Raw genomic sequence first — 57,671 nt, forward strand, 5'->3', positions numbered from 1 at the left:
AAACACACCCTCACCCCCCCCCCCCCCAGCCCCCCCGGGGGGGGGGGGGGGGGGGGGGGGGGGGGGGCCCCCGGGGGGGGGGCGGGGGGGGGGGGGGCGCCCGCGGGCCACGCCGGGGCGTCAGCCCTTCACCGCGCCGGTGATGACGCCCTTGGTGAAGTGCCGCTGCACGAACGGGTAGACGATGATCGCGGGGACGACGGTCACCACGACCACGGCCATCTTCACCGCCAGCGTCGGCGGGTACGCGGTGATCCCGGGCAGGCTGACCGCGGCGCCGGAGACGTTCGGCGACTGGCCGGCCAGGATGTAGCTCTGCAGCACCCGCTGGATCGGGAACTTGTCGTTGTCGTCGATGTAGAGCACCGAGTTGAAGTAGGCGTTCCAGTAGCCGACGGCGTAGAACAGGCCGACCACCGCGATCACCGCCTTCGACAGCGGCAGCATGATCCGGGTGAGGATGCGGAACTCGCCCGCCCCGTCGATGCGGGCGCTGTCGAGCAGCTCACCGGGCACGCCCATGAAGAACGCCCGGATGACCACGAGGTTGAACACGCTGATCGCGCTGGGCAGGATCAGCGACCAGATGCTGTCCTTGAGCCCCAGCCCGGTGACCACCAGGTAGCTGGGCACCAGGCCGGGGAAGATCAGGAAGGTCAGCAGGAAGAAGAACAACAGGCCGCGGTGCCCCACCGAGCCCGGCCGGGACAGCCCGTACGCGGCCAGCACGGTGAGCACCAGGCTCACCGTCGTGCCGAGGACGGTGACCAGGGTGCTGATCCAGACGGCCCGGGTGATCTGCCCGCCGTTGAAGATCGTGATGTACGCCGACGGGTCGAACTCGCGGGGCACCATCACCATGCCGCCGGCCGCGTCGATCGTCTCCCGGGAGGCGAGGCTGGTCACCAGCACCGCCCACAGGGGCACGAGCACCGCCGCGACGAGCAGGACGAGCACGACGCCCTTGCCGAACAGGCCGACGGGCGAGGGCGGCTCCTCCCACGGGGGCCGCGCGCCGCCACGCCGCCGCCGGTTCAGCCTGCCGCCCGTCGCGGGGGCGGCCGGCACCGGCCCGATGCCACTGAGCTGCGTCGTCATGACTTGGAGTACACCCCCTGCTCACCGAGGCGGTGTGCGAGCTTGTTGGCCGCGAGGATGAGGATCAGGCCCACCACCGCCTTGAACAACCCGGCCGCCGCGCCCAGGCCCCACTGCTGGGTGGCGATGGCCTGGTAGTAGACGAACGTGTCGAGCACCTCCGCGGCGTCCCGGCCGACCGCCTCCCGCTGCAGGATGAACTGCTCGAAGCCGACCGACAGGGCGTCGCCCAGCCGCATGATGAGCAGCAGCACGATCACCGGCCGCAGCCCGGGCAGCGTGATGTGCCACATGCGCCGCCACCGCCCGGCGCCGTCGGCCGCCGCCGCCTCGTACAGGTTGGGGTCGATCGCGGCGAGGGCGGCCAGGAAGACGATCGCGCCCCAGCCGATGTCCTTCCACACCGCCTCGGCGGTGACCAGCACGATGAACGTGTCCGGGTTGGTCATGATGTTCCACGGCTGCAGGCCGGCCTCGCGCATCTCCTGGGCGAGCAGCCCGGCCCCGCCGAGCATCTGCACGAAGAACGTGACCACCAGCACCCAGCTGAAGAAGTGCGGCAGGTAGACGACGCTCTGCACGAAGCCGCGCACCCGCCCGGAGACCAGGCTGTTGAGCAGGATCGCCAGCAGGATCGGCAGCGGGAAGAAGAACACCAGCTGGAACGCGGTGATGGTGAGGGTGTTGCGCACCGCGTCCCAGAACAGGGGGTCGGCGAAGAGCGCCTCGAAGTTGCCGAAGCCGATCCACTCGCTGTAGAGGAACGCCTCCACCGGGTCGTCGCCGACGAAGGGGTTGTAGTCCTGGAAGGCGATGACGTTGCCGAGGGTCGGCAGGTAGTGGAAGACCAGCAGCAGCGCGGCGGCCGGCGCGGTCATCGCCAGCAGCGGCCAGTCCCGGCGCAGCCGGGCCCCCAGGCTCGCCCGGGGCCGGCGTCGGCCGGCGCCCCGGGGCTTGCGGGTCGGCGGCGGGGCCTGCCCGGCCGCCGCCGGCACGTCCACCGCGCCGGCGGTGCCCGGGCCGCTCATCGGCCGTTGTCGGCGAGCGCCTTCTCGTGGAAGGCGCGCCCCTCTTCGCCGCCGGAGGCCATGAACTCCTTCGTCACCTGGTCGAGGTCGCTGACCGGGCGGCGGCCACGCAGGATGTCACGGATCTTGTCGTCCGTCGGCTGGATGATCTTCGACCAGTTGGCGGGCAGCTCCAGCTTGATCCCGGCGAACAGGTCCTTCTCCAGCAGGGCGATGTTCTTCTTGAGGTAGTCCAGGTACTGCTGGGCGTAGTCCGGGGTGTCGCCGCTGCGCACCTTCACCGCGACCCGGCAGAAGTTGTACTGACCGCCCAGCTCCTTGCGGCCCAGCTCGGTCGGGATCGGGCTGCCGTCGGCCGCGCGGGTGAAGTGCTTGCCCTCCACGCCGTACTCGCGCAGCTCGAACTCGCGGCTGCCGAACGGCGCGGCGCACCAGTTGAGCACCCGGAGGATCTCGTCGACCCGGTCGGCGCCGAGGCCCTTCTTGACGAACGTGAAGAAGATCGGCTTCTCGCTGCCCCAGATGACCGGCTGGGCGCCGGCCGCGCCGAACACCGGCAGCGGCTGCATGTTGAAGCTCGGCAGCACCTTGGACTGCTCGCCCTGCAGGCCCTGCCACGCGCCGAGCCCGTCCTGGAACATCAGGATCTTGCCGGCCTTGAACAGCTGCTTCTCGTCGGCGCCCTTGCTGGCCACCGTGTCGGGGTGGACCAGCCCCTCCTTGAACAGCTTCGCCGTGAACTCCAGGGCGGCCTTGTAGGCGGGGTTCTCGAACTTGTGCTCCAGGCCGCCGCCGGGCTTCTTGCGCCAGGTCTGCTGGCAGCCGTAGAACTGCTGGACCATGTCGAAGATGGTGCCGAAGGCCCAGACGCCCCTGGCCGGGTCGGTCGCCTTCTTGGCCAGCTCGTAGAGCTCCTCGGGCGAGGTCGGCGCGGCCAGGCCGGCCTTGTCGAACAGGTCCTTGCGGTGGAACAGGGCCCACGCGAAGGGGCCGTCGGTGGGGTACGGCACGGCGGCCAGCCGCCCGCCCCAGACCGAGTACTCCCAGGAGCCGGTGGGCAGCGCGGCCAGGTACGGGTACTTCGCGGCGGCGTCGCCCTTGAGGTGGTCGGTGAGGTCCTCGAAGAGGGCCTTGACCGCGTCGGAGAACCGGGCGACCTTGTCGACCTCCCAGTTGGGCGCCATGAGCAGGTCGGGCACGTCGCGGGCGCCGAGCATGGCGTTGAGCTTGTCGGCGAACGTGGTGCCGTCCTGGAGGCTGGGGTTGATCTCGACGCCCAGCTTGGTGTTGATCGCGGCGAGGTAGGAGTTGCTGCCCAGCGTCGGCGGGGTCGGCCCCCACCAGGGGCTCATGGTGCGGATCGCCGCGCCGCCCTTGCCGGGCTGTTCGGTGACCGCGTCGACGAGGTCCTTGGGGTAGCTGAGGTAGCCGTCCGGGATCGGCCCCTCCCCCGGGATGTCCGGCTTGAGGACCTCGGCCGGCTTGTAGTTGGGCAGGACGGCCCGGACCGCGTCGGCCTGGGTGGCGCTGCCCTTGCTTCCGGCCTCCTTGCTACAGCCGGCGAGGGTGGCGCCACCCATCGTCGCGGCGGCGCCGAGACCGGCGAGGCGCAGCAGGGTCCGGCGATCGGTGGATACGCCTGGCAGGGACGGCTTCACGGCGTTCCCTTCATCTGACACGCGGGGCTTGCGGAGCACGCGCGCCCGGCTAGGATTAGTTGGGTTACTAGCCGAATAAACTAATCGACGGTGATCCGGCCCACAAGGGAGCGGCGACCGCGAGGCGACGTGCCGCGCGCGGTGGTCCGCTGGGGTGCCACGGTGCGCGATGATGGACGCGCGGACCGACCGGGGATCGCGCACCGGCAGCGCAGGGAGCGGGCACATCTTGATCAGCATGCAGAACGACCCGCAGCCGACGGACCTCGGCGACGTGCGGGTCGCCAACCGGGCCGTGGTGCTGCGGCACGTCCGGGTGCACGCCCCCTGCTCCCGGGCCGACATCGCCGCGCGCACCGGGCTCAACAAGGCCACCGTCTCCAGCCTCGTCGGCGAGCTGATCGAGCGCCGGCTGCTGCGCGAGACCGGGCTGACCGAGAACCGCATCGGCCGCCCGGCCACCATGCTCGTCCTCGACGGCGAGCCGTACGCCGCCCTCGGCCTCCAGGTCGGCGCCGACGAGCTGGCGGCGGTCGCGGTCGACCTCGGCGGCAACCGGCTGCTCACCTGGCGGCGCGCCTTCGCCGCGCCGGCGGCGGCCCCGGCCGAGACGGTCCGGGCCCTCGCCGCGTTGGCCCGCCGGGCCACCGCCCGGGTCGCCGGCGAGGGGCGGGCCGTGCTCGGCCTGACCGTCGGGGTGCCGGGCCTGGTCGACGCGGCCGGCTGCGTGCCCCTGTCCCCCGCGCTCGGCTGGCGCGACGTCCCCCTCGCCGACCAGTTGCGCGCCGCCCTGCGCGACCCGGGCTTCACGGTCGCCGTGGACAACGAGGCCAACCTCGCCGCGCTGGCCGAGCAGCGGCACGGCGCCCAGGCGGGGGCCACCGACCTGGTCCATCTCACCGGCGGGGCGGGGATCGGCGCCGGGGTGATCGTTGACGGCCGGCTGCTGCGCGGCAACCGGGGCTTCGCCGGCGAGATCGGGCACCTGTGCCTCGACCCGGGCGGGCCCGTCTGCGCCTGCGGGCGCTCCGGCTGCCTGGAGGCGCTGGTCGGCCTGCCCGCCGTGGTGCGCCGGCTGCTGCCCGACACCGCCGAGGACGGCCCCGTCACCGACTTCCTGCCCGAGCTCGACCGGCTGAAGGCCCTGGCCGGGCAGGGCGACCCGGGCGTACGCGCCGGGCTGGCCGAGATCGGCCGCCACCTCGGCCACGCGGTCGCCGTGCTGGCCGACCTGCTCAACCCCGGGGCGGTGCTGGTCGGGGGCCACCTCGCGACGCTGGGGCCGTGGCTGCTGCCGGCGGCCCGGGCCGAGCTGGCCGCCCGGGCCCTCGCCCCGGAGGCCGGCGGGTGCCGGCTGGAGGCGTCCACACTGGGGGGCACGGCCGCCGCGCTCGGCGGCGCCACGGCTGCCCTGGCCACCGTCGAAAGTGGCCGGCTGCCCGCCCGCTGACGCCGGAACCCGTCACCGCCAGCCCTTGACCGCATCGGCCCGGTGGTGCCAACCTCGGAACAGCCGTCCCGTCCGGGCAGACGGGGGCGGCCCGGTTCCTCGTCGGTTGTCGAAGCGCTTCACCGCGTCCGGGCGACAGCCGCCACACCACCACCGCGATGCCATTCGTCACGACGGTCGTCGAAGCGCTTCGACCTGCCGCGGGCATCGGCTAGCCCATGGAAGGTAACCGATCCACCATGACCGACAGCACCGGCCGGACGCCCGGCCCGTCCCCCGCCGCCCGCGTCGACGACCTGCTGGCCCGCCTCACCCTGACCGAGAAGATCGGGCTGCTGCACCAGTGGCAGGCCCGGGTCGACCGGCTCGGGCTGCCGCCGTTCCGCACCGGCACCGAGGCGCTGCACGGGGTGGCCTGGCTCGGCACGGCCACGGTCTTCCCGCAGGTGATCGGGCTGGCCAGCAGCTGGAACGCCGAGCTGGTGCGGTCGGTGGGCGACGCCGTCGGCGCCGAGGTGCGCGCCAAGCACCACGCCGACCCCGAACGGGTCGGGCTGAACGTCTGGGCGCCGGTGGTCAACCCGCTGCGCGACCCCCGCTGGGGGCGCAACGAGGAGGGCTGGTCGGAGGACCCGTGGCTCACCGGGCACCTCGCCACCGCGTACGCCCACGGGCTGCGCGGCGACCACCCCGAGCGGCTGCGGACCGCGCCGACGCTCAAGCACTTCCTGGGCTACAACAACGAGACCGACCGCGCCACCACCTCCAGCGACCTGCCCCCGCGGGTGCTGCACGAGTACGAGCTGCCGGCGTTCCGCGCGCCCCTGGCCGCCGGGGCGGCGGTGGCCGTGATGGCCTCGTACAACCTGGTCAACGGCACCCCGGCGCACCTGAGCCCGCTGATCGAGGGCGAGCTGCGCCCGATGGCCGCCGGCGAGATCATGGTCGTCGGGGACGCCGGGGCGGCCACCAACATCGCCGGGGTGCAGGGCCGCGAGCCCGACCACGTCAGCGGCTTCGCCGCCGCCCTGCGCGCCGGGATCGACAACTTCACCGAGGACGACACGAACAGCGCCCTGACCACCGGCCGGATCGCCGAGGCGCTGGAGCGCGGCCTCATCACCACCGCCCACGTGGACCGGGCGGTCCGGCGGATCCTCGGCCTGCGGCTGCGCCTCGGCGACCTGGACCCGGCGCACGAGGACCCGTGGGCCGGCGTGACGCCGGACGTCGTCGACTGCCCCGCGCACCGCGAGCTGGCCCGCGAGGCCGCCCGGCAGTGCGTCGTGCTGCTGCGCAACGACGGCCTGCTGCCCCTGGCCCCGCGCCCGGGGCTGCGGGTCGCCGTGCTCGGGCCGCTCGCCGACGCGGTGCACACCGACTGGTACAGCGGCACGTTGCCGTACGCGGTCAGCACCCTCGACGCCCTGGCCGCGCGGGTCGACACCGTCACCAGCCACAGCGGCGCCGACCGGATCGCGCTGCGCGCCGGGGACCGGTACGTGCGCTGCGCGACCGACCCGGCCGGCGGCCCGCTCACCCTCGACGCCACCGCCGCCACGGAGGCGACCTGGCTCGACGTGTTCGACTGGGGCGGGGACGCGGTGGCGCTGCGCGCCGTCGCCAACGGCCGGCACGTCGGGGGCGACGACGACGCCGTCCTGGTCAACGACCGCACCGGGCCCGGCGGGTGGATCGTCCGGGAGACCTTCCGGCTCCGGCCCGGCCCCGGCGGCACGGTGCTGCTGCACCACCTCGCCACCGGCCGGTACGTCGCCGCCGGCCCCGACGGGCGGCTGCGCGCCGACGCCGCCGAGCCGGGCGGGGCCACCCCGTTCGCCGTGGAGCTGATCGCCGACGGCACCGCCGAGGCCGCCGCCCTGGCCGCCGACGCCGACGTGGTGGTGGTGGCCCTCGGCAACCACCCGATGGTCAACGGGCGGGAGACCGAGGACCGGGCTGACCTGGCGCTGCCGGCCGGGCAGGACGCGCTGCTGCGCGCCGCGTACGCCGCCAACCCCCGCACCGTCCTCGCGCTGACCAGCAGCTACCCGTACGCGATCGGGTGGGCCGACGCCCACCTGCCGGCGGTGCTGTGGTCGGCGCACGGCGGCCAGGAGCACGGCGCGGCGCTGGCCGCGGTGCTCCTCGGCGACGCCGAGCCGGGCGGCCGGCTCACCCAGACCTGGTACGCCGACTCCGCCGAACTGCCGGACCTGCTCGACTACGACGTCATCGACGCCGACGCCACCTATCTCTACTACCGCGGCGACCCCCTGTACCCGCTCGGCCACGGGCTCGGCTACACCCGCTTCGACTACGCTGACCTGCGACTCAGCGCGGCGTCGGTGGCCGCCGACGGGGAGGTCGAGGTGCGCGTCGAGGTCACCAACAGCGGCGACCGGCCGGGCGAGGACGTCGTGCAGCTCTACACCCGGCAACGGCGCTCCCGGGTCAAGCAGCCCCTGCGCCAGCTGCGGGACTACGCGCGGGTCGCCCTCGCCCCCGGCGAGCGCCGGGTGGTCCGGCTGCGGCTGCGCGCCGCCGACCTGGGCTGGTGGGACGAGGCCCGGGGCGCCCGGGTGGTGGAGGACGCCGCGCACACCGTGCTGGTCGGCCGGTCCGCCACCGACATCCGGCTCGTCGGCACGCTCCGCGTCCGGGCGGCGTCCGCCGCCGACGCCCCGGCGCGGGAGGCCACGGGTGCCGGCCGCTCCCGGTGACCACGGCCCGCGCCTGCCCACGGCGGCGCGGCCGGCGAAGTCACCCGACCTGGTCACCATCTCCGACGTCGCCCGGCACGCCGGGGTCGCCGTCAGCACCGTGTCGTACGTGCTCAGCGGCAAGCGGGCGATCTCCGAGGTGACCCGCAACCGGGTGCTGGCCAGCATCCGGATGCTCGGCTACCACCCGAACGCCGGCGCGCGCGCCCTGGCCAGCCGGCGGGCCAACGTGATCGCGCTGGTGCTGCCGCTGCGCTCCGGGATGCAGGTGCCGGTGGTGATGCAGTTCGCGATGGCGGTGGTGACCACCGCCCGCACCGTCGAACACGACGTGCTGCTGGTCACCTCCGACGAGGGGCCGGCGGGGCTACGCCGCATCGCGGCCAGCGCCATGGTGGACGGCCTGCTGCTGATGGACGTGGAGATGCACGACTCGCGGGTGCCGCTGCTGCGGGAGCTGGGGCGGCCCAGCGTGCTGATCGGCTTCCCCGCCGACCCCACCGGCCTGACCTGCGTCGACCTGGACTTCCACCGGGCCGGCGCGGTCTGCGTCGAGCACCTGGCCGGGCTGGGCCACCGGCGGATCGCCCTGCTCGGCGCGCCGGCCGCCGTCTACGACCGGGGCACCGGCTTCGCGCACCGCACCCGCAACGGCATCCTCGACGCCGCCGCGCGGCTCGGCGTCGACACCGTGGTCCGGCCGTGCGAGGAGGGCACGGCGGCCGTCCGCCGCGAGCTGGTGGAGCTGCTGGACCGGTGGCCGGACCTGTCGGGGCTGATCGTGCAGAACGAGTCGGCCGTCGGGCCCGTGCTGGCGACGCTGCCCACCCTCGGCCGGCGGGTGCCGGAGGACGTGTCGGTGGTCGGCATCTGCCCCGACCAGTTCGCCGAGCAGGCCAGCCCCCGGCTCACCTCGGTGCCCCTGCCGGCGGAGGAGGTCGGCCAGCAGGCGGTGTCGCTGCTCATGCGCAAGGTGCACGGCGAGCCGGTGCCGGACGCGACGCTGCTCGAACCCCGGTTGACGATCCGCGACAGCACGGCCGCCGCCCCCGGGGGCGGGAGGTGACGGCCGGGCTGCCCGCGTCCGCGCACCGGATCTGGGACGACTCCCCCGCCGCCGGCTGGGAGGACGCCTTCCTGTCCGGCAACGGCGAGTACGGGATCATGGTGTCCGGTGATCCGTACGCCGAGCGGATCGTCGTCAACCACCACCGGTTCGTGCTGCCCAACGGCACCCACGACGCCCGGCCGCCCCGGCTGGCCCACCTGCTGCCCCGGGTCCGCGAACTGGCGCTGGACGGCCGGCGGGCGGAGGCGAGCCGGCTGCTCGGCGGCGGCCGGGAGCTGCGGTGGACCCAGTCGTTCCACCCCGGCTTCGCGGTGACCGTCGACGCGGCGGGGCCGGGCAGAGCGGCGGGGCCGGTCGCGGCGGCGCTGCCGGCCGGGTACCGGCGGAGCACCGACTTCCGCACCGGGGAGGTCGTCGTCGAGTGGGCCGGCGGCGAGCGGCGCTGTTTCGTCTCCCGCGCCGACGCCCTGGTGGCGCTGCGGCTGGAGGCGGGCGACTGCGTGGTGGGGTTCACCGGCGACCTGCCCGGCCGCCCGGCGGACGTCCGCTACGAGACCACGGCGTACCGGCGCGGCCGGGACGTCTTCCTGCGGGTACGCGGCCACTACCCGCCGGTGGGCGGCGCGTACGGCTTCGAGGGCCTGGCCCTGCTCACCGGCGACGTGCGGGTGCGCGGCGACCGGGTGGCGGTGCGCGGGCCAGCCCTGCTCACGATGGTGCTCGACCGGCCCGGCACGCCGCCGTGGCGCACGGCCGAGCTGGAGGAGGCGCTGCGCGCCCGCTCCGCCGCCGGGTACGCCGGCCTGCTCGCCCGGCACGCCGCGCGGCACTGTCCCGCCTACGGCCGGGCGAGCCTGGACCTGGCCGTGCCGGCCGCCGAGCGGGAGCTGCCCGTCGGCGAGCTGCTCGCCCGGCAGGCCGCCGACCCGCAGCGGCCCTACCCGGCGCTGGTGGAGCGGCTGTTCCACGCGGGGCGGTACCTGCTGCTCAGCGCCAGCGGCGTCCTGCCGCCCCGGCTCACCGGGCTGTGGCTCGGCTCCTGGGACGCGGCCTGGGCGGGCGACTTCACCACCGACGCCAACCTGAACCTGCAGCTGGCGGGGGCCAACATCGGGGCCCTGCCCGAGGTGAGCGCGGCGCACGCCCGGCTGGTCGGGTCGCAGGTCGACGACTGGCGGCGCAACGCCAAGGCGATCTACGGCGCGCGGGGACTGCTCGCGCCCAGCCGCACCGACGGGGAGCACGGGCACCTGTTCCACATGCACGACGACTGGCCGTTCGCCGCCTGGCTGCCCGGCGCGGACTGGCTGCTGCACCCGCTGCACGAGCACCACCTGGTGACCGGGGAACCGCTCGGCGAGGTGGCCGGCTGGCTGACGGAGGCCGCCGAGTTCTTCGCCGACGTGCTCACCGTCACCGCCGCCGACGGCACGGCGGTCGTGGCGCCGTCGTACTCGGCCGAGACCGGCCCGCTGGACGACGACGGCCGGCCGGTGCACCTGGCGGTCAACGCCACCATGGACATCGCCGCCGCCCGGCACGCCCTGGCCACCGCCGACGCCGTCACCGGCGTCGACCGGTGGGCGGCGCTGCGGGAGCGGCTGCCGGCGTACCGGGTCGACGAGCGCGGCGCGCTGGCGGAGTGGGCCTGGCCGGGCTACCGCGGCGACGAGGACCACCGGCACGTCAGCCACCTCTACCCGGTGTGGCCGTTGGACGAGATCAACCCGGACGACACCCCCGAACTGGCCGCCGCCGCGCGCCGCGCGCTGGTCCTGCGCGGCGACGAGAACCTCTCCGCCCACGGCAGCCTGCACCGGGCCCTCGTCGCGGTACGCCTGCGCGACGGCGCGCTGGCCGGGGAGAACGTGGCCAAGATCCTCGGCAACGACATGTTCTTCCGGTCGCTGATGAGCTCGCACAACCCCGGCCGGGAGACCTACAACGCCGACGCCGCGCACGCCCTGCCCGGCGTGCTGATCGAGTCGCTGGTGCACTCCCGGCCCGGCCACGTACGGCTGTTGCCGGCCCCGCTGCCCGGCCTGGACCGGGGGGTGCTGCGCGGGGCGGCCTGCCGCGGCCGGGTCACCGTCGAGGAGCTGGCCTGGGACGCCTTCACGGTGCGGGCGCGGCTGCTCTCCCCCGTCGACCAACGGCTCACGGTGGCCAGTCCGCACGGGGGCGCGGTGGTCGACCTTCGCGCCGGCCGACCGGTGGAGCTGGCCTTCGGCCCGCGCACCGACGGCGGGTGATGCTGGCGGTGCCGGTGTCGGCAGGTTACGCAACGCGGTTGCGCCGAGCCGGGTCCCACCGTCCCCACCGCCTCCTTTGCTCTGCACCCACGGACGCAACGCACCACGCAGCGCTACCGATGGCCGCACCCCCGGTCCCGCTGCATCCCGGTCAAGGGCAGCTCGAAAGCGGTGTTGCGCGGGCGGGTGCAGAGCAAAGGACTCGTCGAAGGCGCGGCGGCCCGGAGGGACATGACGGAGAGCAACAATGGGCGGTCCCTCCCGACCAGTTGCCACCCACATGACGGAACGTGACCGATCGGCGAGGGCGCAGAGCCAGGCGCCGCGCGTCCCGGCGGAGTGACGCGGCCGGCGCGGCCAGCGGGTGACGGTCAGCGGGTGACGGTCAGCGCAGCGTAGTCGGCGGGGGTCAGCGGCTGGGCGGACAGCGAACCGTCCGCGCGCGGCACCCCGAGGGGATGGCCGTCGCGCAGGAACGCCACCGCGTCGACGTCGTCGCGGGCGGCCAGCGTGCAGACGATCTGACCGAACGCGAGCACCTCGTCGCTGCGCCCGGTGTCGTCGCCGGTCCCGTCGACCCGCACGCGCGCCTCACCGTCGGCGACGCCCACCACGCCGGCATCGATCGCCCCCGGCAACGCGCTGGTCAGCCCGCTGTCCCGCTCGCCGACGCTGGGGCCGGCGAGCAGGTCCCGCAACTGGGCGTGGGCGTCGAGGGCGCGGCCGACCCGCCGCTCCACCGGGACCAGCCGGTCGTCCCGCACGAAACACAGCGTCACGGTGATCGGGCCGACCGTCGCGGGTCCGTCGACCGTCGCGGGGGACGGGAACGGCCCGGGTGGGGCCTCGACGGCCCGGGGGGTGTCCTCCGCCGGCACCCCGCAGGCCACCACCGTGCTGGCCGCCAGCAGCGCGGACAGCAGCGGGCGCAGCACGGCCCGCGCGGCAGCGCGCCGGCTCACGCCAGGCTCCCCGGCAGGGCCACCCGGAACCGCGCGCCCCCGCCGGGGCGGTCGTCGACGCCGGCCGTGCCGCCGTGGGCGGCGGCGTGCTGGGCGACCAGCGCCAGGCCGAGGCCGGTGCCGTCCCCGGCGCCCCGGGCGTGGGCGGCCCGGCCCCGGACGAAGCGGTCGAAGATGGCGGCCCGGTCCTCCACCGGCACGCCGGGGCCGTCGTCGTCCACCTCGATCACGCCGGTGTCGCCGTCGCGCGACAGCCGCACCGCCACCGGGCCCGCCCCGTAGCGCACCGCGTTGTCGAGCAGGTTGGCCAGCACCTGCGCGACGCGACGCCGCTCCACCTGCCAGGTGGGCGGGGTGCCGGCCGCGAGGTAAACCAGCGTGGGCGGCAGGTCGTGGCCGGCGCAGGCCCGCCGGGCCAGGTCGGCCACGTCGACCGGGGCGCGGTGGGCGGGCTGGTCGCTGCGGGCCAGGTCGATGAGGTCGTTGACCAGCCGCTGAAACCGGTCGATCTCGTCGGCGACGAGGCCGGCGGCCACGGCGGTGCGCTCGTCGTGGTGTTCCCGCCGCCGTTGCAGGACGCTGGCCGCCGCGGCGAGGGTCTGCAACGGCGAGCGCAGCTCGTGGCTGACGTCGGCGGCGAAGCGGCGGTCCCGCTCGATCCGGCGGGCCAACTGGTCGACCATGTGGTTGAACGACGTGGACAGCCGGGTCAGGTCCGGGTCGGTGGCCGGGTCGAGGCGGGCGGTGACGTCACCGGCGGCGATCTTCTCCGCGGCGTCCGCGACCGCCGTGAGCGGGCGCAGCCCGTGCCGGGTCGCGTACCAGCCCAGGGCCGCCCCGGAGCCGGCCACGAGGATGGCCACCGCCGTCAGGGCCAGGGCCAGCGCCTGGAAGGTCCGTTCCAGCTCCCACAGGGAGGTGACCTCGTAGTACGTGGCCGAGCCGGACAGTGGCACCCCGACCAGCAGGGCGGTCCGGCCGTCGACCCGGACCCGCTGCACGGCCGGCTGCCCCGAGCCGACGAGCTGTTGCAGCTCCGGCGGCACGGCGGCGGTGAGGCCCGAGTCGGCGATGCGGGCGTGCCACCTGCCGTCGAGGTGCAGCAGCGCCCGCCTGCTGCTGCCGGTGTCCAGCGACCGCAGCACCTCCACCACGTCGGGGGCGTCGGTGTCCAGGCCGCTGCGCACCACGGCGGCGTCGAAGTAGGCGGCCCGCACGGCGGTGCGTTCCCGCTCGTCGATAAGCGACTGGCGGGTCAACTCGTAGGAGATCAGGGCCATCGACGCGGCCAGCAGCAGCGCGCCCAGGGCGAACGCGGCCGTCACCCGGGCGCGCAGGCCGAGGCGGAGCCGGGCCGGACGGCGGAGCGGGCTCATCGGCGCAGCTTGTAGCCGAGCCCGCGCAGGGTCACCAGGTGTTCGGGGTTGGCCGGGTCCGACTCGATCTTCTGCCGTAGCCGGCCGACGTGCACGTCGACCAGCCGCTCGTCGCCGGTGTCGTAGCCCCAGACCCGTTGCAGCAGTTGCTGGCGCGACAGCACCCGGCCGGCGTGCTCGGCCAGCTCGCACAGCAGCCGGAACTCGGTGCGGGTCACCGGCACCCGCTGCCCGGCGCGGCGCACCTCGCCCGCCTCGGGGCTGACCTCCAGGTCGCCGAACGCCAGCACCGGCACCGGCTCGGCCGCGGCCGGGGCCGCGGCGCGGGCGCGGCGGCGCAGGGCCCGCAGCCGGGCGGTGAGTTCCTTGATCGCCACGGGCTTGACGAGGTAGTCGTCCGCGCCGGCCTCCAGGGCGGCGACGATGTCGTGGGTGTCGTCGCGGGCGCTGACCACCACGATCGGCACGTCGTCGTCGCGGCGCAACTGGCGGATGCACTCGAAGCCGTCGAGGCCGGGCAGCATCAGGTCGACCAGGACGTAGTCGGCCGGGTCGCGCCGCTGGGCGCGCAGCCCCTCCTCGGCGGTCGCCGCGCCCCGGGCGTCGTAGCCCTCGTCCTCCAGGGCGAGCAGCAGCGCCAGCCGGATGCGGTCGTCGTCCTCGATCACCAGTACGGCCGTCATGACGGCATCATCCCCAAGGCCGCCGCCCGGCGGCCAACCGTGTCCCGCGTACGACGGATTTGTCACGCAACTGACACACGTCCGCGCGGTGCCCGCCAACCCCGGCCGGCACGGTGACGTGGACCGGTCGGGCGACAGGAAGGGGTACGGCCGTGACGACGCCGCTGGCACGCCGGGAGTGCACGATCCCCCTGGTCGAGGTGGCCGTGACCGAGTTCGACCTGGCCTGCCTGCCGGAGACCGGGGCGGTGTTCGACCGGCTGCTCGCGCTGCGTCCCGCGCAGGTCGTGGTGGACCTGTCCGCGTGCCGGCACATCGACGCCGCCGCCATCGGGTTCCTGCTGGACGTGCACCGGCGGCTGACCCGCGCCGACGGGGTGCTCACCGTACGCGAACCGAACCCCCGGATCTGGCGCATCCTGCAGTCGGCCCGCCTGGACCACGTGCTGCCGGTCGTCGGCGGCGACGCGGCGGCCGGGTCCCCCGAACGGCCCGGCCCGGTGGCACCGCCGGTCGGCCGGGCGGTCGTGCCGGGCGGCGGGGGTGGCAGCCGTCGCCCGGCACCGGCCGGCCAGGTGCGCGCCCGTCGGCCGGCGGACTGGGCATGACCGTCGGCGTGCTGGTCAGCGCCGTCGTCGTCGGGCTCGTCGTGGGGGCGCTCGGCCGGCTCGCCGTGCCGGGCCGCCCGGCCGCGCCGCTGTGGCTCACCCTCGTCGTCGGTGTGGTCGCCGCCCTGGCCGGCAGCGTCGTCGCCCGCCTCGCCGGCGCGAACGGCCAGGGCTTCCGGCTGGTCGACGTGGTCGTGCAGGCGGGGGTGGCCGGGGCCGGCGTCGTCCTCGTCGCGGCCACCGCCGGCCGCTCCGACTCCGCCTGACGGGTCGGCCCGCTTCGGCCGCGGACCCACCAGGCGACGCGCCTCGATCACGGCCGTGGGCCGGTCAGGGGCCGGCCCCGGTCTCCGACGGGTGCAGCAGCGCCCGGGCCAGCGGGTGCCGGGCGGCGGTGAGCAGGACGGACGCGGGCCCGGCCTCGACGACCTGCCCCGCGTCCAGGACGACGACGTGGTCGGCGAGGCGGGCGACGACGTCGCGGTCGTGGCTGATCACCACGAGGGCCAGCCCGTGGGCGCGGCGCAGCCGGTCGACGAGGGCCACGATCCGGTCCCGGCTGACCGTGTCCAGTCCGGAGGTGATCTCGTCGCAGATCACCACGCGGGGCTCGGCCAGCAGCGCCCGGGCCAGGGCGGCACGTTGCAGCTCGCCCCCGGAGAGCCGGTCGGGGCGGCGCGCGACGACGTCCGCCGCGAGGCCGACCTCGCCGAGGACGCGGCGCGCGGCGTCGCGGGCCCGGGGCGGCGGCAGGGCGCGCAGCCGCACGGCGGCCCGGGACACCTGCTCCAGGACCGACCGGTGGGGGTGGAAGCTGGCCCGGGCGTCCTGGAAGACGTACTGGACGGCGGCGAGGTCCGCGCGGGTCCGCCGGTCGAGGGTCCCGGCCAGCGGCCGGCCGCCGAGGCCGACGGTCCCGCCGCGCGGCGGGTGCAGCCCGGCGACGCAGCGGGCGAGCGTCGTCTTGCCGCTGCCGGAGCGGCCGACCACGGCGAGACAGCCGCCGGGGGCGACGGCGGCGGTGACCCCGCGCAGCACGGTACGGCGGCGGTTGCCGGCGCGGTGGATCGCGGCCAGGTCGCTCACGTGCAGGACCGCCGCCCCGGCCGGGGCGGCGTGCGGCGTTTCCGGGACGGCGGCGAGCAGGCGGCGGGTGCGCTCGTCCCGGGGTGCGGCGAGCACCTGGGCCGCCGGGCCGGCCTCGACGACCGCGCCGGCGTCGAGGACGACCAGCCGGTCGGCCACGGCGCGCACCAGGTGCAGGTCGTGGCTGAGCAGCACCACCGCCATCCCGGCCCCGGCGAGGGCCCGCAGCTCGTGCGCGACGTCGCGGCGGGTGAGGCTGTCCTGCCCGGTGGTCGGCTCGTCGGCGACCAGGACGCGTGCCCTGGCCAGCAACGCGTGGGCGACGACGAGGCGCTGCTGCTGGCCACCGGAGAGCTGGTGCGGGAAGCGCCGCAGGAACTCCCGGTCGGCGGGCAGGTCGACGCGGGCCAGCGCGTCGGCCACCGCCCGACGGACCGCCGACCGCCGGGATGCCGCCGCGCCGTCCACCGGTGCGCTGCCCGGCGGGCTGCCGGTGGCCCGTCGCACCGGCCGGGCGTGACGCCGGGCGATCTCGCGCAGCACCGCGCCGACCCGCCGGACGGGGTTGAGCGCGGCGGACGGCTGCTGCGGCACGTACCCGACGGCGCCGGGGGGTGGCGGGCTCGACGGGGACACGGGGTGGCCGGCGACCTCCACCCGGCCGGTGAGCCGCACGCCGGGGCCGGCCTCCCCCAGCAGGGCCCGGCCGACGGTGGTCTTGCCGCTGCCGGAGCGACCGACCAGGGCGAGCACCTGCCCCGCCGCCACCGTGAACGAGACCCCGGCGAGCAGGCGACGCCCGGCGGCCTCGGCACCGAGCCCGACCACCCGGACCGGGTCGGCGTCCACCGGGGACGTCGGCGCGCGGCCGGCGGCGACACCTGTCCTTCCTCTCGGCCTCGGCCTCGGCGCGGGCGCGTTGACGGCCGGCCCGGCGGCCCCGTCGTCGAACGGCGCTCGGGTGGCGGGCAGCCGCGACCCGGCCGCGTCGCGGCGGGGACCCCCGTCCCGGGAGAACCCGTCGCGAGCTGCCCCGTCGCGGGCGGCGAGCAGCCGGTCGGCCACGAGGTTGACGCCGACGGCGAGGGCGACGAGGAGGGCGGCGGGCGTCAGCACCGACCACGGCTGCAGCAGCAGCCCGGCGCGGTTGCGGTCCACCATGACCGCCCAGTCGGCGGCGTCGGGGGCGACGCCGACGCCGAGGAAGCTGGCCGTGGCGACGAGGTACAGCGCGCCGATGAGCCGCACGCCGGCGTCGGCGAGCAGGACCCGGCGGCTGCCCGTCACGACGTGGCCGACGGCGCGCCGCCACCACGTCTCCCCGTACAGCCGCATCGCGTCCATGGCGGGGCCGTGCGCCAGCGGCAGCGCCGCGGCGCGGCTGATCCGGGCGACCTCGGGCAGGCCGATCACCGCGACGATGCCGACCAGGGTGGCCGGCCCGCGCGGCGCGGTGGCCGCCAGCAGGATCAGCAGGATCAGCGACGGTACGGCGAGCAGCAGGTCCAGCGGGCGCATGACCAGCTCGTCGACCCACCGGCGGCGGGTCAGCGCGGCCAGCAGCCCCAGCGGCACCCCCACCAGGTACGCCAGGGCGGTCGCGGCGAGCGCCACGCCGACCACGGACCGCCCGCCGAGCAGCACCTGGCGCAACACGTCCCGCCCGACGAAGTCGGTGCCGAACGCCCCGCCCGCGTCGAACGGCCGCCCGCGCGGTGCCCCGTCGCCGGCCAGGGCCGGCCCCACGACGGCGACCAGCAGGGGCACGGCGAGCAGCGCGACGCCGACGACGAGGCGCAGCCGCGACCGCGCCGGGCGGCGGACGCCCGCGGGCCGCGCGTGGCCCGCGCGGCGGCCCCGGGAGCACAGGCGCGGGCCGCGGGAGGGCGGCGGGCTCACGCGGCGGCCCCGGCGCGCGGGGCCAGCCGGAACGCCACCAGGTCGGCGACGAGGTTCACCGTCACCGTGGTCACGGCGACCAGCAGGCACAGCCCCTGCACGGTGGGGACGTCGCGGGCGGTCACCGCGTCGACCAGGGCGGTGCCCAGGCCGGGGACGACGAACACCGCCTCGACGACGATCACCCCGCCGAGCAGCCAGTCGGTGGTGCGGGCGAGCTGCTGGGCGACGGGTGCGAGGGCGTTGGGCAGCGCGTGGACCAGGCGCAGCCGGCGCTCGGGCACGCCGAGCCGCCGGGCGTGCGCGACGTGTTCCGCGCGCATCGCCTCGATCATGCCGGCACGGGTGAGTCGGCTCAGCGAGCAGAACGGCCGGGCCAGGAGCACCACCAGGGGCAGCACCAGCACGGCGGGCCGGGACAGCAGGTCGCCGCCGGTGCCGACGGCGGTGGGCGGGAGCCAGGCCAGCCGTACGCCGAACACCGCGACGAGCAGCAAGGCCAGCGCGAACTCGGGCACCGCGTACAGGCCGACGGCGGTGGCGGACAGCGTCCGGTCGAGGCGTCCGCCCTCCCGCCGGGCCGCGAGCGTCCCGAGCCCGACGGAGAGCGGGACGAGCAGCAGCAGGGTCGCGGCGGCGAGCAGCACGGTGGGCGCGGCCCCGGCGGCGAGGACCCCGGCGACCGGCCGCCGGGAGACCAGCGAGACGCCCAGGTCGCCGCCGGCCAGGTCGGCGAGCCAGTGCAGGTACCGCTGCCAGGCTGGCCGGTCCAGGTCGAGCTGTTCGCGGATGAGGGCGATGCGCGCCGGGTCGGGCTGGTCGCCGGCGATCACCACGGCGGCGTCCCCGGGCAGCGCCTCGGTCAGGACGAACACGACGGTGGCCACGCCGACGACCTGCCCGGCCCCGACCAGCGCCCGCCGGACGGCGTAGCGGGACAGGCTCAACCCAGCCAGACCTTGTCGAAGCGCGCCCAGTCGAGGGTGTTGGCCGGCGCGGCGGCGGACACCCCGCCGACGCGGGGGCTGGTCGCCACGAGGAAGTCGGCGAAGCCCCAGACCAGGAAGCCGCCCTCGGCGTGCAGGACGCGCTGCATGTCGCCGTACGCCTGCCGGCGGGCCTGCTCGTCGGCGCTGGACACGGCGCGGGCGTAGCGCGCGTCGAAGTCGGGCCGGCGCCAACCGGTCGCGTTCGTGGTGGACGTGCTCAACAGCCGCTGAGATATATGGGTCTCGATGGGCATCGCTCCCGACCGGTAGCAGGCGAGCACCCCGCCCGTCAGGATGTCCTTCCAGTAGGTGTCCTTGTTGCCGCTGCGCGTCTCGACGGTCAGCCCGACCTGCCGCGCCTGTTCGGCGAAGACGCTCGCGGTCTCCACGAAGCCGCTGGCCACGGGGGCGGTGTCCAGCGGGATCCGCAGTCCCCGGGCACCGGCCCGGTCGACGAGGAAGCGGGCCCGGTCGAGGTCGGGGACGCGCTGGGCGATGTCGTCGGCGTAGTGCTGGTAGCCCCTGCCGAACAGGTCGTTGCCGACCTGGCCGGCGCCCGACAGGACGGTGTCGACGAGCTGCTGGCGGTCGGTGAGCAGGAACATCGCCTCGCGCAGGTCCCGGTTGTCGAACGGCGGCCGGTCGACCTTCATGGCGAGGGCCTGCATGGTGCTGTTGGCCATCCGGGTGATCCGCACCCTAGCGTCGCCCGCGTAGGTGCGGGCGGTGGTGGGCGTGACGTCGTGGGCGTAGTCGGCCTGCCCGCCGAGCAGCGCGTTGATCCGGGCGGACTCCTCGTTGGCCACGAGGTACTCCAGCTCGTCCAGGTGCGGCGCGCCGTCCCAGTGGTCGGCGTACCGCGTGAGCAGCAGGGACCGGCCCGGCTGGAACGAGCCGAAGGCGAACGGGCCGGAGCCGACGGGCCGGTCGAAGGCGTCGGCGCCCTCGGGCACCACGTACGCGCCGAAGGCCGCCAGGACGTTGGGGAACTCGGCGAACGGCCGGCGCAGCGCGAGTTCGACGGTCCGGTCGTCGATCGCCCGGCTGCCGCGCAGGTCGATCAGCTCCAGGCTGGCCCGGGCCCGGAAGGCACGCTCCGGGTCGGTGATCCGGGCGTAGCTGTACAGCACGTCGGCGGCGCGCACGGGGCGGCCGTCGTGGAAGGTCGCCTCGCGCAGGGTGATCCGCCACCGGGTGAGGTCGGCGTTGGGCTCCCAGCCGCTGGCCAGGCGGGGCCGGATCGACACGTCGGGGCCGTAGTCGGCGAGCTTGTCGAACATGGCCTTGGCCCGGGACGCCTCGTTGAACAGGTTCGCCAGGTGCGGGTCGAGGGTCTCCTGCGCGCCGCCGCCGGCGAACACGGCGCGCAGCCGGCCGCCCCGGCGCGGCTGGTCGGAGGCGGTGTCGGCGGGGCGGTCGCCGCAGCCGGCCAGCAGGGTGGCCGACACGGCGGCTGCGCCGCCGAGCAGTCCGCGCCGGGTCAGCCGGGCGGCGGACGTGGGAATGTCGGATGTCACGGGGTGTCTCCTCAGGTCAGGCCGGATCGGGGCGGCGGCGGGCCAGCAGGTGCAGCCGGTCGCCGCGCAGGGTGGTCGACAGCGGCGCGCCGGGCCGCCACGGCGGTTCGGTACGGGGGCCCGGCCCGTCGGACATCGCCAGCACGTCGAAGCCGGCGGTGTCGAGCAGGTGCCGCAGTTCCTGCGGGAACAGCAGCCGCCAGGCCGAGGTCTGCACCAGCGGCTCGGGCGCGCCGGGCCAGCTCCAGGCGCGTTCCCGGCGCAGCAACTGCTCCGCGTGGTCGATCCACAGCCGCGTCCGGGACGTGTAGGCGACGCCGCGCCACGGCACGGTGCGCACCGACGTGCCGTCGAGCAGCTCGGTGTTGCCGAGGAAGAACGCGCCGTTGCGCATCTCGGCCAGCAGCAGCCCGCCCGGGGCCAGGTGCGCGCGGCACCGGGCCAGGAACGCGGTGAGGTCGGCGTTGGTGTGGCAGTAGAGCAGGGCGCTGTCGAGGCAGGTCACCGCGTCGAAGCAAGCCCCGAGGTCGAAGCCGCGCATGTCGGCGGCCACGAACCGTACCCGGGGGTGCCGGCGGCGGGCGTGGGCGAGCATCGCCGTCGACGTGTCGATGCCGGTGGCGGCCCAGCCGAGCTGCGCGAGCCGCCCGGCGTCGCGGCCCGTGCCGCAGCCGACGTCGAGCAGCCGGCGGCCGGGGGGCGCGTGGCGGCGCAGCAGGTCGTCGACGAAACCGGCGGCGGCGTGCGCCGGGTCGGGGAACTGCGCCTCGTACAGCTCGGGGTTGTCGGTGAGCAGGTTGGCCCCGGCGGCGCCCGGCGGCCCGCCCGGCGGCGGCACGCTCGTCGGCGTCGGCCCGCCCGGCGGCGGCGCGCTCATGCGGGCACCGCCGACGGGGCGGGCGCGGGCGTCGGGTGGAGCGCGCCCCGGCGGTGCAGCGCCCAGACGGCCGCCGCGGAGGCCCCGCCCAGCCCGGCGCAGAGCAGCCACGCCACCGCCGGGACCCCGGTGCCGGGCCCGTCGTCCATGGCGCGGCCGACGGCGGTCGTCCCGGCCGCCGCGACCACCCCGGAGACCAGGTAGAACAGCCCGAAGTAGGTGCCGGTGAGCCCGTCGCGGGCGAACGCCGGGATCAGCTCCAGCACGAACGGCTGGGCGATCAGGACCCCGACGGCGAGCAGCACGGCCGCGCCGAGCACGGGCGCGAGCCGGACGGGGCCGGCGGGGCCGCCGACCGGCGCGAGCGGCAGCACGAAGCCCCCGCCCATGACCGCCAGGCCGAGCGCGATGGCCGGGCCCCGGGCGAGGCGGCGGCGCAGCCAGCGGGTCACCGGCACCTGCCACGCCAGGGTCGCCACGGTGGAGACCACGAACAGCGACGCCACGGCGAGCGGATGCCCGCCGGCCTGCTCCGCCTGCACGGGCAGCACCAGGTAGAGCTGGTTCTGCAGGGCGAACATCGCGCTGAGCGCGAGCGTGAAGGCGAGGAACCGGCGGTCGGTGGCGGCCTCGCGCCAGTCCCCCAGCACGCTCTGCCCGCTGCTGCGGGCCGGCTGCGGCGGCAGCACCAGGGCCTGCGCCACGGTCAGCGCCGCGAACACGCCGGCCGCGGCGAGGGCGGCGGCCCGGAAGTCGACCAGCAGCAGCGCGCTGCCGATCAGCGGCCCGAGCAGGGCCCCGGCGCTGGCGAACACGTTGAACAGCGCGAACGCCTCGGCGCGCCGGTCCGGGGCGGCCTGGGCGAGGTAGGCCCGCACCGCCGGGTTGAACAGCGCGCCGGCCAGGCCGGAGAGCACGGAGGCGGCCAGCAGCGCCGGCAGCGACACCCCGACGGCGAAGACGCCGAAGCCGACGGCGCGCAACGCGCACCCGGCGATGATCACCCCGCGCGCGCCGAGCCGGTCGGAGGCGGAGCCGCCGAGCAGGAACAGGCCCTGCTGGCTGAGGTTGCGCACGCCCAGGACCAGGCCGATCACGGCGGCGGACAGGCCGAGGTCGTCGGCGAGGTAGCCGGCGAGGTAGGGCAGCAGCAGGTAGAAGCCGACGTTGACGCCGAGCTGGTTGACCACCAGCAGCCGGATCGCCGGCGGGAAGCCGCGCAGCGTCGTCCAGGTCGCGATCACCGGGCCACCGCCCGGTCGTCGGCCCGCGCCGGGCGCACGCCCAGGCCCGGCCCGTCGGGGGTACGCAGGACCCCGTCGACGCCGCCGATGCCGGTCCACGGGTCGTCGGCGAGCAGCAGGTGCCCGTCGAGGTCGACCCAGCGGGCGTGCCCGGCCAGGTGCAGCGCCGGGGCGATGCCGAGCGTGCTGGCGACCAGGCAGCCGAGCATGACGTCCATGCCGTGCCCGGCCGCGGCGTCGATCAGCCGGCCGGCTGCGGCCACCCCGCCGCACTTGGCGAGCTTGACGTTGATCCCGGCGACCGCCCCGGCGAGGCGGTGCACGTCGGCGACGGTGGCGACGTCCTCGTCGGCGACGACGGGCACCGCGACCCGCGCCGCGATCCAGGCCAGGGCGTCCGGGTCGCCGGGCGGGACGGGCTGCTCGACGGCGTCCACGGCGCAGGCGGCGACGGCGTCGAGGACCCGGACGGTCCGCTCGCCGGTCCACGCCCCGTTGGGGTCGAGCAGCAGCCGGGCCGCCGGGGCGGCGGCCCGCACGGCGGCGACCCGGGCGACGTCGTCGTCCGCCCCGGCCTTGACCTTCAGCACCGTGAAGCCGTCCCCCACCAGCCGCCGCGCGGTGGCCGCGGCGTCGGCGGGCGGCACCAGCCCGATCGTGCACGCGGTCGCGGCACGCTGCCGCGCGGGGGCGTCGACGAGCCGCCACACGGGCGCGCCGGCGCGCCGCCCCACGAGGTCGTGCACGGCGGCGTCGAGCGCGCCCAGCACCCCCGGCGCGTCGGCCAGGTCGACGGCGAGGGCCGGCAGGTCGGCGCGCAGCGCCTCCGGGTCGGCGTACCCGGTGACCCGGGGGCGCAGCGCGGTCAGCAGCGCGCCGATGCGGCCCAGGTCGAGGCGCTGGTACGCGCTGGTGACGACCTCGCCGTGGCCGGCGTCGCCGTCGTGGGTCAGCCGCACGGCCACCGCGTCGCGGCGGGCCATGACCGACCGGGAGATGCGCAGCGGCTCGGCGAGCGGCAGCGGGTAGACCCGCCAGTCGAGGTTCATGCGGGCACCCGCTGCGGACGGGCCGGCTCGGGCCGGCGGCTCGGGTCGACGACGGTGCGGCACCGGCTCCACCGGGTGACCTCCACCGCCCGGGGATGGGGGATCTCGACGGGGTGGCCCCGGGTGGGGCCGAGCAGCCCCCGCACCGCGCAGTAGTCATCGTCGAAGATGGAGTCGAGGTAGCGGTGCGGGCCGTCGGGGAAGACAGCGAGGACCCGGTCCCCGGGCCGGGTCCTCGCCGCCCAGGCGGCGACCCGGGCGGTCGCGCCGGTGCTCCACCCGCCGGTGACGAACGCGTGCCGGGCCAGCCGCCGGCAGGTCTGCACGGCCTCGGCCGGGCCGACCCAGTGCACCTCGTCGAAGGCGGCGTAGTCGACGTTGCGCGGGTGGATGCTGCTGCCGAGGCCGCGCATCAGCCGGGCGCGGGCGGGCTGGCCGAAGATGGTGGAGCCGACGGTGTCCACCCCGACCAGGCGCAGCCGGGGCCAGTGCCGGCGCAGCGCGCGGGCCAGGCCGGCGCTGTGCCCGCCGGTGCCGACGCTGCACACCAGCGTGTCCACGGCGTCGGCCTGGGCGACGATCTCCTCGGCGAGCCCGGCGTAGCCGGCCGCGTTGTCGGGGTTGCGGTACTGGTCGGGCCAGTACGCGCCGGGCAGCGCGGCCCGCACGCGGCGCAGCCGGTCGAGGCGGGCCTGCTGCCAGCCGCCGACGGGGTGCGGGGCGTCCACCACCTCCAGCCGGGCCCCGTGGGCGCGCAGCAGCGCCCGCATGGACGGCTCCAGCTCCCGGTCGACGACCAGCACCACGGGGTGGCCGAGGGCCTGCCCGGCGAAGGCGAGGCCGACGCCCATGGTGCCGCTGGTCGACTCGACCACCGGGGCGCCCGGGGCCAGCTCGCCGCGCGAGCGCGCGCCGGCCAGCATGGACACCGCCGCGCGGGCCTTCATCCCGCCGGGGCTCAGGCACTCCACCTTGGCCAGGAAGCCGGGGTGCGGGTGCGGCAGCGGGGCGTCCACGAGGACCACCGGCGTGCGGCCGACCAGGTCGAGCAGTTGCGGCGCGGTCATCGGCCCTCCCGGTCGGCGCGGTAGCGGTAGAGCGGCGTGGGGCCGCCGTCGAGCCAGAAGAACGGGTACGGCTCCGCCGACACGGCGGTCAGCCCGGCCCCGAGGAAGCACGGCAGGACCGCGCTGCCGGACTGGGCGAACGCCACCAGCGGGACCCCGGTGGCCCGGGCGTGGCGCAGCAGCGGCGCGAAGGTGCCGTTGCCGAGGGTCATGCCGGAGGCGAGGATCGCGTCGCAGCGCCCCAGCAGCGCCGCCGCGTCGGGCAGGCACGGCTCGTCCCACTCGGTGCGCCCGCCGGCCAGGTCGCACGGCAGGTAACGCAGGCCGCGCCGGCGCAGCTCGGCGAGCAGGGAGTTGACCACGCCGACGACCAGCACGGTGCGGCCGGGTTCGGCGGGGAGCAGGTCGACCACGGCGGCGGCGCGGGCGGCCGACTTGGCCAGCGACGTGCCGCTGGGCACGGTCACCACGTCGGTCGCCGCGCCCGCGTGCGGGCGCACCCCCATCAGGTACGCGTCGAGCGCGGCGACCCGCACGGGCAGGCTCGGGTGGGCCAGCAGCTCGGCCACGCTGGCCCCCACGCAGTCGTAGGCGACGGCGTCGGGCAGCTCGTCGGGCTCGACGGCGCAGGAGCCGACGGCGACGCCGACCCGCAGGCCGAGCACGTGGTTGCGGTAGCCCCGGGCGCGACCCGGGTGGCGGGCGCCCTGCCGGGTGACGAACCCGACGCTGACCCGCTCGGCCGCCGGGTCGGGGCCGAGGCGGCCGGCGAGCACCGCCGCCACCAGGTCGTCGAGGCTGTCGTGGGCCGGCGCGGCGACGGCGGGGCCGGCGGCCGGGGCGGTCACGCGGCGGCCCCGGCGAGCTGGTCGGCGTACCGGACGTCGAGGGCGGCGACGTGCGCCTCGGCGCGGGCCCGCGCGCCCGGCCCCTCGGTGTCGACGGTCATGACGTGGCCGAGGTAGCTGTTGTTGCTGCTGGCGTCGCCGGTGCGGTGGCCGGCGGGCCTGACCGCCCAGTCCACGACGGACGGATCCCCGGCCGGCCCGTCGGTGCCGGTGATCGCGTCGACCGTGCCCGCCCGGGGCGGCAGCAGGAACGCGATGGCGGCGCTGCGTACCCCGGTGTCGACCGGCGTGGTGTCGGGTCGCTCGCCGAGGGCGAGGCGCGCGTACGCCATCGGCAGGTCGATGCCGGTGACCCGGCGGACGAGTTCGGTGATCTGGTTGCCGGCGGGCCGCGGGTTGACCTCGACCACCCGGGGCCCGGCCGGGGTCAGGCGCAGCTCGGTGTGTGCGACGCCGTGGGTGAGGCCGACGGCGGCGAGCGCGGCGACGGCCGCGTCGGCGGCGGCACGGGCGGCGGGGGCGGGCAGGTCGGCGGGGAACATGTGCCCGCTCTCGACGAACGCGGGCGCGCCGGCGAGACTCTTGTCGGTGACCCCGACGACCGTGGTGACGCCGTCGCAGGTGACCGTCTCGACGCTGACCTCGTCGCCGGCGAGCAGCTCCTCCAGCAGCACCAGCGGCACCCGGGGCTGCCGGCGGGCGTTGACGCCGAAGCCGGCCAGCGCGTCGTACGCCGCCCGCAGCTGCGCGGGGTCGGCGACGGCGCGCACGTACATGCCGGCGCACAGGTCGACGGGCTTGACCACCAGCGGGAAGCCGAGCCGCTCGGCGGCGGCGAGGGTGTCCGCCCAGCCATCGGTGACCGCGAACGCCGGCCCGGGCAGGCCCGCCCGGCGCATCGCCTCGCGGGCCAGGTCCTTGCGGCACGCGCGGCGCACCGCCGCCGGGTCGGGGCCGGGCAGGCCGAGGTGGGCGGCGACCTCGGCGGCGGTGTGCAGGTAGTAGTCGCAGGAGGTAAGCACCCCGTCGAAACGCAGGGCGGCGTGCAGCCGGGCGACGTGCGCGGCGAGCGCCGCCGGGTCGTTGGTCTCGGCGGTGACCACGTTGTCGGCGGTGAGCAGCGGATGGACCGCGCCGGGCGGCGTCGCCCGCAGGTAGTGGTGCAGGTCGCGGGTGAGGAACGTGAACCGGTGGCCGTCCTCCCGGATCGCCCTCGGCAGCAGGGCGCTCATCGCGCCCACCCAGCTCTCGATGACCAGCAGGTGACCCATCAACGACTCCCGTCCTGTTGCGGTGGCGTCCCGGGTACATCTTGTTGGAAATGGTTTTCGTTGTAAAGTCCGCCGCGCCATGGTCGGGCATCCGTCGCTGCGCGGGGCAGCCGGGAGCCGGAGACAATGAGAAACTCCGGAGCAGGGTCCGGCGGAGCCGGCCACCGTGGGAGTGGATTGCCGCCGCGGTCAGCGTCACCGCCCTGCTCGTCTCGGTCGGAGCCTGGCTGATGCCGGACTCGGGCGACTGGATCTGCGACAAGACGGATCGGCGGTTCGTCCGCTGCAACGACGTCCCCGGCGACTTCCTCGGCACCTGGACCGGCGAGGAGACCTGCTCAGGCACGATCCTCGCCACGTGCGTGCACCCGAAGCACACGCTCACCCTGACGATCAGGCGCGCGAAGCAGGGCCAACAGGCCGTCGAGACGTCATCGGAGCTGGACGGCCGGCTCCTGTGCCGGTCGATCACCTGCTCGGACGGGCTGACCGCCACGGTGACGGCGACCGGCCCGAGCGCCCTGCGCGTCGCGACCAAGGGCACCGCGATCACGGACATCGGCATCCACTTCGACGCCAACCTGACCAGGCGATAACGACCGGAAACGCTGGCTGCCTCAGGCACACGACACGCCGGCGCGGTTACACCGCAACCGGCCAGCGATCCCCTGATCCGCGGGTTCGGGGTTCGGGTCCCTGGCGGCGCACCGACACAAGGCCCTGACCAACAAGAAGCTGGTCATGGCCTTCCTGTGACCAGGAGGTGACGGCCAAGCCATAGATGTGACTTGACGGTCATATGACCATGTGGTCATACTAATGGCATGGTCGACGTATTCACCGTGGTAGCCGAGCCGTCGCGACGCCGCATCCTCGACGAGCTGTTCAAACGCGACGGGATGCTCGTGGGGGAACTCGTCGATGCGACCGGCCTCACCCAGTCCAACGTCTCCAAGCACCTGCGCGTCCTGCGACAGGGCAGCTTCGTCTACGAGGTTCCGGAGGGCAAGGCCCGCCGGTACCGAGTCGATCCCCGAGCGCTCGCCCCGCTGGAGGACTGGCTCGCCCCGTACCGGCGCAAGTGGACCGACGCGCTCGACGCGCTCGCGCGGCACCTCGACGAGAACCCCACCAAGGAGGACCGATGAGCACCGAAGTCACCGTCGACCGCAGCCACCCCGAAGGGCCTGTGCTGCTGCTGAAACGGCGCCTGCCTCACGCGGTCGCGCGAGTCTGGGAAGCAGTCACCCGTTCAGAGGAACTGAGTCGGTGGTATCCGTGTCGGATCGAACTCGAACCGCGCGAAGGCGGTCGCATCACCTTCCTCTTCGAAGGCGAAGAACCGGAAGTCTCTCACTTGACCGAGTTCGATCCGCCGCACGCGCTTGCCTATGAGTGGTCAGGAGAACGCTTGCGTTGGACCATCGAACCCGATGGAGACGGCAGCATCCTCCGCTTGAGCAGCACGGTCCTCAACCCCGACTGGATGCCGCGCACCGCCGCTGGCTGGGACACCTGTTTCGAGGACCTGCTGGCCTTGCTCGCAGGCGAACCAGCCACCAGCCACTCCGGCCCCGACGACGCCAAGATCGAACGTTATCGAACGCACCTGATGTGACCGAGGCACACGCCTGATCTCCTTTGCGGCGCGCATGCGTTGAGCTGGGCCGATGCGCGGGTTAACCCCGTGTTTGAGCTGCCAAAGCGGTTGCAGGTTGGTGGTTCCGAGCGGGCCTCGTGTGGTCCGGCCGGGTGACGCTGCTCGACGGGGCCGTTCAGGCGACGGCAGCCCGGTCGGCCGGGTCCACGCCGGCGTAGCCGCCCCGGTGGTAGAGCAGCGGCGAGCCGACGTGGGCGTGCCGCAGCAGCTCGGGCTCGGCGAGGACTATCGCGTGGTCGCCGACGACCACCCGGTCGACCACCCGGCACAGCAGCCACGCCAGGGCGTCGTCGAGGATCGGCACCGACTCGGGGCCGACCCGCCAGCGGGTCGGGTGGGCGAAGCGGTCGATCCCGGTGGCGGAGAACGTCCGCGCCAGGTCCCGCTGGTGCTCGGCGAGCAGGTGCACCGCGACGTGCCGGGTCCGCGCCACCGTCGGCCACGCCGACGAGGCGAGACCGAGGCAGAAGGACACCACGGGCGGCTCCAGCGACACCGATGTGAACGACGTCGCGGTGAAGCCGACCGGCTGCGCCCCGGGGGCCGTCACCACGGTGACGGTGCTGGCCTGCTGGCGCAGGACCCTGCGCAGCGAGCTCGTGTCGGCGTCGACGATGGATCCTTGCTGCGGGTCGGCGGTCATCGGAGGCTCCCAGGATCGCACGGTGCAGCCCGGGGCGGGCCGCCCCGGATCGGCCGGGACGCACATCGATGCGGCGTCCGGTGCCTCCGACGCTAACCGACCACCCCCACCACCCGCAAACCCTACTTGAAAAGTAGGGATTTCCGCGACGGCCGGATCGTGCGGGTCGGCGGCGGTCAGGCTGAGCCGGTCGGCACCCGGGAGGGCACCGGCCGCCCGGTGAGCCGACGCGCCGCGAGGTACGCCTCGCAGCCGAGGCAGACGTCGAACGCCGCGTTGAGGAAGGCCGCGGCGAGGGCCGCCGCCGTGGCGGTCAGGGCGAGCGCCGGCAGGCCGGTCAGGTGACCCGCGACGGCCAGCAGCATGAACGTCAGCCCGACGAGCTGGGCGAACCGCACCGGGGCGGCCGGCTCCCGCTCGGCGGGCGGGTCGAGCCGGGGCGCGACCAGCGCACGGTAGGCCAGGGCGTACGGGCCGAGGCGCGGGCGCGCCGCCGTGACGGCGAAGACGACCGCCTGGGCGAGCACCAGGGCGAGCGAGCCGGTGATCAGCGCGGCGGCGAGGACGACGGTGGTGACGGCGGCGGCGAACCGGGGGCCGCGAGGGTCGAGCAGCATGGCGGAAGGGGTCCGATCGGCGAGGGGACGCGCCGTGGCGCGCGGGCGACTGTCAGGCGGGGCGGCGCGCCGGACAGAGGCTCGCCGCGAGCCGCCCGTGGTCCACCGCCCGCCGCCGGGTCAGTCGCGCCCCGCGCGGCGACGCCGGGGACGCATGCCCGGACAGCCGCGCGGACGACCCCTGCGCGGATGGCCCCCGCCCCGACGACCGCACGGTCGTCACCGGTCGGCCCCGGCCAACCCGTCGGCCCCGGCCAGCAGCGGCGCGACGGCCGCGACCAGGTCGTCCCGGACGGGCACCCCGGAGGCCCGGAGCACCACGCGCCCGGCCGGGTCGACCACCAGCACCGTCGGCGTCCGCCAGACGCCCAGCTCGCGGACGGCGTCGAGGTGCCGCTCGGCGTCGACCTCGACCAGCAGGACGCCCGGGACGGCGGCCTCGACCTGTTCCAGGATCCGGCGGGTGGGGCGACACGGCGCGCACACGGCCGAGGAGAACTGGACCAGGGCCACCGCGCCGGGGCGCGCGCCCAGCCGTGCGAGCAAAGCCCGGTGCGCGTCCTGCGGCGCGGCGTCGCCGTCGACGGGGGTCGCCGCACCGGCGACCGGCCGGAGCCGGCCGCCGCGACGCCGCCGCCGCCAGCCGAAGCCGGAGGCGACGCCGAGCACGCCGACGACCAGCAGCACGCCGGTCAGGGTCTGGTCCCGCACCGGTCAAGGGTGCCACAGACCCAGGTCAGGGCCCATCTCCGGTCCGGATGGCGGAACACCGACGGTGCCGCCCGGCCCGTTCGCCGCCGCGTCGGCCACCGTGGGTTCACAAGAGGCAACCATGATCACTCTGTGCGACGAACATCTGACCTCCGCTGACGTCTCGCATCCCCTTTGCTCTGCACCCATCCGCGCAACATGCAGACTGAGCTGCGCCTACGCAAGAAGGCGACGGCCGGCGGGGGCAGCGCACGACCGCGCTGCGTGAGCGTTGCGCCCCTGGGTGCAGAGCAAAGGAGGCAGGGAAGGGAGCCGGCATCGGCCCAGCGCGGCCTGGGCCGGCGGAGGCCGGCCGGCGCGGAGGTGGAGGGGCCGCCCTCTGATTCTTGGACAGTTCCCGTCCGCCGACGGGAACTGTCCAAGATTCGAATGCCGTCCGGGGCGACAGTGCGGCCGGAGGCGAGTTCCGGACGTCGCCGATGCCATGGCGCATTCGCCGACCGTTCACCAACTGGACGGCCGGCGTTCAGGACCGCACCCACCTGCCCTCGACGAACGGGATCACCATGCCCTCGACCGCCCGCAGAACCGCCGTCCTCGCCGGGCTCACGGCCGGGGTAAGGACTCGCTCACCGCCAACGGCGGCACCATCACCGGCAACTCCACCGTCGTGGCCAGCGATGACGCGGTCAACGCCGCCGAGGAGGGCCTCGGCCACATGGAGCCCTCCCCGAACGCGTTCATCCGGGTCACCGGGGGCACAGTGGTGGGCGCCGGTCTGCCTCCATGGCGGTGTTTCAAGGCGGTGCCAAACACCGGCCAAGGCTGGGTGGCCCCCCGGTTCAGCACCACCTACGTACGCCGGCGGCAGCATCTCCGGCACCACCCGGGCGTTGACCGGGGTGACCGCCGGCCAGTACAGCGGCGGCATGATCCGTTCCTGCCCGCACCGCACCTGCCGACGCCAGGCGCTATCGTCGCCGCATGGCCGAGCTGATCGCGCCCACCGTCCGGCTGTACGACGCCTGGCTCGACGCCCGCCACGAGTGGGGCCCCGGCGTCCACGAGGACGGCTTCGGGCTGCGGCCAAACGACGACGTGACCTCCCCCACCGGGTTCGCGACCTGGGTGGCTCGGTTGGTCGAGGGCCTGGAAACCGGCGGACCGACGGCCGACGGACGGGTGCCCTGCACATACCGGTGGATCGTCGAGGACGGTCGAGTGCTCGGCGGGATCGCGCTACGGCACGAGCTCACCGACTTCCTGCTGCGCGTCGCCGGCCAGATCGGCTACGGCATCCGGCCGTCGGCGCGCCGTCGCGGCCTGGCAACGTGGGCGTTGGGCCAGATGCTCGACGAGGCACGGGCGCTCGGCCTGGACCGGGTGCTGATCACCTGTGCGGTGGACAACAACGCGTCGGCGAGGACGATCGAGCGCCACGGCGGCGTCCTCGACGACGTGCGGGGCACCGAGCTGGGCCCCGTGCGGCGGTACTGGGTCACGCTGTAGCACCGCCGCACGGAGCCTCGCGACGTCAGAGGGTACGGGCCAGCCGGTCGGCGAGGACGCGGGTGAACCGGGACGGGTCGGCCAACTCCCCACCCTCGGCCAGCAACGCCATCCCGTACAGCAGCTCGGCGGTGTCGGCGAGCCCATCGGCGGCGGCGTCCTGCTCGTGGGCCTTGCGCAGCCCCTCCACCAGCGGATGCCCGGGGTTGAGCTCCAGAATCCGCTTGACCTGCGGCACCTCGTGCCCCATCGCCCGGTACATCTTCTCCAGGGTCGGGGTGATGTCGTGGGCGTCGCCGACGACGCACGCCGGTGAGGTGGTCAGGCGGGTGGAGAGCCGGACCTCCTTGACGCTGTCGGCGAGCTTGCCGGACATCCAGGTCAGCAGGTCGGCGTACTCCTGGCGCTGCTGCTCGCGGGCGGACTCGGCCTCCTTCTTCTCCTCCTCGGTGTCCAGGTCGACCTGGCCCTTGGCGATGGAACGCAGCGGCTTGCCGTCGAACTGGCCGACCCGCTCGACCCAGACCTCGTCGACCGGGTCGGTGAGGATCAGCACCTCGAAGCCCTTGGCGCGGAACGCCTCCATGTGCGGCGAGTTCTCGATCATCGAGCGGGACTCGCCGGTCATGTAGTAGATGTCGGACTGGCCGTCCTTCATCCGCTCGACGTAGTCACGCAGGCCGGTCAGCTCGGCCGGGTCGTGGGTGGAGGCGACCGAGACGACGTCGAGGATCGCGTCGGTGTTGTCCGGGTCGTCGAGCAGGCCCTCCTTCAGCGCCGGGCCGAACTCGGACCAGAAGGTGCGGTACTTCTCGGCCTCGTTGGCCTTCAGCTCCTTGACGGTGGCGAGGATCTTCTTCACCAGCCGCCGGCGCACCGCCTGGATCTGCCGGTCCTGCTGGAGGATCTCCCGGGAGATGTTGAGCGACAGGTCGTGCGCGTCGACGACGCCCTTGACGAAGCGCAGGTAGTTGGGCATCAGCGCTTCGCAGTCGTCCATGATGAACACGCGCTTGACGTAGAGCTGCACGCCCCGGCGGGCCTGCGGGGCGAACAGGTCCACGGGCGCGTGCGACGGCAGGAACAGCAGCGCCTCGTACTCGAAGGTGCCCTCGCCCCGCATGTGGATGGTCTCCAGCGGGTCGGCCCAGTCGTGGCTGACGTGCTTGTAGAACTCCTTGTACTCGGCCTCGTCGACCTCGCTGCGCGGCCGGGCCCACAGCGCCTTCATCGAGTTGAGGGTCTGCGCCTCGCGGGTGGTCTCGTCGCCCTCGCCCTTGCGCTCGACCGTCATCCGGATCGGCCAGGCGATGAAGTCGGAGTAGCGCTTGACGATCTCGCGGATCTTCCACTCGGCGGTGTAGTCGTAGAGGTGGTCGTCGCTGTCCTCGGGCTTGAGGTGCACGGTGACGGCGGTGCCCTGCGGCGCGTCGTCGACGGTCTCCACGCTGTAGGTGCCCTCGCCGGTCGACTCCCAGCGGGTGCCCTCGCTCTCCCCGGCGCGGCGGGTGAGCAGGGTGACCCGGTCGGCGACCATGAACGTGGCGTAGAACCCGACGCCGAACTGCCCGATCAGGTCCGCCGACGCCGCCGAGTCCTTCGACTCGCGCAGCTTCGCCAGCAGCTCGGCGGTGCCCGACTTGGCGATCGTGCCGATCAGGCGGACGACGTCCTCGCGGGACATGCCGATGCCGTTGTCCCGGACGGTGAGGGTGCGCGCGTCACGGTCGACCTCGATCTCGATGTGCAGGTCGGAGACGTCGGCTGCGAGATCCTTGTCGACCAGGGACTCCAGGCGGAGCTTGTCCAGCGCGTCGGAGGCGTTGGAGATCAACTCCCGCAGGAAGACGTCCTTGTTCGAGTAGATCGAATGGACCATCAGCTGGAGCAGTTGGCGCGCCTCCGCCTGGAACTCCAGCGTCTCGATCCGGTTGCTCACACCGACCCCCTTCAGTGACTTCACGTGCCTTCGTGCTGCCTTCGCGCACAGGATACGAGCCGTCGCTACCCGTCGCGACACCCGCCCGCCCGGGTTTCCCCCGAAGGCGAGCCCGAGCTGCACGACAGTGGCCGGGGCGTGCGGGTCGCGTACCACCTGGGCAAGCACCGGCCGGGCGGCCGGGCGGTGGCGCACCTCGGCCGGCGCGGTGCGTTCGGCGTCGACCAGGGCCCGGCCGGCGCTGGCCGGGTCGTCGGCCTGGAGGTAGGCGCGGGCGGCGTCGAGCAGGTGCGCGGCCCGGTGCTCGGCGGGCAGCCACCGCCAGGCGTCCCGCCGGGTCGTCCGCTCGTGCCAGGTCACGGCCGCGCGGGCCGCGCCCAGCTCACGGCCGACGCGACCCGCGCCGAGTCGACCGCTGTCGGCCCGAACCCCGTCCGGTGGTGGTCGTGCCCCTCCCCCACCCGGTCCGCCAGCGCGGCGGCCTCGCCGAGCAGTTCGACGGCGCAAGCCTCGTCGCCGTGATAGGCGGCGGCCACCACCCCACCCGGTTGAGCAGTGCCAGTGGGAGATCTTGGAATCGAACGGCCCCTGGAGGGGCCACCATTCTCCAAGATCTCCATCGCGTCCTGTCCGAACGGTAGAGCAGACGGTAGAGCAGTCAGAGTGACGGCGAGATAACCGTAAGTTGGATTCCGTGGGGTCCCGGGTCGAGCGGGTCGACGCCGATCCGGGTTGCGAGATCCCGCAGCTCCGGTGCGCCCCGCCTGCGGGCATCCCGGACCATCTGTCCGACGATCTCCCGCAAGCTGATCCCCGGCACGTTGAGCATGGCGAAGTACACGTCGTCTTCTTCTAGCGTCACGAGGATCATCCGGTCGTTCTTCCTGAGGGTGTAGGACATCGTTGCGGTGCGTCTCCGCGCGTCCATCACCCCCTGACCGGTGGCCTGCGCCGAGTCGGTGGTGACCCGGACCGGCTCCCGCGAGATCCAACCGACGGCGGCAGCCAGGGCGTTGCCCTCGCCCTGCGGCCCGACCGGGGAGGCACCGGATCGACCGCACGACATCTCCGTCGTCGAGGCAGAATCCTGCCCGGAGTCGCCCGGCCCACAGCCGATGGCAGCGAGAACGGCGGTCAGGGTCGCCATCGTGGCGACCAGACGTCGAACCTGCATGTAGAAGGTCACCTCACGGTGGAAGGACGAAGCCGCCACCACGGGTCACGGCACTGTTGATCATAGGCGCGACGCCGCTCAGCCGGCCGGTGACACCGGGGCGAAGCGGTCGAGCGCGGCGCGCAGGTGCCCACGCAGGGCGTCGCTGCCGGTGTGCCCGGAGTCGTCGACCACGATCAGCTCCGCGTCGGGCCAGGCGCGGGCCAGCGACCACGGCGTCTCCAGCGGCGCGCCGAGGTCGAAGCGCCCGTGCACGAGCACGCCGGGGATGCCGGCGAGCCGGTGGGCGTCGCGCAGCAGGGCGTCGTCGTCGAGCCAGGCCCCGTGCGAGAAGTAGTGCGCGCAGAGCCGGGCGAAGGCGACCTGGTCGTCCGGGGGCTGGTCGCGGTAGATGTCGGGCGTGCCGTGGGGTTCCAGAGAGACGACGGCGTCCTCCCAGGTGAGCCAGGCGACCGCGGCCCGCTGGCGGACCTGCGCGTCCGGGTGTTCCAGCAGCCGGGCGTACGCGGCGAGCAGCTCGGCGGCCGAGCCCCGGCCTGGTGCGATCGCCGGGCGGTCGGCGGCGGGCACGGCGTCGACGAACCGCCGCCACTGCTCGGGGAAGAACCGGCCGACGCCCCGGTACAGCCAGTCGATCTCGCAGCGGCGGCTCATTGTGACGCCGACGAGGACGATCGCGCTGACCCGCTGCGGGTGGCGCTGGGCGTACGCGAGGCCCAGGGTCGAGCCCCACGAGTTGCCGAACAGCAGCCACCGGTCGACGCCCAGGTGCTCGCGCAGCCGCTCCATGTCGGCCAGCAGGTGTCCGGTGGTGTTGTGCCGCAGGTCGGCGGCCGGGTCGCTGGCGTGCGGGGTGCTGCGCCCGCAGCCGCGCTGGTCGAACTGGACGAGCCGGTAGCGGGCCGGGTCGAACAGCCGGCGGGTGCCGGGCGAGGAGCTGCCGCCGGGGCCGCCGTGCACGGTCACGGCCGGCAGGCCGTCGGGGTTGCCGGACACCTCCCAGTGGACGAGGTGCCCGTCGCCCACGTCGAGCATCCCCTGGTCGTACGGCTCCACCAGCGGGTGCCCCATCAGGCCGCCCGCGCGGCCACGGCGTCGAGGGCGCGGGTGAAGTCGGCGAGCAGGTCGGCGGTGTCCTCGATGCCGGTGGAGACCCGCACGAGGCCCTCCCCGATGCCGGTGGCGGCGAGCTGCGCGGTGTCGACGATCCCCGCCCACATGGAACGCGGGTGCACCACGAGGGTGCTCACGCTGCCGAGGCTGGCGGCCCGCTTGGCCAGCCGCAGCTCGGCGAGGAGGGTGGCCGCCGCCGGCCGGCCGCCGGCCAGGTCGAGGCTGAACACGCCGCCGTAGCCGCTCATCTGCTTGGTGGCCAGGTCGTGCTGGGGGTGGCTGGGCAGCCCCGGGTAGCGGACCCGGGCGACCGCCGGGTGCGCCTCCAGCTCGCGGGCCAGGGTGAGGGCGTTGTCGTTGTGCCGGGCCATCCGCAGCGGCAGCGTCCGGATGCCGCGCAGCAGCAGCCAGGAGTCGATCGGGCCCAGCGTCGCGCCGGTGACGATGGCGGTCTGCCAGACCCGGTCGACCAGTTCGGCGGGGCCGACGACCACCCCGGCGGTGACGTCGGAGTGGCCGCCGAGGAACTTCGTGGCGCTGTGCCAGACCAGGTCCGCGCCGAGGGCCGCCGGCCGCTGGTTGACCGGGGTGGCGAAGGTGTTGTCCACGACGACGTACGCGCCGTGGGCGTGGGCCAGCTCGATCACAGCGGTCAGGTCGGTCAGCTCCAGCAGCGGGTTGCTGGGGGTCTCCACGAGCAGCAGCCGGGTGCGCGGGGTCAGGGCGCGGGCGAACGCGTCGACGTCGGTCTGGTCGACCTGGGTGCAGGTCACCCCGAACCGGGTGAGCAGCCCGGTGGCCAGCGAGGTGGTGCCGCCGTACGTGCTGCGCTGCACGATCACGTGGTCCCCGGCGGTGAGCAGGGCCAGCGCGATGGTGGTGACCGCGCCCATGCCGGAGGCGGTGACCAGGCCCGTCTCGACGCCCTCCAGCTCGGCCACCACGGCGGCCACCTGGGCGTGGTTGGGGTTGCCGTAGCGGGTGTAGAACGCGTCGGGGCGCACCTGCGTGGCGACCTCGGTGAACCGCTCGTCGCTCTCGGCCCCGAACGTGGCGCTCTGCACGATCGGGGGCGACACCGCGCCCGTGGGGTACAGGCCGTCGTCGCCGTGGATCGCGGTCGTGCCGATGCCGGTCACCGGTGCTCCTCACGCTGGTCGGATCGTTGCCCGGGGTCGGGCGGGGTGATGACGACGGGGCTCGGCGCGGGCGCGGGGGCGGCCCGGTCGCGCAGCATCCGCTGGCGGTCGCGCTGGCGGCGCAGCGCCGCGTCGTCGAGGTCGGCGACGGCGAGCCCGGCGGCGACGCCGGCGGTGGCCAGGGCCCTGCCGTCGGGGCCGTACACGGCGCTGTGGCCGGCGAAGCGCCAGCCGCCGTGCGCGCCCGCGTAGTTGGCGAACAGCACGTAGCTGGTGTTCTCCAGGGCGCGGGCCGGGAAGTAGACGCCGCGCCGGTGGTCGGAGTCGCCGACGGTGAACGCGCCGGGCACCAGGTAGGCGTCCGCGCCGGCCAGGGCCAGGCCCCGGGCGTGCTCGGGGAAGCTCGCGTCGTAGCAGACGCCGAGGCCGAGCCGCCAGCCGCCGAGCTGCACCATCGTGTCGGTGTGGCCGGCGACGAACACCTCACGCTCGTCGGCGTCGAGGTGCCGCTTGTGGTAGGTGGCGGCCACCGCCCCGTCGGGGCCGACGACGAACGCGGCGATGGCCCACCCGTCGGCGCGCCGGGCGCAGCCGCCGACGACGGCGGTCACCCGGTGCGCCCGGCAGGCCCCGCCCACCGTACGCAGGACCGCGTCGCCCACTTCGATCTCGCAGCGGGCGATGTCGGCGGCGAGCAGCGGGTAGTCGTACCCGCACAGCGACAGCTCGGGGAAGACGACCACGCGGGCGCCGAGGGCGGCGGCCTCGGCGACGGCCGCGACGTGGGCCGCCGCGTTGCCGGCCAGGTCGCCGCCGACCGCCTCGATCTGCGCGGCGGCGACCCGCAGCGGCTCGCGCACCGGGTCGTCGTCGCCCGTCACATCGCCCCCAACCACCAGCGCAGCCCGAAGAAGACCGCCAGCCCGACCGTCCACACGATCATGAACCGTTCGACGAACAGGCCGGTGACCAGGGTGACCACCCCGGCCACCAGGTAGGGGATCGTGACCACGGTGATCTCGACCCGGTTGTCGACCGGGGCGAGCACGGACGGCACGGCGATGGCGGCGAGCAGGGCCGCCGGCAGGTAGCCGAGGAACGTCTTGACGTCGGCGGGCAGCTCCCGGTCGCGGAAGACCAGCAGCGGGACGTACCGGGGGGCGAAGGTCGCCAGCCCCATGCCGAGGATGAGCAGCAGCATGGACATCGTGGTCACCTTCCGTCGCCGTCGGCGGCGGCGGGCGCGACCGCCGGGTCGTCGTCGCGCGCCGTTTCCTCGACGGGCGGCGGTTCCTGCGGCTTCGGCGGGAACCAGCGGCGTTCGATCCGCTCGCAGGCCATCCCCACGCACGCGCCGCCGAGGGCGGCCACGATCAACCCCAGGTTGTACGGCAGCCCGAGGAACAGCATCGCCAGCGCGCCGGCCGACACGGCGGCGCTCCAGATCTTCCAGCCGGCCAGCGCCCCGGCGAGCACGACGAGGAAGACGGCGGTCATCGGGAAGTCGAGGCCGGCACGCCACCGCTCGGGCAGCAGGTGCCCGGCGACCATGCCGACGACGGTGGCGACGGCCCAGTTGACGTACATGACGGCGGACGCGCCGAAGTAGAACATGCTCTTGCGGCGCGCCGGCTCGTCGCCCTTGATGCGGTCGAACGCGACGAAGAAGACCGCGTCGATCAGCCCGAAGCCGAGCAGCAGCCGCCACCGTTGCGGCAGCTCCCGCACGTGCGGGGCGAGCAGCGTGGAGTAGATCAGCATGCGCAGGCTGAGGATGAGGGTGGTCAGGACGATCACCGGCCACGCCGCGCCCTCGGCGATCAGCTTGAAGCCGATGAACTGGGCGGTGCCGGAGTTGACCACCATGGCCAGCCCGAACGTCTCCAGGTAGGACAGCCCGCTGGCCAGGCCGAGTGTCCCGCCGATCACGCCGAGGGGGAACGCGGACAGCAGGAACGGCACCATCGAGCGGGCCCCGGCGACGAACTCGCCGCGCGGCGTCGCGGGGCGCTCGGGGGCGCTGGTGGGCGTGCGGTCAGACATGGTCCTCCCCGGGGCGGCTGTCGCGCGGCATGGCCGGGCCGGCGCCGGCGACGAGGGCGGCCACCTCCCCGGCGCGGGTACGGCAGAAGTAGTGTCCCCCACCGTCGATCTCCGCGAGGGTCACGTCGGCGGCGATGCGCCGCCACGCGGCGGGCGCGTCGCCCGGGTCGGCGGTGAGCGGGTCGTCGGCGGCGAGCACCACCGTCACCGGCACGGTCAGCGGGCGGTCGGCCAGCGGGCCGAGCCGGTCCCGCAGGTAGGCGTGCGAGCCGAGCGCGTCGTGCCGGAACGCGGCGACCAGCGCCGAGGTGTGCCCGGCGTCGAGGCCGTCGAGGTCGGTGAAGCCGGTCTGCCCGACCAGCCAGTCCACCACCCCGGCCTCGTCGAGGGCGCGCACCTCGGCGATGCTGGCGTCGATGTCGGCGGCGTCGCGCAGCAGCTTGCCGCCGAGGAACAGCCGCGCGGGCGGGGTCCCGGCGGCGGCGAGCAGCCGGGTGACCTCCACGGCGAGGGCCGCGCCGACGCAGTGCCCCCACAGCAGCACCTCGCCCCCGGCGGCGGGCAGCTCGGCGACGAGCCGGCGGGCCACCTCGTCGAGGTCGGCCAGGGGCTCGGGGCGGCCGGGGTCGTGCCCCGGCAGGGCCACCGCGAGCACGGCCACGCCGCGTGCGGCGAGCGCCTCGGCCAAAGGCCGGAACGCGAGCGGGTTGCCGGCGGCGTACGGGAAGCAGACCAGGACCCGGTCGGCGGCGAGGCCGGGCGGCGACAGCGGCTGCAACAGCGGCGCGGCGGTGTCGGTGACCGGGGTGGCGGCGGCGTCGACGGCGCGGGCCAGCGGGCCCAGGTCGGAGTGGGTCATGAGCTGCCGGAGGGTGACCAGCGGGCGCAGCGCGGCGACGACCCGCATCGCGGCCAGGGAGTTCCCGCCGAGGTCGAAGAAGTTGTCCTCCTCGGCGATGTCGGCCACGGGCACGTCGAGGGTGTCGGCCCACGCCCGGGCGATGCGGCGGGCCGTGTCGGTGCCGGGCGGGGTGCGCCCGGCCGGGGCGGCGGGCGCGGCGGGCGCGGCCGGCGCGGGGCGGACGAACGCGCGACGGGCGGGGACGAGGCGGGGCGGCGGCAGGCCCGGGGCGTAGCCACCGTGCGGGGCGTCCGGGTCGTCGGCCAGGGCGGTCAGGGCCCGCCGGTACGCCGCGCCGAGGCCGGCGGCCTGCTCGGCGGTGAACTCGGCGCTGTGGTAGTGCAGGCTGAGCCGGACCTGGTCGGTGAAGAAGTCCCGCATGAACTCGGCGCGCAGCGCGAACTCGGTCTCCGTGCTGACCCGCACGTCGAGCAGGTCGAAGCCGGGCAGCTCGCGCAGCTGCTTGAGCAGGTAGAAGTGGGTGTAGTTGAAGACCGTCTCGAACAGCGTGTCGGTGGTGGCGGCGTCGGCCTTCATCTGCGCCATCGGGTAGCGGCGGTGCGGCAGCAGGTCCGCCTCGGCCCGGTAGACGCGGCCCACCAGGTCGGCCCAGCTCCCGTCGCCGGTGTCGACGCGCAGCGGCACGGTGTTGAGGAACAGGCCCAGCGCGGCGGTGGCGCCCTCGGCCTCGGGCCGGCCGCTCTGCTCGTACCCGGTGATCACGGCCGGGTCGGCGGTGAGCGCGCCGACCACCTTGACGTGCGCGGCGAGCAGCAGGGTCTTCAGCGGCACGGCGAGCCGGTCGGCCAGCCGCAGCAGCCGCTCGGACAGCGCGGCGGGGATGTCGACCTCGTGGAACACCACCGGGTGCGCGGCGGGCTCGGCGGGCGGCTCCCAGCGGGGCAGCTCGGTGACGCCGCCGGCGGCGAGGACGCCGCGCCAGAACTCCCGGTCCCCGGCCGAGGCGACGGCCCGCCGTTCCAGGCCGATGTAGTCGCGGAAGTGGTTGCCGGCCGGCGGCTCGGGCAGCGGCCGGCCGTCGCGCAGCCGGTGGTACGTGTCGAACAGCCGGGTGTGCAGCAGGGTGATGCTCCACCCGTCGAGGGCGGAGTTGTGCTGGCTGAGGCTGTAGCGGTAAAGGTCGTCGGCGAGCACGTGCACGTGGATGCGGACCAGCCCCGGCTCCTGCCAGACGAACCGGTACGACTGCTCCCGGTCGTGCCAGTCGGCGTACCGGCGTTCCTGCTCGGCGGGGGTGAGCCCGCGCAGGTCGGTGACCCACAGCGGGGTGGGCGCGTCGGCGTGCACGAGCTGGAGCTGCGCGGAGTAGCCGGTGAGGTGGTAGCTGGTGCGGAAGATCGGGTGGTCGGCGACCAGCCGGCGCACGGCCGCCGCGAACGCGGCCTCGTCGAACGGGGCGCTGATCAGGAAGCTGATGATGTCGTGGTACTGGGCCGCGCCCCGGGCCAGCTCGTTCTGGAAGATCAGCCCGGCCTGGAGCTGCCCCAGCGGGTACGCGTCGACCACCGTGTCGGGCAGCAGCGCCCGGTCGGCCGGCGACACCAGGTCGAACGGCGCGTACGCCGGGGGGCGCTGCCCGTCGGCGGGGGCGGCGGCGAGCGCGGCGATCGTGGGGTGCCGGAACATCTGCTGGAAGCTGAGGTCCAGGCCGGCGGCGTGCGCCCGGGCCAGGACGGTGACGAAGTGGATGGAGTTGCCGCCGAGGGCGAACAGGTTGTCCTCCACCCCCACCCGGTCGACGCCGAGCACGTCGGCCCACACCTGGGCGAGGATCCGCTCGGCGTCGGTGCGCGGCGGCACGTACGGCCGGTCGTCGGCGGGCGGGTCGGGCAGCGCCCGCCGGTCCAGCTTGCCGTTGGCCGACAGCGGGAACTCGGCCAGCTCCACCACCCGGGCCGGCACCAGGTAGCCGGGCAGCACCCCGGCCAGGTGGTCGGTGAGGGCGCGTTCGGCCACCGGGGAGGCGGTGCGCACGTAGCCGAGCAGGTTGCCGTCGCGGGCGACGACCACGGCGTCCTTGACGGCCGGGTGGCCGCGCAGCGCCTCCTCCACCTCGCCCAGCTCGACCCGGTAGCCGCGCACCTTCACCTGGTGGTCGAGGCGGCCCAGGTAGTCGATGGTGCCGTCGGGCAGCACCCGGGCGAGGTCGCCGGTGCGGTAGACCCGCTCCTCCCCGACGGCGGGGGCGGCGACGAACCGGTCCCGGGTCAGCTCGGGCCGGTTGAGGTAGCCGCGGGCCAGTTGCACCCCGGCGATGCACAGCTCGCCGGGCACGCCGACGGGCTGCGCCCGCAGCCGCCCGTCGAGCACGTGCAGCCGGGTGTTGTCCACCGGGCGGCCGATCGGCACCCGCGCCGCGCCGGGCGCGCACGGGTGGTGGCTGACGTCGACGGTGGCCTCGGTCGGCCCGTACAGGTTGACCAGCTCGACGTGGGGCAGCAGCGCGGCGAGCCGGTCCACGTGGTGCGCGCCGAGGGCCTCGCCGCTGGCGAAGATCCGCCGCAGCCCGGCCAGCCCGGCGGTGTCGGCGGTGGCCAGCCAGTCGAGGAACGCGCCCAGCATCGACGGCACGAAGTGCAGGACGGTCACGCCGTGGTCGGCGACGGCGGCGACGATGGCGCGCGGGTCGCGTTCCGCGCCCGGCGGCAGCAGGCACACCGACGCGCCCTCGCGGGCCCACCAGAACAGCTCCCACACCGACACGTCGAACGTGGTGGGGGTCTTGTGCAGCACCACGTCGTCCGGGCCGATCGGGTAGTGCCGCTGCATCCAGGCCAGCCGGTTGGCCAGGGCCCGGTGCTCGATCATCGCGCCCTTCGGCTCGCCGGTGGAGCCGGAGGTGTAGATGACGTAGGCGAGGTCGCCGCCGCCGGCGGTCGGGGCGGTCTCGTCGGCCGGGGTCGCCGCCGGCCCGCCGGTCGGCGCGGGCGCGGGGTCGGCGGTCGCGGCCGGGTCGGCGTCGGCCGGGGGCAGCGCGACCACCGGCACCGGCTCGGGGACCGCCGTGGCGTCGGCGGCCACCACCAGGGCCGCGCCGCTGTCACGCAGCAGGTAGCCGACGCGGGCCGGCGGGTAGCCGGGATCCACCGGCAGGTAGGCCGCGCCGGCCCGGTGCACGGCCAGGATCGCCGCGAGCTGCGCGGGCGACCGCGCGGCCAGGACCGCGACGACCGTCTCCGGGCCCGCGCCGGCCACCCGCAGGTCCGCCGCCAGCGCCGCGACCCGCCGCTCCAGCTCCGCCCAGGTCCAGGCGCCGGCGTCGGTACGCACGGCGACGCCGTCGGGCGTGTCGGCGGCCCGCCGCGCCACCCAGGCGTCGGGGCGCGGGCCGGCGGCGACGTCGACGGCGGTGTCGTTCATGGCGGCGAGCACCGCCCGGTCGGCCGGGGTCACCAGGTCGACGTCGTCGACGGGGCCGTCCGGGGCGGCGAGCGCGGCGGCGAGCAGGAGCAGCAGGTGGGCGGCGATCCGCTCGGCGGTGCCCCGGTCGTGGCGGGCGGCGTCGTGGTGGACGGTCAGGTCGCCGCCGGCCACGGCCACGGTGATGCCGACGCGGGGATCGACGGCCGCGTCGGCGGTGTGCACGGCGACGTCGAGGAACGGGTGGCGGCCCTGTTCGGCGTGCGGGGCGAGGTCCTCGGCGAGCAGTTCGACGGGGTAGTCGGCGTACCGTTCGGCCTCGGGCAGCGCGGCGCGCACCTGCCCGACGAGGTCCCGGTAGCTGCGGTCCGGGCCGGCGGCCACCCGCAGCGGCAGCAGCCCGGCCAGCGCGTCGCCGCCGGCCGGGCGGCCGACCAGCACCTCGGTCGCGCCGGTCCAACGGCGCAGCAGGGCCGCCACGGCGGCGGCGACCAGCACGAACCGGGCCGCCTCGGCGCCCCGGCTGGCGGCGGCGAGCCGGTCGGCCAGCGCGTCGCCCAGCGGCACGGTGACCGCCTCCGGGCGCGGCGGGGTGCCCGGCGCGGCGGCATGGTCGACGGGGAAGCCCACCCGGTCCGCCCCGGCGGCGAGCACGCCGTGCCAGTGCCGGGCGTGGTCGGGCCGCCGCGCGGCGGCGATCCTGAGCTGGCCCCGGGTCATCAGCGACTGCATGATCTCTCCCGGCTACAGGTCGATGTCGATGGCGGGCGGGGCGGCGGCCACGGGGGCCGGCGCGCCGGTCAGCTCGCCGACCGGGCGGCCCGGGTCGGCCAGCACGGCGTCGAGCAGGTCGAGGTACAGGTCGGCGAACGCGCGCACGGTCTGCGGCAGGAACAGCCCGGCGTGGTACGCCCAGTGCACGGTGAGCCCGTCGGGCCGCTCGTAGACCTGCATGTCCAGGTCGAACATGGCCTGCCCGGTCGGGGCGACGGCCAGCTCCACCGGCCGGCCGAGGAACTCGACCCGGGCCACCTCGGCGTGTTGCATCGCGAACAGGGTGTCGAACAGCGGGTGCCGGTGCGGGTCGCGCACCGGCAGCACCGCCTCGACCAGGCTGTCGAAGGGGAAGTCCTGGTGGGCGAAGGCGTCCACCGCGTCCCGGGCCACCTCGGCCAGCAGCGCCCGGAACGGCACGTCGGGGCGGACCCGGTGGCGCAGGCAGACGGTGTTGACGAACATGCCCATGGTGGCGTCCAGCCCGGGCGCGCCCCGCCCGGCCACCGGCGTCCCGACGGTCACGTCGACGCCGTCGGCCCCGCCGGGGCCGCCCGTGGCGGCGGCGAGGAACGTCGCGTAGCCGGCGAGCAGCAGGTGGAACAGGGTGACGCCCTCGCGGCGGGCCAGCGCGCGCAGCGCGGCGGTGCGGGCGGCGTCCACGGCGAACTCCACGACACCGGCGGCGGCGGTCGGCGGGCCGCCGGCGGCGGGCCCCGCGACGCGGTCGGCGTCGGTGGGCAGGCGCGGCGGCGCGGGCGGGTCGGCGAACCGGGCCAGCCACCAGTCGCGCCCCGGCGGCTCCTGCGCGTGCGTCCACACGGCGTAGTCGGCGTACTGGGCGGGAACGGGCGGCAGGTCGCGGCCGGCGTAGCGGGCGTCGACCTCGCGCAGCAGCAGGGCCAGGGAGAGCCCGTCGGTGACGATGTGGTGCAGCTCCAGGGCCAGCGCCGCCCCGGCCGGGGTGCGCCGCAGCTCGGCGCGCAGCAGCGGCGGGGCGGCCAGGTCGAACGGGGCCACCGCCACCGGCTCGTCGGCGGCGCGGGCCACCTCGGGCAGCTCGCACACCACGCCGGGCAGCACCCGCTGCACCGGCCGGCCCGCCTCGGTGCCGAACGCGGTGCGCAGGATGTCGTGCCGGGCCACCACGTGCCGCAGCGCCTGGCCCAACCGGGCGGCGTCGGCGTCGTCGGGCAGCGGCAGCAGCAGCGGCAGGTGGTAGGCCACCGAGGCGGGGTCGCGGGACTGGGCCAGGAACACCCGCCGCTGCTGCGGCGACAGCGGGTACGCCCGCGCGGCGGCGGCCCGGGGCAGCGGCGTGGCGGCGCGGGCCTGGCGCACCTCGGCGGCGAGGGCGGCCACGGTCGGGTGGCGCAGCACGGCGGCCGGCGACACGGCCACGCCGAAGACCCGCTGCGCCTCCACGGCGAGCGCGACGGCGGCCAGGGAGTCCCCGCCGGCGGCGTAGAAGTCGTCGAGCACGCCGAGCTTGGGCACCCCCAGCACCCCCTCCCACACCCGCACGAGCTGCCGTTCGGTGTCGTCGCCCGGCGGCTGGTACGCCCCGTAACGGTCGTCGGGGGCGATCAGGTCGGCCGGGTCGAGCGAGTCGACCTGGACGATGTGCCGGGGCAGCTCCCCGTCGGGCAGTTCCCGGGCGAGCTGCCCGCGCAGCGCCAGCGGGTCGAGGTGGTCGTCGGCGACGACGTACACGCAGCCGTCCTTGACGGCGACCCGGTCGACCTGCGGCCAGAGCCGGGCGAGGGTGTCCACGTCGGGGGTCATCGGGCGGCTCCGATCGCCTCGGCCAGCCCGCGCACGGTCTGGTGCATGTACAGGTGGCGGGGGGTGAGGTCGGCGAGGCCCTGGTCGCGCAGCTCGTTGAGCAGCCGCAGGGCCAGCAGCGAGTTGCCGCCGAGGTCGAAGAAGTTGTCCTCCGGGCCGACCTCAGCGCCGAGGACCCGCTGCCACACCGCCCGGATCCGCTCGTCCAGCGCCGCGTCGGCGGCGGGCGCGGGGGCCGGCGCGGGCGGCTCGGCCGGGGCGGGCAGCCGGGCGGTGTCGAGCTTGCCGTTGCCGGTCAGGGGCAGGGCGGGCAGCGCGGTGACCGTCGCCGGGACCATGTAGTCGGGCAGCATCCGGGCGGCGCGGCGGCGCACCTCGGCGAGCGCGCCTGCGGCGGCGCTGGCCCCGGCGGCGGGAGCCCCGGCGGTGTCGGCCTCGGTGGCGGCGTCGGCGTCGGCGAGCACGACGTAGGCGTGCAGCCGGGTGTCGGCGGACTCCGCGCCGGTCTGCACCACCACGGCCACGGCCAGCACCGCCGGGTCGTCCAGCAGCACCTGGCGGATCTCGTCCAGCTCGATGCGGTAGCCGCGCACCTTCACCTGGTTGTCGAGGCGGCCCAGGTGCTCCAGCCGGCCGTCGGGCAGCAGCCGGCCCCGGTCGCCGCTGCGGTACATCCGCCCGCCGGCCCACGGGTCGGGCCGGAACCGCTGCGCGGTCAGCTCGGGGCGGCGCAGGTAGCCGTCGGCCACCCCCGCGCCGCCGACGTGGATCTCCCCCGCCGCGCCGGGCGGCAGCAGCCGGCCGTCCGGGTCGAGCACGTACACCCGCCAGCCGGGCAGGGCGCGCCCCACCGACCGGCTGCCGGCCAGCGCCAGCCCCCGGTCGAGAGTCTGCGCGGTGACGTGCACCGTGGTCTCGGTGATGCCGAACATGTTCACCACCCGGCACTCCCGCTCCGGGTGCCGGTCGAACCAGCCGGTGAGCATCCGGGCGTCCAGGGGCTCGCCGCCGAAGACGACCAGCCGCACGGCGAGCCGGTCGGCGGCGCGCCGGTCGACGTCGAGGAGCTGCGCGAACGCCGACGGGGTCTGGTTGAGCACGGTCACCCGCTCGGCGGCCAGCAGCGCGTGGAACTCGTGCGGGGACCGGGTGACCAGGTGCGGGACGACCACCAGGTGCCCGCCGGTGAGCAGGCAGCCCCAGATCTCCCACACGGAGAAGTCGAAGGCGCTGGAGTGGAACATCGTCCACACGTCGGCCGGGCCGAGCCCGAAGTCCCCGGCGGTGGCGTCGACGAGGGCGAGGACGTTGCGGTGCGGGACGCACACGCCCTTGGGGCGGCCCGTGGAGCCGGAGGTGTAGATGACGTACGCGGTGTCGTCGGGCCCGCCCGCCGCAGGCTCCTCCCCCGCCGCGTCGTCCGGGCCGGCGGTCAACCCGGCCGGGTCGATCCCGCCGCCGCCGACGAGCAGCGCGACGCCGGAGTCCTCGACGGTGTAGCGGATCCGCTCGGCCGGGTACGCCGGGTCGACGGGCACGTACGCGGCCCCCGCCCGCAGCACGCCGAGCAGCACCGCGATCAGGTCGACCGACCGGTCCAGGCAGACGCCCACCCGGTCGCCGGGGGCCACCCCGCGCGCGGCGAGGGCGCGGGCCACCCGGGTGGCGCGGGCGTCCAGTTGCGCGTACGTCAGCTGTTGGCCGGCGCAGGACACGGCCGGCGCGTCGGGTCGCCGCCTGGCGTGCCGGGCGACGCGGCCGGCGATGGTGTCGACCGCCGGGGGCGGCCCGCCGGGGCCCCGGCCGAGGGCGACGATCGCGGCCCGCTCGGCGTCGTCGAACAGGTCGTGACCGGCCAGCGGGCGGTCCGGGTCGGCGAGGACCTGCCCGAGCACCCGCACGACCTGGCGGGCGAACGCCGCGACCAGGTCGGACGCCCACCCGGCGGTGCGGTGGTGGCAGGTCAGCGTGGTGCCGGCCAGCGCCAGGGTCAGCGGCCACAGCGGGGCCAGGCAGGGCCGGTACGCGTCGGCGGGGCTGGCCGCGTCGAGCACGCCGGCCTCGACGTCGAGGAGCCCGGCCGGCGGCGCGCCGCCGGGGGCCGGCCACGGCAGCCCGGTCGCGGCGGCGGTGGCGAGCAGGTCGCGGGCCCCGCGGTCGACCGGCACCCCGACGACGGCCAGCCGCTCGTCGACGACCGCGCCGACGTGGGCGCGGCGCACGCCCCGGTACCGGGCCAGCACCGCGCCGACGGCCGCGACGAGGGCGGCCAGGTCGGTCCCGGCCGGCACGGCGACGGTGTGCGCGGCGAGCCGGTCCGGCCCGGGGTCGCCGCGCCGCCAGCCGGTGTCCCCGGCGTCGTCGGCGGCGTCCGTGTCGATGTCGGCGGCGGAGGCGGCGGCGGGGGTGGCGTCGTCCGACCCGCCGCTCCCGGCGGCGGCCGGGTGCGCGGCGGTCGTGGGGGGCACGGGCCGACCCGGCACGACGGGCTGATCCGGGACGACGACCGGGGGCGCCGGGGCGGCGGGGTCGGTCAGCTCGGCCAGCAGGGCGCCGAGGCGGTGCCGGCCCACGGCGTGCCGGCGGGCGACCAGCACCAGGTCGGCCCCGTCGTCGTGGCGCAGCAGCACCGCCCGCAGGTCCGGGCCGCCAGCCGGCAGCGGCCGGGCCAGCTCGGCGTCGCGGCGGCGCGCGGCCAGCCCGGCCGGCACCCGCTCCACCCACAGCCGCCCGCCGGCCAGGCCGTGCCGCCGGGTGAGCCCGGCGTACGCCTCGGCGAGGCCGTCGGCGTCGGCGTCGGGGGCGACCCGGGCGCTGGCGGCGTGGCAGAACCGGCCCGCCTCGGCCGGGTGGGGGGTGTGGGGGGCGCTCATCGGGTGGTGAACCCTCCGTCGACGGTGATGACCGAGCCGGTGACCTGCGCGGACTCGTCCGAGGCGAGCCAGAGCGCCGCCTGGGCCACCGCGCCGGGCTCGATCAGCGCGTTCATCGGCTGGGCCTGCACGAACGTCTCCTCGTGCTCGGCGACCGGGACCTCCAGCGACCGGGCGATCTCGGCGAGCATCCGGCCCTCGACGTGCGGGTCGTCGCGCACCGAGCCGGGGCACAGCGCGTTGACCCGCACCCGCAGCGGGGCGTAGTCGAGCGCGGCGGCCCGGGTCAGCCCGACCAGGCCGTGCTTGGCCGCGACGTAGCCGGCGAAGTGCCGGTAGCCGACCAGCCCGGCGGTGGAGGCGACGTTGACGATGCTGCCGGCGCGCTGCCGGCACATCACCTCGCCGACCGCGCTGATCATCCGCCACGGCCCGGACAGGTCGACGTCCAGCATGAGCTGCCACTCGGCCTCGGTGATCTCGTGCGTCGGCTTGCCCGACGGCGCGGCGATACCGGCGTTGTTGACCAGCACGTCGACCCGGCCGAAGCGCGCCACCGCCAGCGCGACGGCGGCCCGGACGGCGGCCAGGTCCCGCACGTCGGCCTCGACCGGGTACGCGGCTGCCCCGTACCCGGCGCACAGGTCGGCGGTGTGCGCGAGCTGGCTCGCCGAGCCCAGCGGGTACGGCACGCCGGGCAGGTCGCCGGCCAGGTCGACGAGGACCACGTCGGCCCCCTGGGCGGCGAACGTCACCGCGCAGGCGCGGCCCAGCCCCCGGGCGGCCCCGGTGACGATGGCGGTCTTGCCGGCCAGCCGGTCGCCGGCGACCACCGGTGCGGGGCGGGTCGGCGCGTCGGTCATCGCGCCAGCTCCGCGCCGACCAGGTCGAGCAGGGCCGCCGGGGCGTCGGTGAGGTACATGTGGCCGCCGGGCAGCCGCCGCACGGCGAAGCCGGCCGAGGTGACCCGCGCCCAGCCGGCGAGCGCCTCGTCGGCGACGAGGGTGTCGTCCGCGCCGCGCAGGGCGGTCACCGGCACGTCGACGCGCTTCTCCGCCGCCGGCCGGTACGCCTCGTGCAGCTCCACGTCGGCGCGCAGCACCGGCAGCAGCAGCTCCCGCATGTCGGGGTCGGCCAGCGCCGGGTGGGTGTATCCGGCGAACTCCTCCACCCGCGCGACGAACTCGTCGTCGGGCAGCCCGGCGGCGGTGCGCTCGCGCCCCGACCACGGGTCCGGGGAGCCGCTGACGAACAGGTGGGTGACGGCCACCCCGGCGGCCCCGGTGAGCCGGCGGGTCATCTCGTAGGCGAGCACCGCGCCCATGCTGTGCCCGAACAGGGCCACCCGGTCGCGGCCGGCGACCAGTTCGAGGACCTCGTCGAGCAGCCCGTCGACGGCCTGCTCCAGGCGGCGGTACGGCTCCTCGACGAACCGCTTCTCCCGCCCCGGCAGCGACACCGGGACGACGTCCAGCTCGGGCGGGGCGACGCGCCGCCACGGTTGGTACACCGACGGGCCCGCGCCGGCGTACGGGAAGCAGAGCAGTGTCGTGCGGGTCAAGACGGCTCCTTGCCGGTGAGGGCGGTCCGGACGGCGCGCAGCAGCCCGGCGTCGGCCCGGGCGAGCAGGTCGTGCCCGCCGGGAACGGTCAGCGTGGCGCAGCCGGCGGTGGTCAGGTCGGCCCAGGCCGCCGCGTCCACCGCCGACACGTGCGGGTCGGCGTCGCCGACGACGACGGTGACCGGGACGGCCACCGGGTCGGCGTCGCGCAGCCGGTAGCTGCGGCCCAGCTCGAAGTCGGCGCGGGCCGCCGGCAGGGCCGCGGCGGCCAGGTCCGGGTGCCCGGCCACCGCCGGCGGCAGGGTGCCGAGCGCGACCAGCGCGGCGAGGAACGCGGCGTCGTCCAGCGTGGAGTAGTCCGGCTCGACAGTGGACCGGTGCGGCGGCACCGCCGAGGAGACCACCAGCGCGTCGGCGGGCCGGTGGCCGCGCCGGGCCAGCCGCCGGACCAGCTCGAACGCCACGTACGCGCCGAGGCAGTCGCCGTAGACGGCGTACGGGCGGTCGAGGTGGGGCGCGAGCGCCGCCTCCAGGGCCTGCACCAGCGGGGTCATCCGGCGCGGGGCGGCCTCGGCGGCGCGTTCCCGCCGCCCCGGGTACTGCACGGCGTTGACCTCGACGGACCGGGGCAGCCCGGTGCGCCAGCTCTCGAACGCGCCCGCGTTGCCGCCGGCGTAGGGCAGGCAGAACAGCCGCAGCGCGGGGCGGGGCACCGGCGCGCGGACCACCAGCCACGGGTCGCGGTCAGCCATCGCGGGCCACCCGGTCCACCAGCGCCCCGAAGTCGGCCAGGTCGGCGAACTCGGCCAGGGTCAGCCCGGTGCCGTACCGCTGGCGCAGCGTGCGGACCAGGCGCAGCGCCCGCAGCGAGTCCCCGCCTGCGGCGGCGAACGTGGTGGCGGCCGAACGCGGCGTCACCCCGAGGACGTCGCGCCACGCCCCGGCGACCCGCGCCGACCAGCGGGACCGGGCGTCGGTGGGCGTCGGGTCGGCCGGCGGCCCGGCGGGCGGCAGCGCGGCGGTCGGCTCGGTGGCCAGCAGCCGGGTGAAGGTCGCGGCGAGCCGGTCGGCCCAGTCCGTGTCGAAGCGGCGGCCGTCGTACTGGAGGGCGAGGGCGAGCCGGCCGGTGTCGGGGGCCACCGCCACGTCGACGGCGAGGCTGAACCCGACGTCGACGGTGGTCACCCGGCTGGCCACGACGCGGGGGCCGGCGCGGTCGTCGGCGTGGAAGTGGGTGTAGTTGAAGAAGCTGTCGAAGCGGGGCCCCGCCCCGCCGGCCCGGACGATCTCGGCCAGCGGGAACCGGTGGTGGCCCATCAGGGACCGCTCGGCGTGCCAGGCGTCCCCGGCCAGCTCGGCCAGCGGCCGGCCGCGCAGGGTCGCCGTCACGGGCAGGGTGTTGAGGAACAGCCCGAGGGTGGCGTCGCTGCCCGCGCCCTCGGGCCGGACGCCGACGACGAGGCCGGAGACGACGTCGTCGCGGCCGGCGGTCTCGCCGAGCGCCCGCAGGTGCACCGCCAGCAGGTACGACTTTACCGGCACCCCGGCCGCGCGGGCCGCCTCGGCGACCCGGTCGGTGACGTCGTCGTCCAGCGGCACCGGCCGGGTGACGGTGATCCGGGGCCCGGGCCCGCCGAGCAGCAGCGGGGTCGCCGCGCCGGGGCCGTCGAGCCAGAACCGGCGGGTGGCCGGGTCGGCGAGGGCGGCCTTCTCTGCGGCGACGTGGTGGTGCGGCGGCAGGGCCGCCGGGGCGGGCGGGGCGGGCCGGCCAGCGCGCCGCCGCTCGTGGTCGGCCAGCAGGGCGCGCAGGAACAGGTCGAGGCTCCAGCCGTCGAGGACGGCGTGGTGCTCGGCGACGACGAGGGTGAACCCGTCGGCGCCCTCGTCGACGGCGTGCAGCCGGACCAGCGGCGGGCGTTCCCAGTCGAACGGGCGGGCCCGCTCGGCGGCGATCAGCGCGTCGACGTGGGCCGCGCGGGCGGCCGGGTCCGCGTCGGCCAGCGCGTCGACCGGCACGTCGGCGGGCGCGTCGGCGTGCACCAGTTGCAGTGGCTCGGCGTAGCCGTCGAGGGCGAAGCCGGTGCGCAGCACCGGGTGCGCGGCCACCAGCGCGGCGAACGCGGCCCGCAGCGCGGCCGGGTCCAGCGGCGCGTCGACGCGGTGCGCGGTGACGTTGTGGTACATCGCCGGGTCGCCGGTCAGCTCGCAGTGGTAGACCATGCCCTGTTGCAGGGCGGTCATCGGGTACGCGTCGACCACCGACGCGGGCAGCCGGTCCCGGTCGGCGGGGGCCAGGAGGGTGTCCGCGCCCCGCTCGGGCCGCCCGGCGGCGGGCCCGGTGGACGGGCCGCCGTCGACCGGCCGCGCCCCGTCGACCGGCGACGCGGCGGCCGGCGTCACCCCGGCGGCCGGCGCGGCGGTGTCCGGCCCGGCGAGGGTGATCTCGCCGTGGGTGACCAGCTCCCGGATGGACTGGTGGGCGAAGATGTCGCGCAGCCGGAACGACAGGCCCCGCCGGGCGGCGGCGACCTGCATCTGGATGCTGCGGATCGAGTCGCCGCCGAGGGCGAAGAAGCTGTCGGTCACGCCGACGGCCGGCAGGCCGAGCACCTCCTGCCACGCCTCGGCGAGGATCTCCTCGGCCCGGTTGGCGGGGGCTACGTCCGGCCCGGCGGCGCGGCGGCCCCGCTCGGGGGCGGGCAGGGCGGCGCGGTCCAGCTTGCCGTTGCCGGTCAGCGGCAGCGCGTCGAGCACCACCACGGCGGCGGGGACCAGGTGCGCGGGCAGCCGCTCGGGCAGCCAGGCGGCGAGGCGGGCGTCCAGCGGCTCGCCGTCGGCCGGGGCGGCGGTCACCGCCGGGCGGGGGTCGTCGGCGTACTCGGGGCGCACCGCGTGCAGGGTGTAGCGGTCGGTGCCCTCGAGCAGGTCGTCCTGGCGGGTGACGACGGTGAAGCCGCGGTCCTCGAAGAACGCGATCAGCTCGTCGAGGCGGCCCTCGGTGGCGGTGCCGACGCCGTCGTGCACCTCCATCGCCACCTGCGCGACCAGCGGCCAGTGCCCCTCCCGGACCCCGGCGAGGACGTCGGCCTCGGCCCGCTGCACGTCGATCTTGAGCAGGTCGATGCGGTCGGGGGCCACCTCGTCGATCACGTCGGACAGCGGCCGGACGGCCACGCTGAGCCGGTCCGGCGCGAAGCGCTCCGTCAGCAGCTCGTCGACCCGGTCGAGCAGCGCGTCCCGGTCGGCCTCGCCCCGGTCCCGCTCGTTGGCCAGGAACCGGCGGATGACGGCCTGTTCGGCGGCCGGGTCGGCGTACTCGGCGTGGCCGGACATCATGGCGTAGCCGGGATAGTAGGTGAAGTCGACCTCGCCGGGGGCCGCCGCGAGCCCGTGCGGGTGCACGGTGGCGGGCACGCCGAAGGCGGACACGTTGCGGCGCAACGCCTCGACCACCGACGGCACCGGCTCGAACGCGTGGATCGTGGCGTCCGGGCAGACGGCGTGCACGAACAGCGAGAACATGCCGATGTTCGCGCCGACGTCGAAGACCGTCGCACCGGCCCGCAGCACCACCCCGTCGCGCAGATAGACCTGCTGGCGGAAGATCTCGTCGTAGAGGTAGCGGGTCTCGTGCGGGTTGATGCCCACGACCCGGTCCACGTCGACCGCCGGCGGGCCCCCGGCGGGCGTCACGTACGCGACCAGCCGCGCGCCGTGCCCGTCGTCGTCGCGGGCCACCACCGCCGCGTCGGCCACCCCGGGGTGCTCGCGCAGGACGGCGGCGACCTCCCCCGGCTCGATCCGGAAGCCGTTGACCTTGACCTGGTCGTCGAGCCGGCCCAGGTAGGTCAGCCGCCCCCGCGCGTCGAAGCGCACCCGGTCGCCGGTGCGGTAGACCCGCTCGACGCGGCCCGACGGCAGCGCCGCCGGCACGAAGCGGCGGGCGGTGGCCTCCGGGTCGCCGAGGTAGCCGTCGGCGAGCTGGGGGCCGGTCAGGCACAGCTCGCCGGCCACCCCGGGCGGCACCGGGCGGAGCTGGCCGTCGAGCACCCACGCGCCCGTGCCTGGCAGGGGCCGGCCGATCGTCGGCGGTTGACCGGCGGTGATCTCGGCGCTGGTGGCGTCCACGGTGGCCTCGGTCGGGCCGTACAGGTTGACCGCGCGCACCCCGGGCAGGGCGGCCACGGCGTCCCACAGGTCCGCCGGCACCGGCTCGCCGCCGAGCAGCAGCACCCCCGGCAGCCCGACCCGGCCGGCGGCCACCCCGTCGGCGGCGAGCAGGATGCGCAGCTGCGACGGGGTCAGGTCCAGCACGTCGACGCGGTGCGCGGCAAGCAGGGCGGCCAGCTCGACGCCGTCGCGGCGGGCCTCCTCCGGCACCAGGCACAGGCTGCGGCCGTGCCCGAGCTGGACGAGCTGCTTGACGGAGGCGTCGAAGGTCAGCGGGGCGTTGACCGCCACCCGCGCCCCGGCCGGGGCGTTCGGGTAGACGACGCGCTCCAGGGCGTGCGCCAGGTGCGCGGCGCTGCCGTGGGAGACCAGCACCGGGCGCGGCGCGCCGGTGGACCCCGAGGTGAAGATCACGTACGCCGGGTCGGTCGGCCGCGTCTCGGGCAACGCGGCGGTGGTGGTGGCGGTGGCGGCGAGCTCGGCGACGGCCGCGTGCGGCACGCCCGCCACCGGCCGGTCGCCGAGGACCAGGCCGGCGTCGACCGCGCGGGCCAGCTCGGCGAGGCGGCGCGGGGGCGCGGCCGGGTCCAGCGGCACGAACACCGCGCCGGCCCGCAGCACGCCGACGAACGCCACCACCGTGTCCCGGGAGCGGGTGGCCAGCACCCCGACCCGCCGGCCGCCGTGCAGGCCGCGCTCGACCAGGCCGGCGGCCACCCCGTCGGCGAGCCGGCGCAGCTCGCCGAAGGTGTACGCCCCGTCGGCGGCGACCACCGCCTCGGCGTCCGGGTCGGCGGCGGCCAGCCCGCCGTCGAGCAGGTCGGCGAGGGTACGCGTCGGCGCGTCGGACGCCGGCCCGGCGGCCTCGACCAGCCAGCGCGTCTCCGCCCCGCCGAGCAGGGCCAGCGGGGCCCCGTCGGTCAGCGCGGCGGGCAGCGTGCCGAGCACGGCGAGCAGGCCCTCGCGCAGCTGCCGCCCGCCGGTCACCCGCAGGGTCACCGTGTCCGCGTCGAGCAGGGCGGCCAGGTGCGGCCCGCCCACCGGCGGCGGGGCGCTCACCCGCACGGCGGTGGCCCCGAGGGCGGACAGGGCCGCCGGGTCGACGGCCGGCACGGCGGCGAAGCCGGCCACCGCGGCGGAGTCGACGCCCACCGGCTCCAGCAGGTGGAACGTCTCCTCGGCGGGGCGCTCCGCGCCGCGTACCTCGTCGAGGAGCTGTTTCGGCGCGGCCGGCAGCGGCAGGCGCAGCCGCACCGGCGCGTAGCCGCCCAGCGGCCCGACCACGGCGGCGGTGCCGTCGGCGTGCCGGCCGTCGCTCCAGCGGGCCAGCACCAGGTCGGCGTCGTCGGCCCCGGCGGGCGGCTCGGCCCGGCGGGACAGGGTCAGCGCCCAGGCGGCCAGCAGCAGGCTGGGCACCGTCACCCCGGCCGCGTCGGCGGCGGCGGCCAGCGGGCCCAGCGGCACCTCGGCCACCGACTCCTCGGCCGCGTCGTCGCCGTGCGGGGTGACCAGCCGGGCGGCCGGCACGTCGGAGGCCGCCGGCTGGCCCGCCTGCTGCCGCTCGTCGAACTGCCACTCGGAGACGTCGAGGAACTGCAGGGCGTCCGGGTCGTCGGCGCAGGACCCGCCGGCGTACGCGGTCGCCAGGTCGGCCAGCACCAGCCGCAGGCTCGCCGGGTCGGCGATCAGCGGGGCGGCGGCCAGCTCCAGGGCGTCGTCGGTGAGGGTCACGGACAGCTCCCCGGCCGCGCCGACGGTCACCGAGCGGGCGTCGTCGACGTCCTGCAACGGCACCCGCAGGCCGGGGTGGTGCACCAGGGTCAGCCGCAGCGCCTCGTGCCGGGCGACCACCGCGTCGACGGCGGCCTGGAGGCGGGCGGCGTCCAGCGGGCGGCCGAGGCGGACCCGGGCCCGCACGAGTTCCCGCGCCCCGGTGTAGGCGAGCCGCTGGACCGGGGAGAGTCGGTAGCCGTTCACACCACGCTCCGGTTGACGTAGAGGTCGGACATAGCGACGAGGATCTGCCGGTCGCCGGAGAAGGGCTCCCGCCCGTGGGTGGCGAGGAAGTTGTCCACCACCAGCACGTCGCCGCGCCGCCAGGGCACCGACACGGCGTGTTCCCGGTAGAGGTCCCGGATGCCGGCGACCACCTCGTCGTCGATCGGGCTGCCGTCGCCGTGGTACGCGTTGCGCGGCAGCCCCTCGGGGCCGTACTCGCGCAGCAGCGCGGCGGACACCTCGGCCGGCATGTTGGAGCTGTGGAACAGGTGGGCGTGGTTGAACCAGAACGTCTCGCCGGTGCGCGGGTGGGTGGCCACGGCCTGCCGCCGGGCCCGGGTGCGCAGCCCGTCGCCGCCGAGCCAGGTGAACTCGGTCGCCGACGCCGCGCAGTACGCCTCCACCTCCGCCCGGTCGGTCGTCTGGAACGCCTCCTGCCACGGCAGGTCCAGGTGCGGGCCGTAGTTGCGCACGTAGCACACCCCGTCGCGGGTGAACCGCTCGCGCACCTGCGCCGGGATCCGCGGCGTCACCACCCGCTCGCTGGCCAGCGGGGTGGCCCCGCCGCTGCCGGTGGCCGGCTGGGCGCACCAGAAGTAGAGGTGGGTCGGCCAGTTGTGCGAGTAGGACATCTCGTGGTGCAGCGGGATCCACTGCTCGGCGTTGAACTCGGTGGAGGTGAACACCCGGTCGGCGACCTCGGTGCGCGGCGCGGCCCGCTCCAGGTAGCCGAGCAGGTCCGGGGTGACCGCGCGGGCCGCCCGGCTGAAGTCGTCGGCGGTGGCCACCTCGAAGCCGCGGAACAGCACCGCGCCGTGGGCGTCCAGGTCGCGCAGCAGCTCGGCGCGGCGGCCGGCGAGCCAGCCGGCGAGGTCGAGGTCGGCCACCGCGGCCTCGACCAGCAGCACGAAGGAGTCGTCGACGAG

At 76.0% G+C, this 57,671-nt stretch carries 44 protein-coding genes (1 of these 44 running past the window's edge); 10 read left to right on the top strand and 34 right to left on the bottom strand.

Annotated elements, in window-relative coordinates:
• Positions 1–120: 120 nt before the first annotated feature.
• From ACFYWL_RS03775 to ACFYWL_RS03785, 3 genes are read right to left on the bottom strand one after another with little or no spacing between them, the layout of a single operon-like run.
• Positions 121–1,098: a carbohydrate ABC transporter permease gene (locus tag ACFYWL_RS03775; RefSeq protein WP_386966915.1), complete on the bottom strand. Its 978-nt coding sequence runs from the start codon at positions 1,096–1,098 to the stop codon at positions 121–123.
• Complete coding sequence (locus ACFYWL_RS03780; protein WP_386966918.1) at positions 1,095–2,126, bottom strand: ABC transporter permease; 1,032 nt, start codon at positions 2,124–2,126, stop codon at positions 1,095–1,097. The genes ACFYWL_RS03775 and ACFYWL_RS03780 overlap by 4 nt, the downstream gene beginning before the upstream one ends.
• Positions 2,123–3,784, bottom strand: a complete 1,662-nt coding sequence (locus tag ACFYWL_RS03785) for an extracellular solute-binding protein (protein ID WP_386966921.1) — start codon at positions 3,782–3,784, stop codon at positions 2,123–2,125. Before ACFYWL_RS03785 ends, ACFYWL_RS03780 begins: the two co-directional genes overlap by 4 nt.
• Before the next feature lie 238 nt (positions 3,785–4,022).
• Here ACFYWL_RS03785 and ACFYWL_RS03790 point away from each other — a divergent pair, with 238 nt between their 5' ends.
• The 4 genes from ACFYWL_RS03790 to ACFYWL_RS03805 all read left to right on the top strand — a co-directional run bounded on the left by ACFYWL_RS03790 (position 4,023) and on the right by ACFYWL_RS03805 (position 11,278).
• Entirely contained in the window at positions 4,023–5,234 is a 1,212-nt protein-coding gene (locus ACFYWL_RS03790) for an ROK family protein (protein ID WP_386966924.1), read from the top strand.
• Between the two features lie 239 nt (positions 5,235–5,473).
• Positions 5,474–7,957 carry a glycoside hydrolase family 3 C-terminal domain-containing protein gene (locus ACFYWL_RS03795; protein WP_386966926.1) on the top strand — a complete coding sequence of 828 codons (2,484 nt, stop codon included), beginning with the start codon at positions 5,474–5,476 and terminating at the stop codon, positions 7,955–7,957.
• Between the two features lie 49 nt (positions 7,958–8,006).
• Positions 8,007–9,023 carry a LacI family DNA-binding transcriptional regulator gene (locus tag ACFYWL_RS03800; protein ID WP_386967756.1) on the top strand — a complete coding sequence of 339 codons (1,017 nt, stop codon included), beginning with the start codon at positions 8,007–8,009 and terminating at the stop codon, positions 9,021–9,023.
• Entirely contained in the window at positions 9,020–11,278 is a 2,259-nt protein-coding gene (locus ACFYWL_RS03805; RefSeq protein WP_386966929.1) for a glycoside hydrolase N-terminal domain-containing protein, read from the top strand. The genes ACFYWL_RS03800 and ACFYWL_RS03805 overlap by 4 nt, the downstream gene beginning before the upstream one ends.
• A 371-nt stretch (positions 11,279–11,649) precedes the next feature.
• Here the strand turns inward: ACFYWL_RS03805 and ACFYWL_RS03810 are convergent, their stop codons facing one another.
• From ACFYWL_RS03810 to ACFYWL_RS03820, 3 genes are read right to left on the bottom strand one after another with little or no spacing between them, the layout of a single operon-like run.
• The gene (locus ACFYWL_RS03810) at positions 11,650–12,240 is read right to left on the bottom strand and encodes a GerMN domain-containing protein (RefSeq protein ID WP_386966932.1); all 591 of its coding nucleotides are present in this window, start codon (positions 12,238–12,240) and stop codon (positions 11,650–11,652) included.
• On the bottom strand, positions 12,237–13,616 hold the full coding sequence (locus ACFYWL_RS03815) for a sensor histidine kinase (protein ID WP_386966935.1): 1,380 nt from the start codon (positions 13,614–13,616) through the stop codon (positions 12,237–12,239). The genes ACFYWL_RS03810 and ACFYWL_RS03815 overlap by 4 nt, the downstream gene beginning before the upstream one ends.
• Entirely contained in the window at positions 13,613–14,299 is a 687-nt protein-coding gene (locus ACFYWL_RS03820) for a response regulator transcription factor (protein ID WP_386966938.1), read from the bottom strand. The genes ACFYWL_RS03815 and ACFYWL_RS03820 overlap by 4 nt, the downstream gene beginning before the upstream one ends.
• A gap of 152 nt (positions 14,300–14,451) precedes the next feature.
• Here ACFYWL_RS03820 and ACFYWL_RS03825 point away from each other — a divergent pair, with 152 nt between their 5' ends.
• Positions 14,452–14,907 (top strand): STAS domain-containing protein, encoded by a 456-nt coding sequence (locus ACFYWL_RS03825; protein WP_386966941.1) that lies wholly within the window; start codon positions 14,452–14,454, stop codon positions 14,905–14,907.
• Complete coding sequence (locus ACFYWL_RS03830) at positions 14,904–15,173, top strand: GlsB/YeaQ/YmgE family stress response membrane protein (protein ID WP_386966944.1); 270 nt, start codon at positions 14,904–14,906, stop codon at positions 15,171–15,173. The genes ACFYWL_RS03825 and ACFYWL_RS03830 overlap by 4 nt, the downstream gene beginning before the upstream one ends.
• Positions 15,174–15,237: 64 nt before the next feature.
• Here the strand turns inward: ACFYWL_RS03830 and ACFYWL_RS03835 are convergent, their stop codons facing one another.
• From ACFYWL_RS03835 to ACFYWL_RS03875, 9 genes are read right to left on the bottom strand one after another with little or no spacing between them, the layout of a single operon-like run.
• Positions 15,238–17,892: an ATP-binding cassette domain-containing protein gene (locus ACFYWL_RS03835; RefSeq protein WP_386966947.1), complete on the bottom strand. Its 2,655-nt coding sequence runs from the start codon at positions 17,890–17,892 to the stop codon at positions 15,238–15,240.
• Entirely contained in the window at positions 17,889–18,839 is a 951-nt protein-coding gene (locus tag ACFYWL_RS03840) for an ABC transporter permease (RefSeq protein WP_386966950.1), read from the bottom strand. Before ACFYWL_RS03840 ends, ACFYWL_RS03835 begins: the two co-directional genes overlap by 4 nt.
• Entirely contained in the window at positions 18,836–20,398 is a 1,563-nt protein-coding gene (locus ACFYWL_RS03845; RefSeq protein ID WP_386966952.1) for an ABC transporter substrate-binding protein, read from the bottom strand. Before ACFYWL_RS03845 ends, ACFYWL_RS03840 begins: the two co-directional genes overlap by 4 nt.
• 16 nt (positions 20,399–20,414) lie before the next feature.
• Positions 20,415–21,275, bottom strand: coding sequence for a methyltransferase domain-containing protein (locus tag ACFYWL_RS03850; RefSeq protein ID WP_386966955.1), 861 nt, complete (start codon positions 21,273–21,275; stop codon positions 20,415–20,417).
• Positions 21,272–22,519, bottom strand: coding sequence for an MFS transporter (locus ACFYWL_RS03855; protein WP_386966958.1), 1,248 nt, complete (start codon positions 22,517–22,519; stop codon positions 21,272–21,274). The genes ACFYWL_RS03850 and ACFYWL_RS03855 overlap by 4 nt, the downstream gene beginning before the upstream one ends.
• Complete coding sequence (locus ACFYWL_RS03860; protein ID WP_386966961.1) at positions 22,516–23,568, bottom strand: enolase C-terminal domain-like protein; 1,053 nt, start codon at positions 23,566–23,568, stop codon at positions 22,516–22,518. Before ACFYWL_RS03860 ends, ACFYWL_RS03855 begins: the two co-directional genes overlap by 4 nt.
• Positions 23,565–24,635, bottom strand: a complete 1,071-nt coding sequence (locus tag ACFYWL_RS03865; protein ID WP_386966964.1) for a PLP-dependent cysteine synthase family protein — start codon at positions 24,633–24,635, stop codon at positions 23,565–23,567. Before ACFYWL_RS03865 ends, ACFYWL_RS03860 begins: the two co-directional genes overlap by 4 nt.
• Positions 24,632–25,483 (bottom strand): Rossmann-like domain-containing protein, encoded by an 852-nt coding sequence (locus ACFYWL_RS03870; protein ID WP_386966967.1) that lies wholly within the window; start codon positions 25,481–25,483, stop codon positions 24,632–24,634. The genes ACFYWL_RS03865 and ACFYWL_RS03870 overlap by 4 nt, the downstream gene beginning before the upstream one ends.
• Positions 25,480–26,754, bottom strand: coding sequence for an ATP-grasp domain-containing protein (locus ACFYWL_RS03875; protein ID WP_386966970.1), 1,275 nt, complete (start codon positions 26,752–26,754; stop codon positions 25,480–25,482). Before ACFYWL_RS03875 ends, ACFYWL_RS03870 begins: the two co-directional genes overlap by 4 nt.
• A 230-nt stretch (positions 26,755–26,984) precedes the next feature.
• On the opposite strand from ACFYWL_RS03875, the gene ACFYWL_RS03880 reads away from it, so the two are divergent.
• The 3 genes from ACFYWL_RS03880 to ACFYWL_RS03890 all read left to right on the top strand — a co-directional run bounded on the left by ACFYWL_RS03880 (position 26,985) and on the right by ACFYWL_RS03890 (position 28,372).
• Positions 26,985–27,350 (top strand): hypothetical protein, encoded by a 366-nt coding sequence (locus ACFYWL_RS03880; protein WP_386966973.1) that lies wholly within the window; start codon positions 26,985–26,987, stop codon positions 27,348–27,350.
• Positions 27,351–27,578: 228 nt separating this feature from the next.
• Positions 27,579–27,902 carry an ArsR/SmtB family transcription factor gene (locus tag ACFYWL_RS03885; RefSeq protein WP_386966975.1) on the top strand — a complete coding sequence of 108 codons (324 nt, stop codon included), beginning with the start codon at positions 27,579–27,581 and terminating at the stop codon, positions 27,900–27,902.
• On the top strand, positions 27,899–28,372 hold the full coding sequence (locus ACFYWL_RS03890) for an SRPBCC family protein (RefSeq protein ID WP_386966978.1): 474 nt from the start codon (positions 27,899–27,901) through the stop codon (positions 28,370–28,372). The genes ACFYWL_RS03885 and ACFYWL_RS03890 overlap by 4 nt, the downstream gene beginning before the upstream one ends.
• A 157-nt stretch (positions 28,373–28,529) precedes the next feature.
• Here ACFYWL_RS03890 and ACFYWL_RS03895 read toward each other — a convergent pair whose 3' ends face one another.
• From ACFYWL_RS03895 to ACFYWL_RS03905, 3 genes are all read right to left on the bottom strand, one after another.
• A complete protein-coding gene (locus ACFYWL_RS03895; RefSeq protein WP_386966981.1) occupies positions 28,530–29,057 on the bottom strand; it encodes a flavin reductase family protein in 528 nt (175 codons plus the stop codon).
• Between the two features lie 176 nt (positions 29,058–29,233).
• Positions 29,234–29,674 carry a DUF4395 domain-containing protein gene (locus ACFYWL_RS03900; RefSeq protein WP_386966984.1) on the bottom strand — a complete coding sequence of 147 codons (441 nt, stop codon included), beginning with the start codon at positions 29,672–29,674 and terminating at the stop codon, positions 29,234–29,236.
• A gap of 219 nt (positions 29,675–29,893) precedes the next feature.
• Positions 29,894–30,385 carry a TlpA family protein disulfide reductase gene (locus ACFYWL_RS03905; RefSeq protein WP_386966987.1) on the bottom strand — a complete coding sequence of 164 codons (492 nt, stop codon included), beginning with the start codon at positions 30,383–30,385 and terminating at the stop codon, positions 29,894–29,896.
• A gap of 984 nt (positions 30,386–31,369) precedes the next feature.
• On the opposite strand from ACFYWL_RS03905, the gene ACFYWL_RS03910 reads away from it, so the two are divergent.
• The gene (locus ACFYWL_RS03910; RefSeq protein ID WP_386966989.1) at positions 31,370–31,894 is read left to right on the top strand and encodes a GNAT family N-acetyltransferase; all 525 of its coding nucleotides are present in this window, start codon (positions 31,370–31,372) and stop codon (positions 31,892–31,894) included.
• A gap of 25 nt (positions 31,895–31,919) precedes the next feature.
• Here ACFYWL_RS03910 and htpG read toward each other — a convergent pair whose 3' ends face one another.
• From htpG to ACFYWL_RS03990, 16 genes are all read right to left on the bottom strand, one after another.
• Positions 31,920–33,833, bottom strand: coding sequence for a molecular chaperone HtpG (gene htpG, locus ACFYWL_RS03915; protein ID WP_386967759.1), 1,914 nt, complete (start codon positions 33,831–33,833; stop codon positions 31,920–31,922).
• A 356-nt stretch (positions 33,834–34,189) separates the two neighbouring features.
• On the bottom strand, positions 34,190–34,369 hold the full coding sequence (locus tag ACFYWL_RS03920) for a hypothetical protein (RefSeq protein WP_386966992.1): 180 nt from the start codon (positions 34,367–34,369) through the stop codon (positions 34,190–34,192).
• A 122-nt stretch (positions 34,370–34,491) separates the two neighbouring features.
• Positions 34,492–35,019, bottom strand: coding sequence for a hypothetical protein (locus ACFYWL_RS03925; protein WP_386966995.1), 528 nt, complete (start codon positions 35,017–35,019; stop codon positions 34,492–34,494).
• 66 nt (positions 35,020–35,085) lie between these two features.
• Complete coding sequence (gene pip, locus ACFYWL_RS03930; RefSeq protein WP_386966997.1) at positions 35,086–36,078, bottom strand: prolyl aminopeptidase; 993 nt, start codon at positions 36,076–36,078, stop codon at positions 35,086–35,088.
• Positions 36,078–37,259, bottom strand: a complete 1,182-nt coding sequence (locus ACFYWL_RS03935; RefSeq protein ID WP_386967000.1) for a trans-sulfuration enzyme family protein — start codon at positions 37,257–37,259, stop codon at positions 36,078–36,080. The genes pip and ACFYWL_RS03935 overlap by 1 nt, the downstream gene beginning before the upstream one ends.
• Complete coding sequence (locus ACFYWL_RS03940) at positions 37,256–38,155, bottom strand: carbon-nitrogen hydrolase family protein (protein WP_386967003.1); 900 nt, start codon at positions 38,153–38,155, stop codon at positions 37,256–37,258. Before ACFYWL_RS03940 ends, ACFYWL_RS03935 begins: the two co-directional genes overlap by 4 nt.
• Positions 38,137–38,466: an AzlD domain-containing protein gene (locus tag ACFYWL_RS03945; protein ID WP_144082809.1), complete on the bottom strand. Its 330-nt coding sequence runs from the start codon at positions 38,464–38,466 to the stop codon at positions 38,137–38,139. Before ACFYWL_RS03945 ends, ACFYWL_RS03940 begins: the two co-directional genes overlap by 19 nt.
• 5 nt (positions 38,467–38,471) lie before the next feature.
• On the bottom strand, positions 38,472–39,302 hold the full coding sequence (locus ACFYWL_RS03950; protein ID WP_386967007.1) for an AzlC family ABC transporter permease: 831 nt from the start codon (positions 39,300–39,302) through the stop codon (positions 38,472–38,474).
• A complete protein-coding gene (locus ACFYWL_RS03955; RefSeq protein ID WP_386967009.1) occupies positions 39,295–44,316 on the bottom strand; it encodes an amino acid adenylation domain-containing protein in 5,022 nt (1,673 codons plus the stop codon). Before ACFYWL_RS03955 ends, ACFYWL_RS03950 begins: the two co-directional genes overlap by 8 nt.
• Positions 44,317–44,328: 12 nt before the next feature.
• Entirely contained in the window at positions 44,329–46,143 is a 1,815-nt protein-coding gene (locus ACFYWL_RS03960; protein ID WP_386967012.1) for a condensation domain-containing protein, read from the bottom strand.
• A complete protein-coding gene (locus tag ACFYWL_RS03965; RefSeq protein WP_386967014.1) occupies positions 46,140–49,016 on the bottom strand; it encodes a non-ribosomal peptide synthetase in 2,877 nt (958 codons plus the stop codon). Before ACFYWL_RS03965 ends, ACFYWL_RS03960 begins: the two co-directional genes overlap by 4 nt.
• Positions 49,013–49,879, bottom strand: coding sequence for an SDR family oxidoreductase (locus tag ACFYWL_RS03970; RefSeq protein WP_386967017.1), 867 nt, complete (start codon positions 49,877–49,879; stop codon positions 49,013–49,015). The genes ACFYWL_RS03965 and ACFYWL_RS03970 overlap by 4 nt, the downstream gene beginning before the upstream one ends.
• Positions 49,876–50,577, bottom strand: a complete 702-nt coding sequence (locus ACFYWL_RS03975; protein WP_386967020.1) for a thioesterase II family protein — start codon at positions 50,575–50,577, stop codon at positions 49,876–49,878. The genes ACFYWL_RS03970 and ACFYWL_RS03975 overlap by 4 nt, the downstream gene beginning before the upstream one ends.
• The gene (locus ACFYWL_RS03980; RefSeq protein ID WP_386967022.1) at positions 50,574–51,329 is read right to left on the bottom strand and encodes a thioesterase II family protein; all 756 of its coding nucleotides are present in this window, start codon (positions 51,327–51,329) and stop codon (positions 50,574–50,576) included. Before ACFYWL_RS03980 ends, ACFYWL_RS03975 begins: the two co-directional genes overlap by 4 nt.
• Positions 51,322–56,724, bottom strand: coding sequence for an amino acid adenylation domain-containing protein (locus tag ACFYWL_RS03985; protein ID WP_386967025.1), 5,403 nt, complete (start codon positions 56,722–56,724; stop codon positions 51,322–51,324). Before ACFYWL_RS03985 ends, ACFYWL_RS03980 begins: the two co-directional genes overlap by 8 nt.
• Positions 56,721–57,671, bottom strand: partial view of a TauD/TfdA family dioxygenase gene (locus ACFYWL_RS03990; RefSeq protein ID WP_386967028.1) — the 3' portion only. Its footprint extends 66 nt past the window's final position; 951 of the gene's 1,017 nt are visible here — the last part of the coding sequence; its start codon lies beyond the right edge, outside the window; it ends in the stop codon at positions 56,721–56,723. Before ACFYWL_RS03990 ends, ACFYWL_RS03985 begins: the two co-directional genes overlap by 4 nt.

Origin of the sequence: Micromonospora sp. NPDC002575, assembly GCF_042889525.1 — a bacterium.
In the GTDB taxonomy this organism is placed as follows: domain Bacteria; phylum Actinomycetota; class Actinomycetes; order Mycobacteriales; family Micromonosporaceae; genus Micromonospora; species Micromonospora carbonacea.

Excerpts from the sequence above, each read along its gene's own strand:
- ACFYWL_RS03910 (WP_386966989.1), top strand. The coding sequence starts at position 31,370 with ATGGCCGAGCTGATCGCGCCCACCGTCCGGCTGTACGACGCCTGGCTC.
- ACFYWL_RS03960 (WP_386967012.1), bottom strand. The coding sequence starts at position 46,143 with ATGACCCCCGACGTGGACACCCTCGCCCGGCTCTGGCCGCAGGTCGAC.
- ACFYWL_RS03795 (WP_386966926.1), top strand. The coding sequence starts at position 5,474 with ATGACCGACAGCACCGGCCGGACGCCCGGCCCGTCCCCCGCCGCCCGC.
- ACFYWL_RS03880 (WP_386966973.1), top strand. The coding sequence starts at position 26,985 with ATGCCGGACTCGGGCGACTGGATCTGCGACAAGACGGATCGGCGGTTC.
- ACFYWL_RS03875 (WP_386966970.1), bottom strand. The coding sequence starts at position 26,754 with ATGGGTCACCTGCTGGTCATCGAGAGCTGGGTGGGCGCGATGAGCGCC.
- ACFYWL_RS03860 (WP_386966961.1), bottom strand. The coding sequence starts at position 23,568 with ATGAACCTCGACTGGCGGGTCTACCCGCTGCCGCTCGCCGAGCCGCTG.
- ACFYWL_RS03865 (WP_386966964.1), bottom strand. The coding sequence starts at position 24,635 with ATGACCGCGCCGCAACTGCTCGACCTGGTCGGCCGCACGCCGGTGGTC.
- ACFYWL_RS03945 (WP_144082809.1), bottom strand. The coding sequence starts at position 38,466 with ATGTCCATGCTGCTGCTCATCCTCGGCATGGGGCTGGCGACCTTCGCC.
- ACFYWL_RS03890 (WP_386966978.1), top strand. The coding sequence starts at position 27,899 with ATGAGCACCGAAGTCACCGTCGACCGCAGCCACCCCGAAGGGCCTGTG.
- pip (WP_386966997.1), bottom strand. The coding sequence starts at position 36,078 with ATGGGGCACCCGCTGGTGGAGCCGTACGACCAGGGGATGCTCGACGTG.
- ACFYWL_RS03815 (WP_386966935.1), bottom strand. The coding sequence starts at position 13,616 with ATGAGCCCGCTCCGCCGTCCGGCCCGGCTCCGCCTCGGCCTGCGCGCC.
- ACFYWL_RS03900 (WP_386966984.1), bottom strand. The coding sequence starts at position 29,674 with ATGCTGCTCGACCCTCGCGGCCCCCGGTTCGCCGCCGCCGTCACCACC.
- ACFYWL_RS03790 (WP_386966924.1), top strand. The coding sequence starts at position 4,023 with ATGCAGAACGACCCGCAGCCGACGGACCTCGGCGACGTGCGGGTCGCC.
- ACFYWL_RS03850 (WP_386966955.1), bottom strand. The coding sequence starts at position 21,275 with ATGAGCGCGCCGCCGCCGGGCGGGCCGACGCCGACGAGCGTGCCGCCG.
- ACFYWL_RS03895 (WP_386966981.1), bottom strand. The coding sequence starts at position 29,057 with ATGACCGCCGACCCGCAGCAAGGATCCATCGTCGACGCCGACACGAGC.
- ACFYWL_RS03830 (WP_386966944.1), top strand. The coding sequence starts at position 14,904 with ATGACCGTCGGCGTGCTGGTCAGCGCCGTCGTCGTCGGGCTCGTCGTG.
- ACFYWL_RS03980 (WP_386967022.1), bottom strand. The coding sequence starts at position 51,329 with ATGGCTGACCGCGACCCGTGGCTGGTGGTCCGCGCGCCGGTGCCCCGC.
- ACFYWL_RS03885 (WP_386966975.1), top strand. The coding sequence starts at position 27,579 with ATGGTCGACGTATTCACCGTGGTAGCCGAGCCGTCGCGACGCCGCATC.
- ACFYWL_RS03820 (WP_386966938.1), bottom strand. The coding sequence starts at position 14,299 with ATGACGGCCGTACTGGTGATCGAGGACGACGACCGCATCCGGCTGGCG.
- ACFYWL_RS03965 (WP_386967014.1), bottom strand. The coding sequence starts at position 49,016 with ATGAGCGCCCCCCACACCCCCCACCCGGCCGAGGCGGGCCGGTTCTGC.
- ACFYWL_RS03950 (WP_386967007.1), bottom strand. The coding sequence starts at position 39,302 with ATGTCTGACCGCACGCCCACCAGCGCCCCCGAGCGCCCCGCGACGCCG.
- ACFYWL_RS03780 (WP_386966918.1), bottom strand. The coding sequence starts at position 2,126 with ATGAGCGGCCCGGGCACCGCCGGCGCGGTGGACGTGCCGGCGGCGGCC.
- ACFYWL_RS03955 (WP_386967009.1), bottom strand. The coding sequence starts at position 44,316 with ATGCAGTCGCTGATGACCCGGGGCCAGCTCAGGATCGCCGCCGCGCGG.
- ACFYWL_RS03970 (WP_386967017.1), bottom strand. The coding sequence starts at position 49,879 with ATGACCGACGCGCCGACCCGCCCCGCACCGGTGGTCGCCGGCGACCGG.
- ACFYWL_RS03775 (WP_386966915.1), bottom strand. The coding sequence starts at position 1,098 with ATGACGACGCAGCTCAGTGGCATCGGGCCGGTGCCGGCCGCCCCCGCG.